At 62.4% G+C, this 53292-nt stretch carries 63 protein-coding genes and 1 pseudogene (1 of these 64 only partly in view); 12 read left to right on the top strand and 52 right to left on the bottom strand.

Annotated elements, in window-relative coordinates; all coding sequences use genetic code 11:
- From AC1D1N_RS12945 to AC1D1N_RS12935, 3 genes are all read right to left on the bottom strand, one after another.
- Nucleotides 1–572: the 5' portion of a VOC family protein gene (locus AC1D1N_RS12945; protein WP_436260048.1), read on the bottom strand. The gene continues 301 nt to the left of window position 1, outside the view; only the first 572 of its 873 coding nucleotides appear in the window; the start codon lies at nucleotides 570–572; its stop codon lies off the left edge, out of view.
- Between the two features lie 247 nt (nucleotides 573–819).
- Entirely contained in the window at nucleotides 820–1110 is a 291-nt protein-coding gene (locus tag AC1D1N_RS12940) for a Dabb family protein (protein WP_436260049.1), read from the bottom strand.
- Nucleotides 1111–1223: 113 nt separating this feature from the next.
- Entirely contained in the window at nucleotides 1224–1358 is a 135-nt protein-coding gene (locus tag AC1D1N_RS12935) for a hypothetical protein (protein ID WP_281401903.1), read from the bottom strand.
- A 251-nt stretch (nucleotides 1359–1609) separates the two neighbouring features.
- Here AC1D1N_RS12935 and AC1D1N_RS12930 point away from each other — a divergent pair, with 251 nt between their 5' ends.
- A complete protein-coding gene (locus tag AC1D1N_RS12930) occupies nucleotides 1610–2860 on the top strand; it encodes a class I SAM-dependent methyltransferase (protein WP_477348923.1) in 1251 nt (416 codons plus the stop codon).
- 29 nt (nucleotides 2861–2889) lie between these two features.
- Here AC1D1N_RS12930 and AC1D1N_RS12925 read toward each other — a convergent pair whose 3' ends face one another.
- Entirely contained in the window at nucleotides 2890–4869 is a 1980-nt protein-coding gene (locus tag AC1D1N_RS12925; protein ID WP_477348921.1) for a bifunctional 2',3'-cyclic-nucleotide 2'-phosphodiesterase/3'-nucleotidase, read from the bottom strand.
- A gap of 136 nt (nucleotides 4870–5005) precedes the next feature.
- A complete protein-coding gene (locus AC1D1N_RS12920; protein ID WP_477348919.1) occupies nucleotides 5006–6271 on the bottom strand; it encodes an NAD(P)/FAD-dependent oxidoreductase in 1266 nt (421 codons plus the stop codon).
- 183 nt (nucleotides 6272–6454) lie between these two features.
- Here AC1D1N_RS12920 and AC1D1N_RS12915 point away from each other — a divergent pair, with 183 nt between their 5' ends.
- Entirely contained in the window at nucleotides 6455–7123 is a 669-nt protein-coding gene (locus AC1D1N_RS12915; RefSeq protein WP_436260053.1) for a 5-formyltetrahydrofolate cyclo-ligase, read from the top strand.
- Here AC1D1N_RS12915 and AC1D1N_RS12910 read toward each other — a convergent pair.
- Nucleotides 7120–7593: an Lrp/AsnC family transcriptional regulator gene (locus AC1D1N_RS12910; protein WP_477348916.1), complete on the bottom strand. Its 474-nt coding sequence runs from the start codon at nucleotides 7591–7593 to the stop codon at nucleotides 7120–7122. The two genes, AC1D1N_RS12915 and AC1D1N_RS12910, sit on opposite strands and share 4 nt — an antisense overlap.
- Before the next feature lie 158 nt (nucleotides 7594–7751).
- On the opposite strand from AC1D1N_RS12910, the gene ald reads away from it, so the two are divergent.
- Together ald and AC1D1N_RS12900 are read left to right on the top strand one after the other, a co-directional pair.
- Nucleotides 7752–8867: an alanine dehydrogenase gene (gene ald / locus AC1D1N_RS12905; RefSeq protein WP_436260054.1), complete on the top strand. Its 1116-nt coding sequence runs from the start codon at nucleotides 7752–7754 to the stop codon at nucleotides 8865–8867.
- A 55-nt stretch (nucleotides 8868–8922) separates the two neighbouring features.
- Nucleotides 8923–9171, top strand: a pseudogene (locus AC1D1N_RS12900) (outer membrane protein); the annotation flags it as partial.
- Nucleotides 9172–9590: 419 nt separating this feature from the next.
- On the opposite strand, the gene AC1D1N_RS12895 reads toward AC1D1N_RS12900, so the two are convergent.
- The 6 genes from AC1D1N_RS12895 to AC1D1N_RS12870 form a co-directional block, all read right to left on the bottom strand.
- Nucleotides 9591–10058, bottom strand: coding sequence for a DUF1203 domain-containing protein (locus AC1D1N_RS12895; RefSeq protein ID WP_477348914.1), 468 nt, complete (start codon nucleotides 10056–10058; stop codon nucleotides 9591–9593).
- Nucleotides 10059–10202: 144 nt separating this feature from the next.
- Nucleotides 10203–10772, bottom strand: a complete 570-nt coding sequence (locus AC1D1N_RS12890) for an OmpA family protein (protein ID WP_436260055.1) — start codon at nucleotides 10770–10772, stop codon at nucleotides 10203–10205.
- Between the two features lie 96 nt (nucleotides 10773–10868).
- Nucleotides 10869–11432 carry a GNAT family N-acetyltransferase gene (locus AC1D1N_RS12885; protein WP_352558829.1) on the bottom strand — a complete coding sequence of 188 codons (564 nt, stop codon included), beginning with the start codon at nucleotides 11430–11432 and terminating at the stop codon, nucleotides 10869–10871.
- A 5-nt stretch (nucleotides 11433–11437) separates the two neighbouring features.
- Nucleotides 11438–12289, bottom strand: coding sequence for a 3-mercaptopyruvate sulfurtransferase (gene sseA, locus AC1D1N_RS12880; protein ID WP_477348912.1), 852 nt, complete (start codon nucleotides 12287–12289; stop codon nucleotides 11438–11440).
- Between the two features lie 39 nt (nucleotides 12290–12328).
- Nucleotides 12329–13072, bottom strand: coding sequence for an alanyl-tRNA editing protein (locus tag AC1D1N_RS12875; protein WP_436260057.1), 744 nt, complete (start codon nucleotides 13070–13072; stop codon nucleotides 12329–12331).
- Nucleotides 13072–14106: a cysteine synthase A gene (locus AC1D1N_RS12870; protein ID WP_436260058.1), complete on the bottom strand. Its 1035-nt coding sequence runs from the start codon at nucleotides 14104–14106 to the stop codon at nucleotides 13072–13074. The genes AC1D1N_RS12875 and AC1D1N_RS12870 overlap by 1 nt, the downstream gene beginning before the upstream one ends.
- 216 nt (nucleotides 14107–14322) lie before the next feature.
- Here AC1D1N_RS12870 and AC1D1N_RS12865 point away from each other — a divergent pair, with 216 nt between their 5' ends.
- Complete coding sequence (locus AC1D1N_RS12865) at nucleotides 14323–15144, top strand: SDR family oxidoreductase (protein WP_436260059.1); 822 nt, start codon at nucleotides 14323–14325, stop codon at nucleotides 15142–15144.
- A gap of 196 nt (nucleotides 15145–15340) precedes the next feature.
- Nucleotides 15341–16315: an alpha/beta hydrolase gene (locus tag AC1D1N_RS12860; protein WP_436260060.1), complete on the top strand. Its 975-nt coding sequence runs from the start codon at nucleotides 15341–15343 to the stop codon at nucleotides 16313–16315.
- Nucleotides 16316–16412: 97 nt separating this feature from the next.
- Here AC1D1N_RS12860 and AC1D1N_RS12855 read toward each other — a convergent pair whose 3' ends face one another.
- Nucleotides 16413–17849, bottom strand: a complete 1437-nt coding sequence (locus tag AC1D1N_RS12855) for a DEAD/DEAH box helicase (protein ID WP_436260061.1) — start codon at nucleotides 17847–17849, stop codon at nucleotides 16413–16415.
- 389 nt (nucleotides 17850–18238) lie between these two features.
- Between AC1D1N_RS12855 and AC1D1N_RS12850 the strand changes: the two genes are divergently transcribed.
- Both AC1D1N_RS12850 and AC1D1N_RS12845 read left to right on the top strand, forming a co-directional pair.
- Nucleotides 18239–19771: an acyl-CoA carboxylase subunit beta gene (locus AC1D1N_RS12850; protein WP_436260062.1), complete on the top strand. Its 1533-nt coding sequence runs from the start codon at nucleotides 18239–18241 to the stop codon at nucleotides 19769–19771.
- Between the two features lie 7 nt (nucleotides 19772–19778).
- Nucleotides 19779–20849: a M48 family metallopeptidase gene (locus AC1D1N_RS12845; RefSeq protein WP_477348909.1), complete on the top strand. Its 1071-nt coding sequence runs from the start codon at nucleotides 19779–19781 to the stop codon at nucleotides 20847–20849.
- Between the two features lie 8 nt (nucleotides 20850–20857).
- On the opposite strand, the gene AC1D1N_RS12840 is transcribed toward AC1D1N_RS12845, so the two are convergent.
- Nucleotides 20858–22858, bottom strand: coding sequence for a hypothetical protein (locus AC1D1N_RS12840; RefSeq protein ID WP_477348907.1), 2001 nt, complete (start codon nucleotides 22856–22858; stop codon nucleotides 20858–20860).
- Complete coding sequence (locus tag AC1D1N_RS12835; RefSeq protein ID WP_477348905.1) at nucleotides 22855–24378, bottom strand: NAD(P)H-hydrate dehydratase; 1524 nt, start codon at nucleotides 24376–24378, stop codon at nucleotides 22855–22857. The genes AC1D1N_RS12840 and AC1D1N_RS12835 overlap by 4 nt, the downstream gene beginning before the upstream one ends.
- 378 nt (nucleotides 24379–24756) lie before the next feature.
- Between AC1D1N_RS12835 and AC1D1N_RS12830 the strand changes: the two genes are divergently transcribed.
- Nucleotides 24757–25095 carry a P-II family nitrogen regulator gene (locus AC1D1N_RS12830; protein WP_006205430.1) on the top strand — a complete coding sequence of 113 codons (339 nt, stop codon included), beginning with the start codon at nucleotides 24757–24759 and terminating at the stop codon, nucleotides 25093–25095.
- A gap of 58 nt (nucleotides 25096–25153) precedes the next feature.
- Nucleotides 25154–26563 (top strand): type I glutamate--ammonia ligase, encoded by a 1410-nt coding sequence (gene glnA, locus AC1D1N_RS12825; RefSeq protein ID WP_352558810.1) that lies wholly within the window; start codon nucleotides 25154–25156, stop codon nucleotides 26561–26563.
- A 135-nt stretch (nucleotides 26564–26698) separates the two neighbouring features.
- On the opposite strand, the gene AC1D1N_RS12820 is transcribed toward glnA, so the two are convergent.
- Nucleotides 26699–27739 carry a glutamine synthetase beta-grasp domain-containing protein gene (locus tag AC1D1N_RS12820; protein WP_192254256.1) on the bottom strand — a complete coding sequence of 347 codons (1041 nt, stop codon included), beginning with the start codon at nucleotides 27737–27739 and terminating at the stop codon, nucleotides 26699–26701.
- A 318-nt stretch (nucleotides 27740–28057) separates the two neighbouring features.
- Here AC1D1N_RS12820 and AC1D1N_RS12815 point away from each other — a divergent pair, with 318 nt between their 5' ends.
- Entirely contained in the window at nucleotides 28058–28255 is a 198-nt protein-coding gene (locus AC1D1N_RS12815) for a DUF2735 domain-containing protein (protein WP_352558808.1), read from the top strand.
- 101 nt (nucleotides 28256–28356) lie between these two features.
- Here AC1D1N_RS12815 and AC1D1N_RS12810 read toward each other — a convergent pair whose 3' ends face one another.
- The 8 genes from AC1D1N_RS12810 to AC1D1N_RS12775 form a co-directional block, all read right to left on the bottom strand.
- Nucleotides 28357–30243, bottom strand: a complete 1887-nt coding sequence (locus AC1D1N_RS12810) for an MFS transporter (protein WP_477348902.1) — start codon at nucleotides 30241–30243, stop codon at nucleotides 28357–28359.
- Between the two features lie 180 nt (nucleotides 30244–30423).
- Nucleotides 30424–31215: an ATP12 family chaperone protein gene (locus tag AC1D1N_RS12805; RefSeq protein WP_436260066.1), complete on the bottom strand. Its 792-nt coding sequence runs from the start codon at nucleotides 31213–31215 to the stop codon at nucleotides 30424–30426.
- Between the two features lie 11 nt (nucleotides 31216–31226).
- The gene (locus AC1D1N_RS12800; RefSeq protein WP_477349499.1) at nucleotides 31227–32084 is read right to left on the bottom strand and encodes a DMT family transporter; all 858 of its coding nucleotides are present in this window, start codon (nucleotides 32082–32084) and stop codon (nucleotides 31227–31229) included.
- 62 nt (nucleotides 32085–32146) lie between these two features.
- Nucleotides 32147–33127: an RluA family pseudouridine synthase gene (locus tag AC1D1N_RS12795; RefSeq protein WP_142865539.1), complete on the bottom strand. Its 981-nt coding sequence runs from the start codon at nucleotides 33125–33127 to the stop codon at nucleotides 32147–32149.
- Nucleotides 33128–33253: 126 nt separating this feature from the next.
- Nucleotides 33254–33625 (bottom strand): fluoride efflux transporter CrcB, encoded by a 372-nt coding sequence (crcB, locus tag AC1D1N_RS12790; protein WP_477348900.1) that lies wholly within the window; start codon nucleotides 33623–33625, stop codon nucleotides 33254–33256.
- A gap of 26 nt (nucleotides 33626–33651) precedes the next feature.
- On the bottom strand, nucleotides 33652–34482 hold the full coding sequence (locus AC1D1N_RS12785; protein WP_112562348.1) for an aspartyl/asparaginyl beta-hydroxylase domain-containing protein: 831 nt from the start codon (nucleotides 34480–34482) through the stop codon (nucleotides 33652–33654).
- 165 nt (nucleotides 34483–34647) lie between these two features.
- Nucleotides 34648–35958 carry a replication-associated recombination protein A gene (locus AC1D1N_RS12780; protein ID WP_112562349.1) on the bottom strand — a complete coding sequence of 437 codons (1311 nt, stop codon included), beginning with the start codon at nucleotides 35956–35958 and terminating at the stop codon, nucleotides 34648–34650.
- A 47-nt stretch (nucleotides 35959–36005) separates the two neighbouring features.
- Nucleotides 36006–37499 carry a DegQ family serine endoprotease gene (locus AC1D1N_RS12775; protein ID WP_477348898.1) on the bottom strand — a complete coding sequence of 498 codons (1494 nt, stop codon included), beginning with the start codon at nucleotides 37497–37499 and terminating at the stop codon, nucleotides 36006–36008.
- 212 nt (nucleotides 37500–37711) lie between these two features.
- On the opposite strand from AC1D1N_RS12775, the gene AC1D1N_RS12770 reads away from it, so the two are divergent.
- Complete coding sequence (locus AC1D1N_RS12770; RefSeq protein ID WP_477348896.1) at nucleotides 37712–38089, top strand: hypothetical protein; 378 nt, start codon at nucleotides 37712–37714, stop codon at nucleotides 38087–38089.
- 244 nt (nucleotides 38090–38333) lie between these two features.
- Here the strand turns inward: AC1D1N_RS12770 and rplQ are convergent, their stop codons facing one another.
- The 28 genes from rplQ to AC1D1N_RS12630 all read right to left on the bottom strand — a co-directional run.
- Complete coding sequence (rplQ, locus tag AC1D1N_RS12765; RefSeq protein WP_352558795.1) at nucleotides 38334–38765, bottom strand: 50S ribosomal protein L17; 432 nt, start codon at nucleotides 38763–38765, stop codon at nucleotides 38334–38336.
- 104 nt (nucleotides 38766–38869) lie between these two features.
- A complete protein-coding gene (locus AC1D1N_RS12760) occupies nucleotides 38870–39880 on the bottom strand; it encodes a DNA-directed RNA polymerase subunit alpha (RefSeq protein ID WP_023682599.1) in 1011 nt (336 codons plus the stop codon).
- Between the two features lie 102 nt (nucleotides 39881–39982).
- Nucleotides 39983–40372 carry a 30S ribosomal protein S11 gene (gene rpsK / locus AC1D1N_RS12755; RefSeq protein WP_006205444.1) on the bottom strand — a complete coding sequence of 130 codons (390 nt, stop codon included), beginning with the start codon at nucleotides 40370–40372 and terminating at the stop codon, nucleotides 39983–39985.
- Nucleotides 40373–40498: 126 nt separating this feature from the next.
- Nucleotides 40499–40867, bottom strand: coding sequence for a 30S ribosomal protein S13 (rpsM, locus tag AC1D1N_RS12750; RefSeq protein WP_006205445.1), 369 nt, complete (start codon nucleotides 40865–40867; stop codon nucleotides 40499–40501).
- Between the two features lie 206 nt (nucleotides 40868–41073).
- The gene (locus tag AC1D1N_RS12745; protein WP_477348894.1) at nucleotides 41074–41682 is read right to left on the bottom strand and encodes an adenylate kinase; all 609 of its coding nucleotides are present in this window, start codon (nucleotides 41680–41682) and stop codon (nucleotides 41074–41076) included.
- Complete coding sequence (gene secY, locus AC1D1N_RS12740) at nucleotides 41679–43019, bottom strand: preprotein translocase subunit SecY (RefSeq protein ID WP_477348893.1); 1341 nt, start codon at nucleotides 43017–43019, stop codon at nucleotides 41679–41681. The genes AC1D1N_RS12745 and secY overlap by 4 nt, the downstream gene beginning before the upstream one ends.
- Before the next feature lie 191 nt (nucleotides 43020–43210).
- A complete protein-coding gene (gene rplO / locus AC1D1N_RS12735) occupies nucleotides 43211–43684 on the bottom strand; it encodes a 50S ribosomal protein L15 (protein WP_112395071.1) in 474 nt (157 codons plus the stop codon).
- Nucleotides 43685–43706: 22 nt separating this feature from the next.
- The gene (rpmD, locus tag AC1D1N_RS12730; protein ID WP_006205449.1) at nucleotides 43707–43904 is read right to left on the bottom strand and encodes a 50S ribosomal protein L30; all 198 of its coding nucleotides are present in this window, start codon (nucleotides 43902–43904) and stop codon (nucleotides 43707–43709) included.
- 24 nt (nucleotides 43905–43928) lie between these two features.
- Nucleotides 43929–44492 (bottom strand): 30S ribosomal protein S5, encoded by a 564-nt coding sequence (rpsE, locus tag AC1D1N_RS12725; RefSeq protein WP_006333394.1) that lies wholly within the window; start codon nucleotides 44490–44492, stop codon nucleotides 43929–43931.
- Nucleotides 44493–44623: 131 nt separating this feature from the next.
- Nucleotides 44624–44983 (bottom strand): 50S ribosomal protein L18, encoded by a 360-nt coding sequence (gene rplR, locus AC1D1N_RS12720; RefSeq protein WP_112562358.1) that lies wholly within the window; start codon nucleotides 44981–44983, stop codon nucleotides 44624–44626.
- Nucleotides 44984–45070: 87 nt separating this feature from the next.
- On the bottom strand, nucleotides 45071–45604 hold the full coding sequence (gene rplF, locus AC1D1N_RS12715; RefSeq protein WP_023682603.1) for a 50S ribosomal protein L6: 534 nt from the start codon (nucleotides 45602–45604) through the stop codon (nucleotides 45071–45073).
- Between the two features lie 88 nt (nucleotides 45605–45692).
- Entirely contained in the window at nucleotides 45693–46091 is a 399-nt protein-coding gene (gene rpsH / locus AC1D1N_RS12710; RefSeq protein ID WP_006205453.1) for a 30S ribosomal protein S8, read from the bottom strand.
- Between the two features lie 12 nt (nucleotides 46092–46103).
- Entirely contained in the window at nucleotides 46104–46409 is a 306-nt protein-coding gene (gene rpsN, locus AC1D1N_RS12705; protein ID WP_010909282.1) for a 30S ribosomal protein S14, read from the bottom strand.
- Between the two features lie 27 nt (nucleotides 46410–46436).
- Nucleotides 46437–47036 (bottom strand): 50S ribosomal protein L5, encoded by a 600-nt coding sequence (rplE, locus tag AC1D1N_RS12700; protein WP_013531429.1) that lies wholly within the window; start codon nucleotides 47034–47036, stop codon nucleotides 46437–46439.
- On the bottom strand, nucleotides 47029–47343 hold the full coding sequence (gene rplX / locus AC1D1N_RS12695) for a 50S ribosomal protein L24 (protein WP_013531428.1): 315 nt from the start codon (nucleotides 47341–47343) through the stop codon (nucleotides 47029–47031). The genes rplE and rplX overlap by 8 nt, the downstream gene beginning before the upstream one ends.
- A 12-nt stretch (nucleotides 47344–47355) precedes the next feature.
- Nucleotides 47356–47724, bottom strand: coding sequence for a 50S ribosomal protein L14 (gene rplN / locus AC1D1N_RS12690; protein ID WP_006205457.1), 369 nt, complete (start codon nucleotides 47722–47724; stop codon nucleotides 47356–47358).
- 71 nt (nucleotides 47725–47795) lie between these two features.
- Complete coding sequence (gene rpsQ / locus AC1D1N_RS12685) at nucleotides 47796–48035, bottom strand: 30S ribosomal protein S17 (protein WP_010909280.1); 240 nt, start codon at nucleotides 48033–48035, stop codon at nucleotides 47796–47798.
- 11 nt (nucleotides 48036–48046) lie between these two features.
- Entirely contained in the window at nucleotides 48047–48247 is a 201-nt protein-coding gene (gene rpmC / locus AC1D1N_RS12680) for a 50S ribosomal protein L29 (protein WP_006205459.1), read from the bottom strand.
- Nucleotides 48248–48260: 13 nt separating this feature from the next.
- Entirely contained in the window at nucleotides 48261–48674 is a 414-nt protein-coding gene (gene rplP, locus AC1D1N_RS12675; protein ID WP_006205460.1) for a 50S ribosomal protein L16, read from the bottom strand.
- Nucleotides 48675–48700: 26 nt separating this feature from the next.
- Nucleotides 48701–49426: a 30S ribosomal protein S3 gene (rpsC, locus tag AC1D1N_RS12670; protein ID WP_013895697.1), complete on the bottom strand. Its 726-nt coding sequence runs from the start codon at nucleotides 49424–49426 to the stop codon at nucleotides 48701–48703.
- Nucleotides 49426–49815, bottom strand: a complete 390-nt coding sequence (gene rplV, locus AC1D1N_RS12665; RefSeq protein WP_006205462.1) for a 50S ribosomal protein L22 — start codon at nucleotides 49813–49815, stop codon at nucleotides 49426–49428. The genes rpsC and rplV overlap by 1 nt, the downstream gene beginning before the upstream one ends.
- Before the next feature lie 2 nt (nucleotides 49816–49817).
- Nucleotides 49818–50096, bottom strand: coding sequence for a 30S ribosomal protein S19 (gene rpsS / locus AC1D1N_RS12660; RefSeq protein ID WP_006205463.1), 279 nt, complete (start codon nucleotides 50094–50096; stop codon nucleotides 49818–49820).
- A 16-nt stretch (nucleotides 50097–50112) separates the two neighbouring features.
- Nucleotides 50113–50946, bottom strand: coding sequence for a 50S ribosomal protein L2 (gene rplB, locus AC1D1N_RS12655; RefSeq protein ID WP_477348891.1), 834 nt, complete (start codon nucleotides 50944–50946; stop codon nucleotides 50113–50115).
- Nucleotides 50947–50968: 22 nt separating this feature from the next.
- Nucleotides 50969–51262 (bottom strand): 50S ribosomal protein L23, encoded by a 294-nt coding sequence (locus AC1D1N_RS12650; RefSeq protein ID WP_027170367.1) that lies wholly within the window; start codon nucleotides 51260–51262, stop codon nucleotides 50969–50971.
- On the bottom strand, nucleotides 51259–51879 hold the full coding sequence (gene rplD, locus AC1D1N_RS12645; protein WP_023672750.1) for a 50S ribosomal protein L4: 621 nt from the start codon (nucleotides 51877–51879) through the stop codon (nucleotides 51259–51261). The genes AC1D1N_RS12650 and rplD overlap by 4 nt, the downstream gene beginning before the upstream one ends.
- Complete coding sequence (gene rplC, locus AC1D1N_RS12640; protein ID WP_023682606.1) at nucleotides 51879–52607, bottom strand: 50S ribosomal protein L3; 729 nt, start codon at nucleotides 52605–52607, stop codon at nucleotides 51879–51881. Before rplC ends, rplD begins: the two co-directional genes overlap by 1 nt.
- Before the next feature lie 61 nt (nucleotides 52608–52668).
- Entirely contained in the window at nucleotides 52669–52977 is a 309-nt protein-coding gene (rpsJ, locus tag AC1D1N_RS12635; RefSeq protein ID WP_010909272.1) for a 30S ribosomal protein S10, read from the bottom strand.
- A 67-nt stretch (nucleotides 52978–53044) separates the two neighbouring features.
- On the bottom strand, nucleotides 53045–53292 hold a 248-nt coding region (locus AC1D1N_RS12630; protein ID WP_461435615.1), incomplete at its 5' end, for an EF-Tu C-terminal domain-related protein.

Genomic DNA, 53292 nt, shown 5'->3' with positions numbered 1-53292 from the left:
GCGGAAGGCGCATCGCTGACCGCAACGATTTCGACGATGCCGGTCACGCCATTGGCATGGGCCTGCAGCGCCGTGCGGTCGATTTTCGGCGCGTTGATCCGCTCGCAGGCGAACAGAAAAGCGTCCGTCGCAGCAAGGCCGGCGGCAAAAGCCAGTTTGAACGACGCCATATCGCTCTTTCCAGCCGCATCCGTGAAGGCGCGGGAAAAACTCAACACGTCTCCGGCCGACAGGCCGGCCGAGACATAGCGTGCATGGTCCGCATCGGCGTCGCCGGTGCCCAGCACTACGGCGGAAAAGCCGTCATCGCCCAGGCTGGCGCGATAGAGCCGGTCGCGCGCGACAAAGACATTGCCGTCGGCAATCGCGCGCGCTGCCGTCTGTTCGTCGCCGATCGCCAGCGGTTCGAGATAGGTGCCGTCGGCGAAGAAGACGCAGCAATTTTCGGTGCCGAAGGGGTGTATGCCGGTTGGCGCGACGATGAAGCCAAGCGACGTCAGCCGCGCCCGCGCCACGGCGAGGCTCGCCGTCGGCAGCACCAGATGGTCAAGCGGATGGGTTGCGCTGGTCATGCCGGCGCGGTGTGCATCATTCCGGAAATTGGTTCAAGCGTTTCCGCCGGTGGCGTCCAGATCGCGGCGGTATCCCCCGCGCGGTCGCATCGCACTTGACCTTGTCATGGCGGCGTGGGCAGCGGACGGCGGCACCTCATTCGATTTCACCATCGGCGACGAGCCGTTCAAGGCAGGCTTCGGCTGCTCGCGCACGTCGATGTATGAATTCCGGCTGTGAAGAAGGCGAGGCCTCTTGCCGGACTGATCAGGCCACCGCCACGACATCGGCCGAATAGCGCAATTCGCGCAATGGTTTGACCCGGCTGGTCGTCTCGGCATAGAGCGGGTGCGCCTTGTAGGCGGCCAAGGCCGCCTCGTCCTCGAACTCGGCATAGACGACCACGTCGACCGCGTCCGACAGCGGATCGACCTTGGTGTTGAGCGTCACCTCAAAGAGGTTTGAATGCGGGATATTGCCCAGGTTGAGCAAGCCCGTGCGCACAGCCTCGACATCGTCCTTGCGCCGCGCGCTGAAGAAAACGATATGCCGGATCACGCCTGCCTCCACGTTCGATTTGCCGGCATGTTTTGTGTGAGCGGAACCGTCGCGTCAACCGCCACGATGTCGCGCCCGGCAGCGCCGGGAGGCGACTTTGCAGAGGCGCAAAACTAGCCCCCGCCGGTGACGTAGCGCACGATGCGCGACATCTCCCTGACCGTCGTGTCGAGATAGCGGCCCTGATTATAGAGGCCGTCCCAGATCAGGAAAAAGGCGATGGCCATGATGACGACGACGTAACGCATGACTGAAGCTAACGTATGTGGCTGTTCGGAACCATAGTGATTTCGCCGAGTCTCCCGCGCATTCTGGCCTCAGGCCGGCGACCTGGGTCAGTGCCACGCAAAGCTTGCCTCTTGAAGTTTCGGCCAATGCCATGGAAGATTGTGGCGAAAATTCACGCAGGCAGCGGCGTTCGCGGCTGCGAATGAAATGTGGAGGATGTGGAGGCCGGCAGATCTTGCGCCGTCCCCGCGGAAGTCCAGGGGGATGTGGGATGCCTGCCAGGGAAAACAAGGGCGTCGGCGACGCCATCAGACTGGACGAGCTCAACTTCGCCGAGATCGTCAAAGGCTTGCCGGCCAAGGCGCGCATGGTGCTGTCGGCGGCGATGCAACTGCCGCGCGGCTCGCTCAAGGTAAGGATGCCGGACGGCCGCGCCGTTCTTGTCGGTGGCAATGCGCCCGGTCCCGACGCCGAACTGGTGCTGAAGAACTGGCGCCTGCCCGGCCGCGCCTTTTCCGGCGGCACCATCGGCGTTGCCGAATCCTACATGGACGGCGACTGGGAAAGCCCTGACGTGACCAGCTTTCTCGAACTGTTCGTCGTCAACTCGGCCATCGGCGAACGCGTCGCCGGCGGCGCCAACTGGCTCATCAACACCGTCCAGCGCATCCGCCACTGGTTCAACGAAAACACCCGCACCGGCTCGAAGCGCAACATTTCGGCGCATTACGATCTCGGCAATGCCTTCTACAAGCAATGGCTCGATCCCAGCATGACCTATTCGTCGGCGCTCTATGCCACCGGCGCCAACGATTTGGAAAGCGCGCAGGCCGCCAAATATCGCGCTTTGGCCAAGGACACCGGCATCGGCAAAAAGGACCATGTGCTGGAGATCGGCTGCGGCTGGGGCGGTTTTGCCGAATTTGCCGCGCGCGAGATCGGCTGCCGCGTCACCGGCTTGACCATCAGCCGCGAACAGCACGACTTTGCCAAGGAGCGGATCCAGAAGGCCGGACTGTCTGACAAGGTCGACATCAAGCTCCAGGATTACCGCGACGAAACAGGCACTTACGACCGCATCGCCTCAATCGAGATGTTCGAGGCGGTCGGTGAGAAATACTGGCCGGTGTTCTTCGGCAAGATGAAGGCGTGCCTGAGGCCCGGCGGCACCGCCGGCCTGCAGATCATCACCATCAACGAAGCCGCCTACGACACCTATCGCGCGCGGCCGGATTTCATCCAGCGCTATGTTTTCCCAGGCGGCATGCTGCCGACGCCGTCGATCCTGAAGTCGCTGGGCAAAGACCATGGTCTCGCCCATCTGCGCGAGCGCGTCTTTCCGGACGACTATGCTCGCACGCTGGCCGAATGGCGCAACCGCTTCTGGCAGTCGTGGGAAAAGATCGTCCCGCTCGGCTTCGACGACCGCTTCAAGAAGCTCTGGGAGTTTTACCTCCACTATTGCGAAGCCGGCTTCAGAGCCAGCTACATCGACGTGCGGCAGGTGGTCTACAAGGCGTAGTGCGAGCGGGTATTTGCCCGCCCGTTTCCTCAAAGCAGGATACGATACTTTGCAAACCCGCCTTCGCCCTCGCCGACCGGCTCTATCTTGAGCGATTTGACCCCTGAAATAAAATCCTTCGCTTTGGGACCGGTCTCGAACAAGACGCTGGTTCCGGGCAGCGGCGTGAACGACCAATTGTCGTCGGCCGACGGATTGATCGTGCCCTCGCTGACGACATAGCGCACGATCACATCGCGGTTGGTGTCCGGCGCTTCGTAGATGATCTTCGAGGCGTTGATGTCAGGGAAATTGCCGCCACCGCCAGCGCGGTAATTGTTGGTGGCGACGATGAATTTCGCTGCTGGATCAATGGGCTTGCCATCGAAGCTGAGGTCGACGATACGGCTGGAGCCGGCATTGGCGACGCCACCCTTGGCATCGTATTTCGGCGGCTGCGACAGGTCTATCTTATAGCTGACGCCGTCGATCACATCGAAATTGTAGGACGGGAATTCGGTGTCGATCAGCGCCTGGTCGGTCTTCCCGGCCTCGATCTTCTTGAAAATGCCGGCCGACATTTCCAGCCATTCCTTGACCTGCGCCCCGGTGATCTCAACCGCCCGCACCGTATTCGGATAGAGATAGAGATCGGCGACGTTCTTGATGGCGATGTCGCCCACCGGCACGTCGGTGTAGTAGTCGGCCCCGTTGCGCCCGCCAGCCTTGAAGGGCGCTGCCGCCGACAGCAGCGGCACATCCTTCCACTGCGTGCTCTTCAGAATGTCCTTGAGATACCAGCTCTGCGCCTGGTTGACGACCTGCACCGACGGATCGTCGGCCACCAGCGCGAAATAGGAATAGAGCGGCGCCGAGGTTTTGCCGACCGGACGGCGGACATAGGCAAGTGTCGCCTCATGGTCCGCCTTCAGCGCATCGACGATCCGCTGGTCGTCCGCGACCGTCGGCTTGTTCACCTTGTCGACGCGTTCGTAGATCGGTCGTGCCTCCGAGGTCGCCGAGACCACGCGCCATTTCGATCCGTCTCGTTGCAGAAGCAGGTCGATCAGGCCCATATGCGAGCCCCAGAAGCCGCCCATCACCGCCGGCTTGCCCTGCAGTGTGCCCTTCTCCGTGTCGACCCCATCAAGCGCCTGAAAATCCTTCTTGCCGGGGAAGACGAGATGCTGATGGCCGGTGAACACCGCATCGATGCCCTCGACGCCGGCAACGAAGAACGAGGCGTTCTCCATTCCGCCGCCTTGCTTGATATCGATGCCCGAATGCGAGAGCGCAATCACGATGTCGGCGCCCTCCTCCTTGATCTCAGGCACCCAGGCCTTGGCCGCCTCGACAATGTCGCGCGTCCGGACATTTCCTTCCAGGTTCTTCAGGTCCCAGACCATGATCTGCGGCGGCACGAAACCGATAATGCCTATTCTGATCGGCTGCTCGGCGCCCGACCCGTCCTTGATCTTCTTGTCCAGGATAACGTACGGCTTGAGATAGAGCTTGTCGTCGCGCGGGCTGGCGGCGAGATCGGTGCCGCGGATCAGATTGGCGCAGACGAACGGAAAATTGGCCCCGGCCAGAACCTTGTCGAGGAACGACAGGCCGTAATTGAACTCGTGGTTGCCGAGCGTCGAACATTCATAGCCGAGCAGGTTCATGCCCTTCATGATCGGATGCAGGTCGCCGTCCTTCAGTCCCGTCTCGTAGGCGATGTAGTCGCCCATCGGATTGCCCTGCAAAAGGTCGCCATTGTCGATCAGCATCGCATTGGTGGCTTCCTGGCGCACCGCAGCGATCAGCGAGGCCGTCCGCGACAGGCCCATCGTGTCGTTCGCTTTGTCAGCGTAGTAATCGTACGGCAAAACATTCACGTGGATGTCCGTCGTCTCCATGATCCTCAGATGCGCCTGATTGGCCTCAGCGCGGGCGGAGAACGGATGCAGCATGATCAGCGCCCCGCTGGCAGCGGCGCCGGCAAGAAAACCGCGACGGGAGACGGGGTGGAGCAAAGGCGACATTGGTTTTCCTTCCCAGCGACGTGAACATCCCAGCCCCGCCGAAACCTCGCGCCGAAAACAGGCCATGTCCATCGGGAAGTCAATCGATCAGCAAAAGGTGACGGCTGGATGAATATCCGTGGCCGAAAGGAAGACCTCAGCCCTTGTCGTCGTCGCCCTGGGTGATCAGCCGCGCACTGCGCTGGCCGGTGAAATATATCCATAGCCAGCTAAGCGATACCGACAGCCGGTTTCGAAAGCCGATCAGGAAGTAGATGTGCGCCACACCCCACAGCCACCAGGCGAGCCAGCCGGTAAGCTTGATCCAGCCGAAATCGATCGCGGCTGCCCACTTGCCGATCGTCGCCAGGTCGCCGGTATGTTTATAGCGGAAGGGACGCGGCGCGCTATCGCCTGCCAGCCGCGCCTTGATCGTCGCGGCGACGTGTTTACCCTCCTGCTTGGCGGAGGGCGCCACGCCTGGCACCGGCTTCCCGTCCGGCCGCAGGACATGCGCGGTGTCGCCGATGACAAAAATCTCGGGACTGTCCGGCACGGTCAGATCGGGTTCGACCATCACCCTGCCCGCCCGGTCGACCGGCGCCCCCAGCCATTCTCCCGCGGGCGAAGCGGCAACGCCGGCGGCCCAGAGGATTGTCCGCGCCGGCAGATGCGTGTCTCCAAACACGACACCCTCGGCATCCAGCCGTGTGACGGCGCGGCCAAGCGCGACCGTGACGCCCCGCCGTTCCAGCGCCTTGCGGGCATAGTCCGACAGTTTCGGCGCGAAATTGGCCAGGATGCGGTCGCCGGCCTCGACCAGCACCACACGCGCTTGCCGCGTGTCGATGTTGCGGAATTCGCCGCGCAGCGTCTCATGCGCGAGTTCGATAATGGTGCCGGCAAGCTCGACGCCGGTCGGGCCGCCGCCGACGATAACCAGCGTCAGCAGCGCCTGGCGCGTGGCCGGATCGGTCTCGCGCTCGGCCTGCTCGAAGGCAAGCAGGATGCGCCGGCGAATGGTGGTGGCGTCCTCAAGCGTCTTCAGCCCGGGCGCGAAAGGCTCCCATTCGTCATGGCCGAAATAAGCGTGGCGGGCGCCGGTGGCGAGCACCAGCGTATCGTAGGGAACCGAACTGCCGTCCTCAAGCAGCACGCGTTTGCCGGCGCGGTCGACGCCGCTGACATTACCCAGGAGCGTCGTCACGTCCTTGCGCTTGCGCAACAAATGACGGATCGGCCATGCAACTTCCGATGTCGCCAGCAATGTGGTTGCCACCTGGTAGAGCAGCGGCTGGAAAAGGTGGTGGTTGCGCTTGTCGATCATGGTGATGCGCACGGGCGCACCGGCCAATGCGCGGGTGAGTTCGAGACCGCCGAATCCCGCACCGACGACAACGACATGATGGCTCGTTTCGTTCATCGCACTCACCTCGTTTTCAGCATCCTTATCTAGTGATTTTTGTGCACCGCAACAATGTCGCGGCGCGCAGGACTGCCATGCATCAAGGCTGCCCAGGACTCGTCCCCCCATGTCGCGAATGCCATATGTCGTCAGGCTGAGACGTGTATAGCCTTCCAGGGACAGGAACCACGGGAGTGAGGCATGGCCAACGACGATGACAGCGCCAAGGATGGCAAAGGTCCGGCGCAATATTCCTCGCCGCCCTGCTTCATGCATGAACTCGATCCGGAATTCCGGGCGCCGCTCTCCGACTGGACCGATGTCAGGCGCTGGCGCAAGGCGGAGCGCGAACGGCTGATCGGTGCGCGGCTGGCGGTTTCGGCCGATGCGCGGGCGGCGATGTCGCAGCGTATAGCTGAAGGTCTCGATGCCATGATCGGCGACATTGCCGGCCGCATGGTCAGCCTCTACTGGCCGTTTCGCGGCGAGCCGGACCTGCGGCCTTGGATAGCGTCGATCAATGAACGCGGTGGCCGCACGGCGCTCCCCATCGTCATCGAGAAGGGCCAGCCGCTGATCTTCCGCGCCTACGTTCCTGGCGATCGACTGGAAAAAGGCGTCTGGAATATCCCGATGCCCGCCGAAGGCGATCCGGTGCTGCCCGAGATCGTCATTTCGCCGATCGTCGGCATCGATCCGCAAAACTACCGCCTGGGCTACGGTGGCGGCTTCTTCGACCGCACGCTGGCGGCAATGCCGTTCAAGCCATTGGTCATCGGCGTCGGCTACGAGTTGCAGCGCATCGCGACCATCTACCCACAGCCGCATGACATCCCGATGGACCGACTGGTGACCGAGGCTTGGGCCTAAGCCAATTCCGGCTTCATGCCCATGGCCGTGCGATCAACGATCTCGCGCAAGGCAAACGACGAGTTGATCTTGGTCACATGCGGCATCGCCGACAGCCACTCCTTGTGGATGCGCTCATAGTCGACCAGGTCCTTGGCGGCGATGCGCAGGATATAGTCGTATTCGCCTGACATCAGGTGGCATGACAGCACATTGGGGCAGCGCTTGATCGCCGCCTCGAAATCCGACAGTGTCTTTTCGAATTGTCCCGACAGCGATATATGCACGATCGCCGTCATCTGGTGGCCGAGCGCGACGTTCGAAAGCCGGGCGTGATAGCCGCGGATGGTGCCGGATTTCTCCAGATTGTCGAGGCGCCGCGAGCAGGCCGACTGCGAAAGGCCGACCCTCTCGGCGAGCGCCGCATTGGGTATGCGCCCATCCTTCTGCAGTGCCTCGAGAATGGCGATATCAATCCTGTCGAGCGGCATTTTTCGTGGTTCCTGCGAAAATCCTGCGATTTCGCGCAACGATTATCGAAACGTGCAATCCCGCGCAAGCGCATTCGCAAACACCTGCGCAACGATTCGTGGTTCACTGTGTTCATACAGAGGGAACGGGCCCCAAGGGCCGGATCAGGAGAAGAAGAATGCGCGTCGGTTGCCCCAAGGAAATCAAGAACCACGAATACCGCGTCGGCCTGACGCCGGGCTCCGTCCGCGAATATGTCGCGCATGGCCATGAGGTGCTGGTCGAAACCGGCGCCGGCGCCGGCATCGGCGCCGATGACAATGCCTATCGCGCCGCCGGCGCCACCATTGCCAAGACCGCCGCAGATGTGTTCGCCAAGTCGGACATGATCGTCAAGGTCAAGGAGCCGCAGCCCAATGAATGGGTGCAGCTGCGCGATGGCCAGATCCTCTACACCTATCTTCACCTGGCTCCCGATCCCGAGCAGACCAAGGGCCTGCTCGCCTCCGGCGTCACGGCAATCGCCTATGAGACCGTGACCGACGACCGCGGCGGCCTGCCGCTCTTGGCGCCGATGTCGGAAGTCGCCGGCCGCCTGTCGATCCAGGCCGGCGCCACGGCGCTGCAGAAGGCCAATGGCGGCCGCGGCGTGCTGCTCGGCGGCGTGCCCGGCGTGCTGCCCGGCAAAGTCACTGTGCTCGGCGGCGGCGTCGTCGGCCTGCATGCCGCCCGCATGGCCGCCGGCCTTGGCGCCGACGTCACCATCATCGACCGTTCAATCCCGCGCCTGCGCCAGCTCGACGACCTCTTTGCCGGCCGTGTCCACACCCGTTATTCCACTGTCGAGGCGCTGGAAGAAGAATGCTTCTCCGCCGACATCGTCGTCGGCGCCGTGCTCATCCCGGGCGCGGCGGCACCCAAGCTGGTGACCCGCGAAATGCTGTCGGGCATGAAGAAGGGCTCGGTGTTGGTCGACGTCGCCATCGACCAGGGCGGCTGCTTCGAGACCTCGCACGCCACCACCCATGCCGATCCGACCTACGAGGTCGATGGCGTTATCCATTACTGCGTCGCCAACATGCCTGGCGCCGTGCCGGTCACTTCGGCGCACGCGCTCAACAACGCGACGCTGCATTACGGCCTGCAGCTCGCCGACAAGGGCCTGAAGGCGCTCGTTGACGACCATCATTTGCGCAACGGTCTCAACGTCCACAGGGGCAAGATCACCAACCGCGCTGTCGCCGAAGCGCTCGGCTACGAGCTGGTAGAACCCAAGGCGGTCCTGGCCGCCTGATTTCACCAAAAAAGAGTTTCCTCCTGTCTCGCCCGCCGGTTCGCTCCGGCGGGTTTTTTCTTGGCAATTCAAGCAGTTCTATCCGATGGCTGAGAATTCCACCATCGGCGACATTGTCGACTGGGGTTCGAGCGGCTTCTCGATCGGTGGCGGCCTCGAAACGGCCGTTTCCAGCAACATGACGCTGGGTCTCGAATACCGCTATTCGCACTATGAGAAAGAAGATTTCGGTTCGGACGGTCTCATCACCGACGAACCTTCATTCCAGACCGTTCGCATCGGTGCGAAGTATAAATTCAACTAAAGCAGCATCGGCAGCGGTCAAAAGCCCGTCGGTCAGTTCCGGCGGGCTTTTTCTTTGCGTGGAACAAAGTCGGCAACAAAAAAGCGGAGCCAAAGCCCCGCTTCCTCAGTCATCGAGATTCCCGCCGGTTCATCCGCGGTCGGCAAATCCATCGACATCTCTCCCTTAGCGTATGAATACGACGGGAGTGCGACAGCTCTCAACCGGTGCCGCCATGTTCCGACGATCGCTGGGCGCTGTGTGAAGTGCTTCACATCAGGCAATCGAAAAACCTGCGCAGACAGATATCGCCAACTTGACGGCCCCAGCCGCCTCCCGAACGCCTGATGTCTCCTATGCAGGCCTCTTCGGCAGCAGCTTCCGTCACACGGCTCCCAACTGCCCGCCAGACGACCGGCGGGCATTTTTTTGCGTCGCCGTCACGCGCGCTCGATGCGGCACTGATAGCAATTGTTGCGTGCAGAGCGGACATGGACATAGGCGATGTCATCGCGCTCAAACAGCTTCTTCGCCCGCGCCGCAATGGCGTCCGTCGGGATGACGCCGCCACTGCCATAGACGATGCGGTCATCGGCTCCATAGCCGCGCACGATATAGTCGCTGCCCTCGAGCATGTCGGGAAGCGCTTCCGTCTCGGCGGCGCGTTCGCACTCCTGCGCATGCAGGAAGATGGGTCCGGTCTCGGCGTAGGGCTGCAACTCAGGAAACGGCCGGTAGGCCAGGATCAGATAGCCATCACCTTCGGCGACGTTTCTCAGGCAATGCCGGCAAGGCACGCCGTCACCATCGGAAATCCTGCGTTCGGGCGTCTGCCCATAGGCGTCCGGACCGCCGCGCTGCAGCGCTCTGACGTCTTCTGTCGGCAAGGCTTTGAACTGAACGGTCATGGCTGAATCTCCGGTGTCTTTGACCTGAGAATATGCCGCCACGCAGGTGCCTCCCACCCGATTCCTGCCAAGGCTGTGAGACGGCCAGCAGCCCGGCCATTTCAGGCCGGACCGCAGAAACATTGCTTCAGAAACCTGTCCTGGTCAGCGGATGAAATCGTCGAAGCGGCGCAGCGTCACACGGCGGTTGCGCCAGTTCTCGTCCTGGGTCTGCACCAGCAGGAATTCCTCGCCATAACCGACGGTTTCCAGCGCATAGCCCGGCACGCCGAATTCGCGCACCAGCGTGCGCTTCAGCGAGGCAGCGCGTTGCTCCGACAGGATCTGGTTCGACTGGAAGGAGCCAACCGCATCGGTGTGGCCTTCGATCAGCACACGGGCGCGGGGATCGCGGCGCAGGATGCGCTCCAGCGCGTCGGCGATGTTCTCGATCTTGCCGTATTGCGAACTGGAAATGGCCGCCGAGCCAAAGGCGAAATTGATCGACTGGATGTCGATCGAGCGCGCCTGGCGCCTTAGATCCGGCCGCCGCTTGAATTCGCGGATGGTGACGCGCTGGTTCGGGCGCAGTTTCACCCGGGGCGCCGCGTCGAGCTGTCGCTCGATCGTTGCCGCCGATGGCGTGGTCGCCTGTGCGGCGGCCAAGGTCGGCCCAAGGGTCGGCACGGCAAGCACTGCAATCAGCGCTGCGGCAAATGTACGTCGGCTCAGCATACCTTTCTCCTCGGCAACGGCCCCATCAATGTTGACGCCACCATGGCAAAGGCAGCCTGAAGCGCCGATGAACGGCTGGTTCAGCTTTCGGAGAGATTAGGGCCGCATGACGCTGGCCGAGCGCTCGGCAAAAGGCAGCGGATGCACGGTCTCCTTCTTTTGCGCCACCGGCGCAAAGCCGAGCTTCTGGTAGAGCGGCAAGGCGGCCGGATGGTCGAGCGTGCAGGTCTGCACCGTCACCCGTTTCGGCCCGTAGGACCAGGCGGCGGCGATCGCCGCGCCCAGGAACCAGCGGCCGATGCCTTGCCCGGTCGCATGCTCCATCATGCCGAAATAAGCGAGCTCGACCTCTTCCGGCAGATGCGGCTTGAGGTCGAAAAACCCCGCCGGCGCGCCGTCAAGATAAAGCACCCTGATGTCGCGGTCCTCGCGGTGAATGCCGGCCGCAAGCTCGTCATCGTCCAGCCGCAGCACATTGACCCAATGCCATTTGCGCCCCACCCGATCCATCAGGTAGCGGTAGAAATGCAGCGGAATGTCCTTGGTCTTCAACAGCGCGATCTGCTTGTTGTAGGGCACCGGCGGCGAATAGGCCGGTGGTACATGCATTTCCAGAAACGTCACCGTAACCTCGATGTCGTCCAACACGCCGTTTTCCATCGCCATCATTCCTTGCCCGTTGCAACGGGCGTATCGGCCAGCCCGCCCCATTCGGTCCATGAGCCGTCGTAGAGCCTGTTGTCGGTGTGGCCAAGCGTCTCCAGCGCCAGCGTGACGACAGCTGCGGTGATGCCAGAGCCACACGAGGTGACGACAGGCTTCGACAGATCGATGCCGGCATCCTCAACGGCCTTGCGCAGCCTATCCTTCGACAACAGCTCGCCATCTTGCGACAGCGCCGAATAAGGCAGGTTGCGCGCGCCAGGCATGTGACCGGAGCGGACACCGGCGCGCGGCTCGGGTTCGGTTCCGGTGAAGCGGCCGGCGCCACGGGCGTCCGCAATCTGGCTCTCTTTCGTTTCTACGATGCGGCGCATGTCGGAGAGGCTGGCGACCCGGGCGGCATCGAAATCGGCATGAAACACATTCGGCGCGATCTTCGTCGGTTCCGCCGTCACCGGCCGGCCCGCCGCCTTCCAGCGGTCGAAGCCGCCGTCCAGCACATAGACCTGGAACACGCCCATGACGCGGAACATCCACCAGGCGCGCGGCGCCGAGAAGAAACCTGGGCCGTCATAGACGACAATGGTGTCGTCGGCCGAAATGCCCATCGTGCCGACATATTGCGCGAAATGCTGCGGCGACGGCAGCGTGTGTGGCAGCTTGGCATCCGGGTCCGAGGCCGCATCGTGATCGAAGAAGCGCGCGCCCGGAATATGCGCCGCCTCATACTCGGCGCGCGCATCGCGCTTTTGCGCCGGCAGATACCAGGACGCATCGACGATCGTCAGGCCGGGCTCACCAAGCCGGCTCTGCAACCAGTCCGCATCGACGGTGAAAGGGCTGTCATCGGCCATTCTTTTTCTCCCGCCCCGCGCACGCGAAGCATCTTGGTTTCAAGCCACAGGCATCGGTCCGAAGCGAATGCGAAAACGCCGGTTCTCGCGGCCCTTCTTTTCGATCTTGCCGATGTGGATCTCGCCGATCTCGCCGGTGCTTTTGACGTGGGTTCCACCGCAGGGCTGGCTGTCGACCGAAGCATTGTCGCCGATGCAGACCAGGCGGATTTTGCCAGTGCCGACCGGCGGGCGGACATTCTTCGACTTCACCAGGCCCGGATTGGCCGCCAGTTCCTCGTCGGTGATCAGCCTGATGAAGATCGGATGATCGGCAAGCACAAGCTCCATCAACCCGGCGGTAACATCTTCCTTGGTGAAGCCGGCATCCGGAGCGTCGAAGTCGACACGGCTGTCATCCTCGGAAACCGCGGCACCGGTGATCGGAAACGGACAGACGACGGTGAGCAGATGGCAGGCGGCGTGCATGCGCATCAGGAGATGCCGCCGCTCCCAGTCGATGGCGAGTTTCACCCGCTTGCCAATTTCGGGCACCGGCTGCTCTGGCGCCGGCACATGAATGATCTCGTCCTTGGTCTCGCCGGTGATGGTGGCGGCAATGGCAATGCGGCTGCCGTCGGCGCGCTCCAATGTGCCGGTGTCGCCGGGCTGGCCACCCGATGTCGCGTAGAAGATCGTCCGGTCGAGAATGATGCCGCCACGCTCGTTGATCGCGACCACCGTGGCTTCGGCCGTCGTCAAATAGGCGTCGTCGCGAAACAGCGTTTCGGTCTTGTGCGCCATCAGGCGACCTTCTCGTACGGCACTGAAATTGTGCTGCGCTCGTCCATCCAGCCCGGCACCGGCAGGTTCTTCTCGCGCAGGAAGTCCGGGTTGAACAGCTTCGATTGGTAGCGCGTGCCGTAGTCGGCCAGGATGGTCACGATGGTGTGGCCCGGGCCAAGCTCGCGCGCCAGCCGGATCGCGCCGGCAATGTTGATACCGGTCGAACCGCCGACGCACAGGCCCTCTTCCTGGATCAGGTCGAAGACGATCGGCAGCGCTTCCTCATCCGGAACCTGGAACGAGAAGTCCGGCGTGAACCCTTCGAGATTGGCCGTGATGCGCCCCTGCCCTATGCCTTCGGTGATCGAGCTGCCTTCGGACTTCAATTCGCCGCTGGTGTAGAAGGAGTAAAGCGCGGCGCCGAGCGGATCGGCGAGCGCGATCTTGATGTCCTTGCTTTTGGCCTTCAGCCCGAAGGCGACGCCGGCCAGCGTGCCGCCCGAACCCACAGCCGAGACGAAGCCGTCGACCTTGCCGCCGGTCTGCGTCCAGATTTCTTCCGCGGTGGTGCGGATATGGCCGTCGCGGTTGGCGACATTGTCGAACTGGTTGGCCCAGATCGCGCCGTTCGGCTCGGAACGCGCCATCTGCTCGGCCAGCCGCCCCGACAGTTTCACATAGTTGTTGGGGTTCTTGTAAGGCACCGCCGGCACCTCGATCAATTCCGCGCCAAGCAGCTTGATCGTGTCTTTCTTCTCCTGGCTCTGCGTGTCGGGAATGACGATCACGGTGCGATAGCCCAGCGCCTTGGCGACCAGCGTCAGGCCAATTCCGGTATTGCCGGCCGTACCTTCGACGATGACGCCGCCCGGCTTCAACAGCCCGCGCTGTTCGGCGTCGCGGATGATGAACAGGCCAGCGCGATCCTTGACAGATTGGCCCGGGTTCATGAACTCGGCCTTGCCCAGGATCTCGCAGCCGGTCAGCTCCGAAGCCTTGTTGAGGCGGATCAGGGGCGTGTTGCCGATCGCTTCGATCACAGAACGGGGCATCCGGGATTCCTTCATGTAGCTGCGGCGAGACCCTAGAAACCCGAAGCTTGCGTTTCAAGGCAAGAATTCGCCTGGTCCAGTCGCATTTCGGGTACTGCAATCTCCTGCCAACGGATGGCGCGCGATGACGATCATTTCAACCTTGTGCGGAAAAGCGCTCTTTTCATTCGATTTTTTCACCGCTAGAGCACTTATGACAGATCGGCAGGGCGCAGAATGACACTTTACCGGGCCAACCCGAAGCACGGCGTCGCTTGGATCACCGGCGGCAGCAGCGGCATCGGCCGTGCTCTGGCCAAGGACCTTGCGGCAAAGGGCTTTGTCGTCGCGGTGAGCGCGCTTGACGAGCATCCGATCGACGCGCTCATCGTCGAGACGGCACAGATGCCGGGACGCGTGGTTGCCTACCCTTGCGACGTCACCGACGAGCCGCGCATGGCAAGCACTGTGGCGGCGATCGAAAAGGATCTCGGCCCGATCGTGCTCGCCGTCTTCAACGCCGGCAACTACATCGCCACGCCCGGCGAAGACCTTAGGGTCCGCGACTTTCGCCAATCCTTCGAGGTCAACTATTTCGGCATCATCAATGGTCTCGTCCCGCTGATGGAGCGCATGCGTATCCGCGCGCGCGGCCATATCGTGCTTGTCGGCTCGGTGACCGCCTATTTCGGCTGGCCGACCACGGCGGCCTATGGCGGTTCGAAGGCGGCGATCAACATCCTGGCCGAGTCGCTGAAATACGATTTCGACAAGATGAATGTCCGCGTCCAGGTGATGAATCCGGGATTCATCGACACACCGCTGACCGAAAAGAACATGCTGCCGATGCCGGGCCTGATGCCGGTCAACCGCGCCTCGCGACGCATGCTGCGCGGCATCGAGTCCGGCGGCTTCGAGGTCACCTTCCCGCGCCGGCTGAGTTGGGGGCTGAAGCTGCTGGCGCTGCTGCCGAGGCCGGTCTGCCGCTGGTTCATCAGCACCGCGACCCGCTGGACAGGCCGGCCACTGAATTTCGATCGCAAGCCGCCGAACGACTAGAGCAATTCCAGGAAAAGTGTGAGCGGTTTTCCCGGGATAAGCGCGTAGCGCTTTCCCTTGGGAATTGCGTCAAAACAAGGAGATAGAGCGGTTCGCCGTTTCCGTGAAACGGTGAAACGCTCTACCTGTCCACAGGCCGGCTGTTGCTTGGGTGCAGCGGCCGCCATAGGTTGAGATTTGTTGCGTGGAGTCTGCGATGGGGCGACGGATCGTGCTTGCGGTGCTGGGCGTCGTCGTCATCCTCATCCTGGCCGTCCTGCTAGGTCCGCGCGTTCCCGTCGACACCACGATCCATTTCGATCCCAAAGTGATCGGCGATGATCCGCAGGCCTATCTGGCGCGTGAAGAGGCGGCCGTGCCCAACATTCGCGACGGGCTTGAGAAAGAAATCATCTGGGCCGACCCGATGGTTCACGCCAAGACGCCGCTGGCGATCGTCTATATCCACGGGTTTTCGGCATCGAAGGGCGAGGTTCGACCCCTGGCCGACGAGGTCGCCGACCAGCTCGACGCCAACCTCTTTTACACTCGCCTCACCGGCCATGGGCAGGACGGCGCCGCAATGGCGCAAGGCAGCGTTAACGCCTGGATCAACGACTATGAGGAGGCGCTCGCCATCGGCCGGGCCATCGGCGACAAGGTGATCGTCATCGGCACCTCGACCGGTGGCTCACTGGCGGCATGGGCGGCGACTGAGCCTGGCGCATCTGACGGCGTCGCCGCAATCGCGTTCATCTCGCCGAATTTCGGCGTCCGGGCCTCGGGCGCCGAACTGCTGACCATGCCCTGGGGCAGGCAGATCGCCGAGCTTGTCGGCGGCAAGGAGCGCAGCTTTCCGACCCGCAATGCGCTGCACGAGAAACTCTGGACGCACACCTATCCGATGGCGGCCGTACTGCCGATGGCAGCATTGACCGAGCTTGCCTACGAAGCACCGGTGGAAAAAGCGACGATACCGGCTCTCTTCATCTTCTCGGATTCAGACAGCGTGGTGCGGGAAGACCGCACCCGCGAGATCGCCGGCCGCTGGGGCGCCGCGCACGAACTGGTGCCGGTCGACGACAATGGCGATCCCGACAACCACGTCATTGCCGGCGACGCGCTGTCGCCGTCAACCACGGCATTCCTGGCGCAGCGGATTGTGGTCTGGGTGAAGGCAATTACCGAGTAGCCGCAAAACGAAAAGGACGACCGGAGCATTACTCGGGCCGTCCTCATTTCTACAGTCGGCAATCAAGCCAGGCGCGACGCGCCTGGCCGATTGTCGATCAGGCAGCCCGTGCCGCGGGCCGCTTGCCGCCGAAGCGACGCTTGTTGTTGCCCTTGAAGGGCTTGGCGCCTTCCGGCTTGCGCTCGCCCGCACCAGCAAAGGCCGGCTTGTCGCCAAAGCGCTTCTTGCCGAAGCCGTTGTTCTGGCCACCGGGGCGCCTGCCGTCGCGACGGCCATTGCGGTCGTTGCGATCGTTGGCCGGCTCGAAGCGCTCGTTCTTTTCGGCCGGATTGCGCACCGGATCCGGGCTGCCGAGATGGTCGGCAACGATCGGCAGCTTGCTGCGGATGATGCGCTCGACCTGGCGCAGCTTGCTGTTTTCCGAAGGATCGCAAAGCGTGATCGCAATGCCGTCCATGCCGTTGCGGCCGGTGCGGCCGATGCGGTGGACATAGCTTTCCGCTTCGTCCGGCAGGTCGAAATTCACCACATGGCTGATACCGGGAACGTCGATGCCGCGCGCCGCGATATCGGTCGCCACCAGAATGCGCACCGAGCCCTCGCGGAAATCGTTGAGCGCCTTCTGGCGGGCGTTCTGCGACTTGTTGCCGTGGATGACGGCGGCCTTGAAGCCGTCGCGCTCGAGGTCCTTGGTCACCCGGTCGGCGCCATGCTTGGTGCGCGAAAAGATGATGACGGACTTCATCGCCGCGTCGGCGAGCATGGTCGACAGCACCTGGCGCTTCTGCTTGGTGCGGGCAAAGACGACGCCTTGCACGATCTCGGCGGCCGCGGTGCTTTGCGGCGCGACTTCGACACGGATCGGGTTCTTCAACAGGCCCTTCGCCAGCTCGGCGATTTCATTGGGCATGGTGGCTGAAAACAGGACGGTCTGACGGTCGGGCGCGGTCGCCTTGGCGATGCGCTTGACGTCGTTGATGAAGCCCATGTCGAGCATGCGGTCGCCCTCGTCCAGCACCAGCCATTTGGTGTCGGAGAGAATGAGGTCACCCTCGCGCACCAGGTCGGTCAGACGGCCGGGCGTGGCGATCAGGATGTCGACGCCAGGCGCAACCTTCTTCACCTGGCTGAAGCGCGAAACGCCGCCAAGCACGAGCGCGGTCGAGACATGCGCGCCCTTGGCGAGGATCTTGATGGTGTCCTCGATCTGCACGGCGAGCTCGCGCGTCGGCGCCAGGATCAGCGCACGCGTGGTCTTGGCTCGGCGCTTGGTGCCGAGCGCGATGATCTTCGACAGGATCGGCAGCGCGAACGCCGCGGTCTTGCCGGAGCCTGTCTGGGCGATACCGAAAATATCACGGCCTTCCATCTGCGGCGGGATCGCCTGCGTCTGGATCGGCTTCGGCTCGGTGAAGCCGGCGCCATGGGTCGCCTTGAGCAGCGCGCCGGTGATTCCAAGGGCTGCGAAACCGGTGAGTTCCGCAGTGTTGCCGGTCACAATGTTGCTACCGGTCATAGTGTTTTCGTTGGTCAAAATAGTCTTCTTTCACGCGGCCTTAGCCGCAAACATCGATGCGGCAGGGCGCAACCTGCCGTCGAAAAATTTGATATGAAACGACAAGGCGGGCGGACGGTAACGTCCACTCGGCTGCGCTGTCGTGCCCGCAGGCATCATGCCACGGGGCTTTTCCGCCACCTTGCCGTTCAACCGGAAAGAGGGAAAACAGACGCAACCAGTCTCATTTGTCGAGAAGGCCGGAATCTCCCGGCCCAAGCGCCTATGGGCTGCATATGGCTGAGTTCGCCTCGGAATGCAAGGGGCGTCATGTTGCAGCGCAGCAAAATCGAGGGCGAACGCGGCGCTTGCGCCCGCCTGCAGGCACCATTACCACAAATGCAGCTTCCATTTCTGGGGACCGAGCGATGAAGGACGTGCTGAAGGAACTCGAGCGCCGCCGCGACATCGCCCGCTTGGGCGGCGGCCAGGCCCGCATCGACGCCCAGCACAAGAAGGGCAAGCTTACCGCGCGCGAACGCATCGAGGTGTTTCTCGACGAGGGCTCGTTCGAGGAGTTCGACATGTATGTCGAGCACCGCTCGACCGATTTCGGCATGGAGAAGACCAAGATCGCCGGCGACGGCGTCGTCACTGGCTGGGGCACGGTCAACGGCCGCCCGGTCTATCTCTTCGCCAAGGACTTCACCGTGTTCGGCGGCTCGCTGTCCGAAGCCCATGCCGAAAAGGTCATCAAGGTACAGGAGATGGCGCTGCGCAACCGCGCACCGATCATCGGCCTCTATGACGCTGGCGGCGCCCGCATCCAGGAGGGCGTGGCCGCCCTTGGCGGCTATGCCGAGATCTTTCAGCGCAACGTGCTGGCCTCCGGCGTCATCCCGCAGATTTCTGTCATCATGGGCCCTTGCGCCGGCGGCGACGTCTATTCGCCGGCGATGACCGACTTCATCTTCATGGTCCGCGACACCTCCTACATGTTCGTCACCGGGCCGGATGTGGTGAAGACCGTCACCAACGAGACGGTGACGGCCGAGAGCCTTGGCGGCGCCTCCGTCCACACGACGAAATCCTCGATCGCCGACGGCGCCTATGACAATGATGTCGAGGCGCTCCTGCAGATGCGTCGGCTGGTCGACCTGCTGCCTGCGTCCAACACGTCGGAGCTTCCCGAGATCGAATGCTACCAGTCGGTCACCGACCACGATCTGTCGCTCGACCGGCTGATTCCGGACAACGCCAACAAACCTTACGACATCAAGGAGCTGATCATGAAGGTCGCCGACGAAGGCGATTTCTTCGAGATTCAGCAGAGCTTTGCCAAGAACATCGTCACCGGCTTCGGCCGCGTCGAAGGCCGCACCGTCGGCTTCGTCGCCAACCAGCCGATGGTGCTGGCCGGCGTGCTCGATTCCGACGCCAGCCGCAAGGCGGCGCGCTTCGTGCGCTTCTGCGACTGCTTTTCCATTCCCATCATCACTTTCGTCGATGTTCCGGGCTTCCTGCCCGGCACCGCGCAGGAATATGGCGGGCTGATCAAGCATGGCGCCAAGCTGCTGTTCGCTTATGCCGAAGCGACCGTACCGAAGATCACCGTCATTACCCGCAAAGCCTATGGCGGCGCCTATGACGTGATGGCCTCAAAACATCTGCGCGGCGACATGAACTATGCCTGGCCGACGGCGCAGATCGCGGTGATGGGGGCGAGAGGCGCGGTCGAGATCATCTATCGCAAGGATATCGGCGATGCCGAAAAGATCGCAGCCCATACAAAGGCTTACGAGGATCGCTTCCTGTCGCCCTTCGTCGCCGCCGAACGCGGCTATGTCGACGAGGTGATCATGCCGCATTCCACCCGCCGCCGTATTGCTCGCGCACTCAGGATGCTGCGCAACAAGGACATGCAAAACCCCTGGAAGAAGCACGACAACATCCCGCTGTAGTCCACCTATGTCGCGACTGATCATCAGCGCCGGGCGGCGGTTCGGCAGGTTCGCCGTTCTGTTTTTCGTTGTCCCCGCTCTCATCATCTTCTGCGTCTGGATGTCCCTGCTCGACAGCCATCCGATCTGGTTCATCGCCAGCGGTTTTGTCGCCATGCCGATCGCGACCACCGCGTTGGCGTTCCTGTTCGGCACATTGTTTGCCGGCTTTCGGCGCAGCAAGGTCAACGGCATCAGCGAAGCGGAGGCGCCTGGCCTGTGGGCGGTCTGGCGGAGCGTCGCCGGGCCGCGCCGGGCAGCACGGACGGTTGTCGTACTAGAGGACGACCTGAATGCCAGCGTGCACGAAGAGCGCACGCTTTTTGGCCTTCTCGGCAACCGCCTGTTCCTGACCGTCGGCATTCCCATGCTGGCCGTAACCGATGAGACAGCCTTTGCCGCCATCCTCGCCCATGAGGACGCGCATGTGCGCAACAAAGACACCAATGGCAGCCTCAATCTGGGTGAGTTCGAAAACGGTTTCGGATTTGTCTTCGACTACGCCCCGCCCGGCGCTACAATTACCGGCAGTCTGCTATACGCCGCAATCGGCTGGCTGTCGCAATCCCTGGAACGGGAAACCATCCGGCTGTCGCGCGATGCTGAAATCAAGGCGGACCGGCACGCGGCATCCTCCGGCGATGCGGCTCAAGCGGCCCGCGCTCTGTTGCTCATCGGCGCCGCGGACACGCATTTCAAGGAAAAGGTTTATGATCCTTTGGAACATGAGTTGCGGGGCGCGCTGCGTGCGCCACGACCGCCGCTCGACCGGCTTCTGAGCACCGCCGGAGAGTTACGCGAGCCCGCTTGCCTGAATGCCTTTGCCCGCAAGGCGTGGGAAAGCCCGCACGCCGAAAAATCCACCCATCCATCATGGGCGCAAAGGCTGGCCGCACTTGGCTACGCGCAGCCGCCCGATCTGGCCCCGATAGCGGCAACCGCCCTCTCGACGCTGGTGACTTCGAGTGCCGCCGAACGGCATATCGCGGAATTCAATGCCAAATGGACTGCCGAGATGGAAGACTATCTCCAGCGCTGAACGGCAGCCTACTCCTCTTCCGCCGCGCCGAACCCCGCATCCGTTGTGGCGGCGGTAGCGCTGGCCCAGGGTGTTGCGTGGTTGTCGATGCGCATCTGGAAGATGAAATAGGTCGGCGAGCAGAAGCCGATGCCTTTCACCTTGGCGGCGCCCGGCGTGTCCGACGGCAGTGACTGGCACATGTAATCCTCGCGGCAGAAATGATCGGCCGAGCAGGCCGGACGGTTGCCGCGATTGACCGCGCCGCCAAGGCACTGGTCGAAATTATTGGTCGCCACGCAGGTGTCGAATTTCTTGCCACCAACCAGCCCGCAGATTTCCGACGGCATCGGCTTGCCCGCCTTGAAGGCGGCAAAGCTGCGGTCCTTGTCGTCACAGGCGCGGTAGGCGATGCCCGCCGGCACGCCGATCTTCGGCGGCCGGCAGGTGTAGGCGGTTCGCGAAAAGGTCGGTGCGAAAGCGGCGAACTGGCCGGTGATCTTGTAGCGGTCGTTGAAGGGCTGCGACGGGTTGCTGGCGATCGACCCAGTCAGGCAGGGATGTCCGGAGAACATCTTTGGGCTGTCCTTCGGCAGCAGACACTGCGCCAGCGCGGTGCGCACGCCTGATGCGGTCGCCAGCGGCGTGCAGACGGTGCCGCCGCCGCATTGCCAGGTCGCGCCGAAGCGTTTTTCGTCGTCCGGCATCAGGCACGGCATCGCCATCTCGGCCGGCGCGTACTCGACGTCTCCGGAATCGGTCCAGGTGGCCGGCGGGGCGAAGGACAGCGGCCGGTAGCGGTTCGGCTGCTTGGCTTCCTGCGTTGCGCGCAGCCAGGCCTGGCGCCTGGGAATCTCGGCATGCAGATGCGGCGAGATGCCGACCTCGATGCGGTTGAGCGGCGATGTCGTCTTGTCGTCGAGGCCGATGAAATGAAAGCCGGCCGTCGAGCCCGCCTGGTGACAGCCCTGGCAGGTGCCATTGTCCAGCCGCTCGACCAACGCCTCAGGCGTGCGCACCAGTTTCAGCGCCGCATAGTCGAGGCCGGCGAAATCCGCTGGCTGCAACAGTGGGGTAAACGGATGATTGGCCTGTCTGGCGCTACCGAAGGTCGACCACGAGATGATCTTCTTCGCCAGGAATTCGTCGGGGATTTCGTAGACGCCGAGATCGACCGCCGCGACATTGGCGCTGACATAATCGGCGAGCGTTTTCTTCAGCGCCGCATCGTCCGAGAGCCGTGCGACATCAGGCGTGTTCTCCAGCGGCTTCTCGCTGACGGTAGCGCCATCGATGCCAAAAATCCGCATGAGATAGGCCGCCTGCCCGCCGAACTCGGTCTCCTGTCCCGAGGGAAAGCGCACCACTTGCGCGTTGAGTTCGAGCTGCTTGAAAGTCAGTTCCTCCGGTTCCAGCGGCCCGCCGGCCAGCCAGCCGGCATCGACATTTTCGTCGAGCTGCGGCGTCCAGCGCCCGGCAACGCCGACGCAGCCGCCATCGGCATCGGGCTCAACGCTGTAGACGGCGCTAAAGTTGAATGGCAGGCGCGAGGCCAGGACCTTGCCGTTCTTGCGAAAGCTGTAGGCCAGGCGGTAGATGAAGCGCACCTCGCCGCAGCTCTTGTCGCCTTGCAGCGCAGCGAAATCGCGCCGGTCGAGCCGGTTGACGACACCGACCAAGCGGAAGCGCGCGGCTTCGGTCTGCAGCCAGCGCATGTCCATGATTCGGCCGACATTGCCGTCGGTCACCTCATAGAGCGTGCGCCCGCCGGCCTTCATCTCGGCGCGCAGGGCCGCAATGTCAGCCGCCACCATGTCTGCGATTGCATGATAGGCCGGCGCCTCGCTGTACAGCGATTTCAGATCGTCCTCGCCATCGACGGCGAAAATGCCGGCGAAACCAAAACCCTTGGCATCGAGGGCAGCGAGCACCGCCGGATCGTCGATGATGGTCACCGGCTGCTCGGCGCGCGCGCTGTGCGATGCGAACAGCGCCATGACGGCCGCAACGACAAGCGCGAAAAGCTTCATCCGATCAGCACCTTCTGCCGTGCCTCGACCAGTTCACGCAGCACCGGCACCAGGGCCAGCGGCAGATCCTCGGCTATAAGCCCCGGACCGAAGCGGCTGCCGGCTTCCGCATGGATCCAGACCGCGGCGCAGGCTGCTTCGAAGCATGGCATGCTTTGCGCCAAGAGCCCGGCAATGATGCCTGCCAGCACATCACCAGAACCGGCGGTGGCAAGCCATGGCGCCCCGTTGGCGTTGATTGCCGCGCGGCCGTCCGGCGCCGCGATCACCGTATCGGCGCCCTTGTAGATGACAATGGCATTGGCGCGGGCTGCGGCCGCACGCGCCTTGGCGAGCTTTGAGAGGCTTTTGTCACCAGCGGTGTCGGGGAACAACCGGCCGAACTCGCCCTCATGCGGCGTCATGACAAGCGCTGGCGCATCCGGTCTGCTGGCCGCCTCAAACAACGCTGAGGCTGCGTTGCGGAACGACGTGATCCCGTCGGCATCGAGCACCAGCCCTTCGACACCGCCTTCCTGCCGTTTTCTAGCAAGCACGGCGAGAACGAAATCGCGCGCTCTGTCACCGACACCAAAGCCCGGGCCGAGGACGAAGCTCGACGACCGGCGATCGCCGAGAAAGTCGTGCACGTCCTCGATAGCGTCGGTCTTGCGCAGCATGATCGAGGTCAGATGCGCGGCGTTGACCTGCATGGCATTTCCTGGCGACAGCACGGTTACCGCCCCTGCCCCGCTTCTTGCAGCGGCAAGTGCCGCCAGCCGCGCCGCGCCCGTCGCCGACGGTCCGCCGGAGAAGACGCCGACATGGCCGCGCCTGTATTTGTGCGCATCGACCGCCGGCACCGGCAACGTCTCGAGCCAGAACGCCGGCTTGTTTTCGAATGTGCGCGGCGCGACCTGTGCGATGATGTCGTCGCCAATGCCGATGTCGGTGACGACGGTCTCGCCGCATCGCTCGCGCCCGGGCAACAGCAGATGTCCCGGTTTCTTGCGCGCGAAGGTGACGGTGATGTCGGCACGAAACGCCGTGCCGAGAATGTGGCCGCTGTCACCGGAAACACCTGAAGGCAAATCGACGGCAACGACAGACAGGCCGGCGGCAATGTCTACGGCACGCGCCGCATCACCCGAGAGGTCCTTGGACAGCCCCGCGCCATAGAGAGCATCGATAATCAACGAGCCCGGCTCAGCGACGAAAGTCGCCAGGGGCCGGCGCTCCAGCCAGCATTCGGCCGCGGCAATCGCCGCATCGCTGCCTGCCCTCGGCTCACCGGACACCCATAGCGTGACATCGACACCACTTTCCCCAAGCAATCGCGCCACAACATAGCCGTCGCCGCCATTGTTGCCGGGGCCGCACAGCACGTGGACGCGGCTCGAAGCGGGATAGCGCGCCAGGACCACGGCAGCGACCGCTTCGCCAGCGCGCTGCATCAGGCCATAACCATCGAACGGACCGGCGGCGATTGCCAGCCGGTCGGCTTCGCCCATCTCGGCCGGCGACAGGACTTCGTTGCTCATGAATTGCCGATCCGCATTTCGCCCAAGGCCTCTTTGTCCTGGTCGAGCATTGTCCAGTTTCGGGTTCGAAGCAAACGGCCAGCCGCCGAGATGGCGTGCGGCCAATCCTTTCGCAGACTGGCGCCACGGATTCGCGCGCCCGCAAAATACGCGACCTGCCTAATAATCGTGCAGACGTCAGGAGCGGCAATGTGTAGGCTCCGAACACCCGCGCCGCTTCCGAAGCAGTGGATGACGCGAATGTGCATCCCGGCCCGGCGCGGCGTTGGAATTGCGCGAAACCGCTTCTCGTGGGCTGAAATTGGCACAGTTCGTGCTTGATGGAGGCGCAAGCGGGGCGCACAACCCGTCTTTTTGGCAGTGGAGGCCACTTTTTACATGAAAAAGATCGAAGCGATCATCAAGCCGTTCAAGCTAGACGAAGTGAAGGAAGCGCTTCAGGAGGCCGGCCTGCAAGGCATCACCGTCACCGAAGCCAAGGGTTTCGGCCGCCAGAAAGGCCATACCGAACTCTATCGCGGCGCCGAATATGTCGTCGACTTCCTGCCCAAGGTGAAGATCGAAGTCGTTCTTGGCGACGATGCGGTTGAAGGCGCGATCGAAGCCATCCGCAAGGCGGCGCAGACCGGCCGCATCGGCGACGGCAAGATCTTCGTCTCCAACATCGAGGAAGTCGTTCGTATCCGTACTGGTGAAACAGGGATGGACGCGGTCTGAGCTTTCTGATTTCAGATTAACGTCTCCTCGAAACGTCATCACACAGGGAAGAAATGACATGACGACAGCCAAAGACATCATGAAGCAGATCAAGGACAACGACGTGAAATTCGTCGACCTGCGCTTCACCGATCCGAAGGGCAAGCTGCAGCACGTGACGATGGATGTCATCGAGGTCGAGGAAGACATGTTCGCCGACGGTGTCATGTTCGACGGCTCCTCGATTGCCGGCTGGAAGGCGATCAACGAGTCCGACATGGTGCTTATGCCCGATCCCGACACCGTCCACATGGATCCGTTCTTCGCTCAGTCGACCATGGTCATCCTGTGCGACATCCTCGATCCGGTCTCCGGGGAATCCTACAACCGCGACCCGCGCGGCACCGCCAAGAAGGCCGAGGCCTACATGAAGGCCGAAGGCATCGGCGATCAGATCTTTGTCGGCCCGGAAGCCGAGTTCTTCGTCTTCGACGACGTCAAGTACAAGGCCGACCCCTACAACACCGGCTTCAAGCTGGACTCCACCGAACTGCCGTCCAACGACGACACCGATTACGAGACCGGCAATCTCGGCCACCGCCCGCGTATCAAGGGCGGCTACTTCCCGGTGCCACCGATCGACAGCGCGCAGGACATGCGCTCCGAAATGCTGACCGTGCTCGCCGAAATGGGCGTGCGCGTCGAAAAGCACCACCACGAAGTGGCGGCCGCCCAGCACGAGCTCGGCATCAAGTTCGACACGCTGGTCCGCAACGCCGACAAGATGTTGATCTACAAGTATGTCGTGCACCAGGTCGCCAATGCCTATGGCAAGACGGCGACCTTCATGCCGAAGCCGATCTTCGGCGACAACGGTTCGGGCATGCACGTCCACCAGTCGATCTGGAAGGGCGGCAAGCCGACCTTCGCCGGCAATGAATATGCCGGCCTGTCGGAGAGCTGCCTGTTCTACATCGGTGGCATCATCAAGCACGCCAAGGCGATCAACGCCTTCACCAACCCGCTGACCAACTCCTACAAGCGCCTGGTGCCTGGCTATGAAGCGCCGGTGCTGCTCGCCTACTCCGCGCGCAACCGCTCGGCCTCGTGCCGCATCCCGTTCGGCTCGTCGCCAAAGTCCAAGCGTGTCGAGGTCCGCTTCCCTGATCCGGGCGCGAACCCCTACCTCGCTTTCGCCGCCATGCTGATGGCCGGCCTCGACGGCATCAAGAACAAGATCCATCCGGGACAGCCGATGGACAAGGATCTCTATGACTTGCCGCCGAAGGAGTTGAAGAAGATCCCAACCGTCTGCGGTTCGCTGCGCGAAGCCCTGCAGAGCCTCGACAAGGACCGCAGCTTCCTGAAAGCCGGCGGCGTCTTCGACGACGACCAGATCGACAGCTACATCGAGCTGAAGATGGCCGAAGTGATGCGCTTCGAAATGACCCCGCACCCGGTCGAATACGACATGTACTACTCGGTCTGAGCGATCGGTTCAGAGACAAAGAAAAGCCCCGGCGGAGACGCCGGGGCTTTTTGTTTGACCAGACGACTGATGTCTGGCGTCAGATGTCGGAAGAACAGGCCGAAGCGGAGACCAAGTCTCCGCCTCAACGAATGCTCAAGCCGCCGCCGAAACCTGGGCGCTGGTCGAAACCTCCGCGATCGTCTTCAGGATCTGCGAGGCGATCTGGTAGGGGTCGCCTTGCGAGTTCGGGCGGCGGTCTTCCAAATAACCCTTGTAGTCATTGTTGACGAAGGAATGCGGCACGCGGATCGAGGCGCCGCGGTCGGCGATGCCGTAGCTGAACCGGTTCCACGGCGCGGTCTCGTGCTTGCCGGTCAGGCGCTTGTCATTGTCCGGGCCGTAGACGGCGATGTGGTCCATCAGGTTCTTGTCGAAGGCAGCCATCAGCGCTTCGAAATAGGCCTTGCCGCCGACTTCGCGCATATAGGCGGTCGAGAAGTTGGCGTGCATGCCCGAACCGTTCCAGTCGGTGTCGCCGAGCGGCTTGCAGTGATACTCGATGTCGATCTCGTATTTCTCGGTCAGGCGCTGCAAGAGATAGCGGGCCATCCACATCTGGTCGGCGGCTTTTTTCGAGCCCTTGCCGAAGATCTGGAATTCCCACTGGCCCTTGGCCACTTCGGCGTTGATGCCTTCATGGTTGATGCCGGCGGCGAGACACTGGTCGAGATGCTCCTCGACGATCTGGCGGGCGACCGGGCCGACATTGGAGTAGCCGACGCCGGTGTAGTACGGGCCCTGCGGGGCCGGATAGCCGCTCTCGGGGAAGCCGAGCGGACGGCCGTCCTTGTAGAAGAAATACTCCTGCTCGAAGCCGAACCAGGCGCCCTCGTCGTCGAGGATGGTGGCGCGCTTGTTGGAGGCATGCGGCGTCACGCCATCGGGCATCATCACTTCGCACATCACCAGCACGCCATTGGTGCGGGCCGGATCGGGGAACACGGCGACCGGCTTCAGCACGCAATCGGAGCTGTGGCCTTCGGCCTGCTGCGTCGAGGACCCGTCGAAACCCCACAGCGGCAGCTGCTCGAGCGTCGGGAACTCGGCATATTCCTTGATCTGGGTCTTGCCGCGCAGGTTGGGGACCGGTGTGTATCCATCGAGCCAGATGTACTCGAGCTTGTATTTCGTCATTCTAGAGCCTCTCGTTGCTTGATCACCGAAGCTGGATGACGCCGGCGCGCGCCGAGCCATCCGGCAGACCGGCTGCCGGTCGATAAAATGCAAGTCATGTGCCATTTCCGCTGTGCGGGGTGCGTCAAAATTGCCCTTTCATCGCGGCGATCCGGCCAAGCCGCCTAAGCAATGCGCCGGGATCGATCAAAGGCAGAATTTGCTTAAATAACAGGCAAATGCCGATCTTTCTTTAGGCATCTTGCCTAAACAGATTGCAGGACCTACTTTGATGGAAAGATGAATCGCCAAGCCTCTCCAGAAGAAAGGAGACCGACAATGGAAATCACGTCAGCCCGTCCGTCGGCAAAAATCCTGATGTTCCCGCTGGCAGCGCGTGCGGCTGCCTCAAATTTAGGCGTCAAGGCCAAGTTCGCGGCAGAGCTTGCCTCATTGCGCGATCATCCCTTGGGTCATGGCGAGGCCTGGTACCATGAGGCCGCCATCGCGGAAGCCGAGCAGCCTCGCAAGAGCTAGACTAGCGTTTTCCGGGCAAGCAAGCTGAAAGCAGGCCTGACCATTGAAAAACCCGGCGCGATCGCTCGCGCCGGGTTTTTTGTTGAACGCAGGAACAGCGCCTACTGCTTGGTGTGCAGGTCGGTTCCCAGCGTATCCCTGACGAAGATCATGCCGATGATCAGCGACATCGCCGCGATCACCACCGGATACCAGAGGCCATAATAGATATCGCCCTTGGAGGCGCTGAGCGCGAACACGATCGCCGGCAGCAGGCCGCCGAACCAGCCATTGCCGATGTGATAGGGCAGCGACATACCGGTGTAGCGGATGCGGGTCGGGAACATCTCGACCAGGATCGCCGCGATCGGCCCGTAGACCATGGTCACGTAGACGACCAGGATGAACAGGATGCCGATGACCTTCGCCCAGTTGACGGCTGCCGGGTCGGCAAACATCGAGAACGCACCGGCCCCCGGAACACTGTAGACCGTCACGTCGGTGGCGCCGGCGGCGTCATCCGCCGTCAGCAGCTTGTCCTTGACCGCCTGGGCGAGCGGGACAGTGGCTTTTTCACCGGCGCGAATGGCTGCCGCGTCGAGTTTCAGTTCGGGATTGGCCGCGACAAAGGCGTCGAGCTTTTGGTCGGCAACCTTGGCGGCAGCACGTTTCAGCGGATAGCCGCTGTCCTGAAGCGCGAGGTTGACCGCCTTCTTGAAGGCAGCGTCGTTTGAAGCCGCCTTGTCCGCGGCTGCCACGGCATCATAGGACGCCACCGTTTCGGTGCCAATCTTCACAGTAGCCGCGGTTCCCGGTGCCGCCGTCGTAATGATGTCGTAGGGTACGGAGCTCTTGGCAAGGAAGTCGGTCGCAATATCGCACGAAGTGAGAGGCTTGCGTGTTCCGGTCGGATTGAACTGGAACTTGCAGTCTCTCGGTGCGGCGGTCACCGTGGCACGCGTGTTCTGCTGCGCGGTGGCGAGCGCCGGGTTGGCGGCCCAGGTCAGCGCCTTGAACAGCGGGAAGGTGGTGACGATCGCCAGGGCCAGACCGGCCATGATGATCGGCTTGCGGCCGACCTTGTCGGAGAGCCAGCCGAACACGACGAAGAAGATCGAGCCGAGCGCCAGCGCGATTGCGATCATGATGTTGACCGACTGCGGATCGACCTTGAGCACATTGGCCAGGAAGAACAGCGCATAGAATTGGCCGTTGTACCAGACCACGGCCTGGCCAGCGGTGAGGCCGAACAGCGCCAGAAGCGCGATCTTGGCGTTCTTCCACTGGCCGAAGGCTTCCGTGAGCGGCGCCTTGGAGCCCTTGCCCTCGTCCTTCATGCGCTGGAAGGTCGGCGATTCGGCAAGCGACAGGCGAATCCAGACCGATATGGCGAGCAGGATGGCCGAGACCAGGAATGGAATGCGCCAGCCCCAGGCCGTGAAATCCTCCTTGCTCAGCGAATTCTGTACGATCAGGATGATGATCAGCGACAGGAAAAGGCCAAGCGTCGCCGTCGTCTGGATCCACGACGTATAGAAGCCTCGGCGGTCGTCGGGAGCATGTTCGGCGACATAGGTCGCCGCACCACCGTACTCACCGCCAAGCGCCAGGCCCTGCAGCATGCGCAACCCAACCAGGATGATGGGCGCCGCAATGCCCCAGCTAGCCGAGCCGGGAAGCAGGCCGACCAGGAAGGTCGACAGGCCCATGATCGTGATGGTGACGAGAAATGTGTATTTGCGGCCGACGAGATCGCCGATGCGGCCGAACACCAGCGCGCCGAACGGACGCACCAGGAAGCCGGCGGCGAAAACCAGCAATGTGAAGATGTTGCGCGTCGCCTCAGGATAAGTGGCGAAGAATGTGCTGCCGATCGCGGCCGCCAATGCGCCATAGAGATAGAAATCATACCATTCGAAAATCGTGCCGAGCGAGGAAGCGAAGATGACTTTCTTCTCCTCCCGCGTCATGCCGCGGCTGCTTCCGCCGGCGGTCGATGCCATTGCCATGGAAATGTCCTCCCGTGAGATCCCGTCTGTCTTCGATGCCACGCGTCACCGTCGGCGTTCCCTCTGAACGCGACTCAGCCCAGCCATCGGCGTAAAAAATGACAGAAAGCGGCAGCCGGAGGCAGAGAGACCTTGGGTTTATGACTTTCGTATTAGGTGCAGTGCGGCAAAGACTGGAGATCAGGCTTTGAGCGCTTCCAGCAGGCTGACGGCGGCCATCATGTCGCGCTTGCGGGCCGAGCGGCGTGCCACCGCCTCTGCATCCTGGCCCCAATGCTCGGCCTGCCAATCCTCATCGACATGGCCGGCGGCCCAAGCCGCATCGCCATCGAGCGCGCCATAGTCGACCGCAAGCGCCAGCAGCGCCGACCCGGTCAGCGACGTCATGACGTGGATTGCGGCCAGCCGCAGCGGCTCGGCGCGCTGGGCAAGATGGGCGCCGAGCACCGCGATGCTCTCGCGCGGCTGTTCGACATGGATAATGCCCTCGGCGAGGTTGAACCGAGCCCCTAATGTCGCCCTCACCCAGTCGAGGACCGGGTCCCAATGCTGGTTCTGGCGCTCGACCAGCCCCTGCGGCGCGTCGGCGCGGTAGCAGGTCAGATCGGACGAAGCGAAGCGCAAGACGTCCTCCAGCACCGCCTGCGGGTCGCTGGCGACGCCGTCAATGGCGGTGTTGACCAGACGCAGCACCGGCATCGTGACGGGATCGATGGTCTCGCCTTGCGCTGCGAATTCGCTGGCTACCAACTGTGCCGCCTTCTCCGTCGGCAACGCCAGCAACGCCTTGCCTGGCGTGCGCACCGGCTTGCCGTCGAGATGCACGGCAAAGCCGTCGTCCACCGGCACGACGGAAACGTCCTTGTAGAAGCGCTTCGGCAGATGCGTCTTCATCTGGATCTGGGCGCGGCGCACCGGATCCGGATCGGACAGCTGCTTGCCTGCTTCGAGATCATTGAGGATGTCACGCATGGTAGAACTTTCTATCCAGGTACCTGCTTGCGCGCCGGCCGGTTGACGATGATGAGGCCGACCGCGATCAGCCCCAGCGCCACAAAAATCCTGAGCGTCGGCGCCTCGCCCAGAATAATAGCGCCGCACAGGACACCGAACACCGGCGACAGGAAAGCGAAGCTCGACAGGCCCGATGCCGGATAGCGCCGAAGCAGCCAGAACCACAACACATAGGTGAAGGCAACGACATAGATGGACTGGAACAGCAGCGCCCATGTCGACAAGGCAGTGACGTCACGGATCGGCTGGCCGGCGAACGGCATCACCAGGACACCGACAATGGCGGCACCGGCAAGCTGATAAAGCAGCAGTTTCTCGGCACTGGTCTCTACCAGTTTCGAACGCTTGATGACGATGCTGGTCGCCGCCCAAAGGATGCCGGAGCCGAGGCTGAGCAGATCGCCCATCAGAGTCACTTTGTTGCCGCCGACAATCCCGTCGGAGAACACCGCCACCAGGCCGCAAAAGGCAAGCACGAGCCCGCCAAGCTTCCTCGCATTGATGCGCTCGCCAAGCAGGAAATGGCCACCAATCAGGACCCAGAACGGCATCGTGTTGACCAGCAGCGTGTTGCGGGCAACGGTCGTGTATTCCAGCCCGATATAGAGGCACAGGAACTCGACGCCGAAGAGCACGCCGACAATGATGCCTGCGACCAGCGACCCGTCGGCCTCGAACAGCCTGATGCCGCGCAGCCAGCACCAGCCGAGGACACAAAGCCCGCCAATGATCGAGCGTGCGATCGAGACGAAAACAGGGTCGAAGCCGGCATAGGAAATCTTGGCGGCGACATAGTTCAGCCCCCAGGAAAAGGTCAGCCCGACCATGATTGCAGCAGCCGCCAGATCGACCGCGTCGCGGCGATCCAATGCCGAGGCAACAGCCAATGTCAGTCCTCCGCGCTGGCGTCGTCGAAGCCGATGAGGTTCCAGCTCTGGCGCATATGCGGCGGCATCGGCGCGGTGACGTCGATGACGCCCTTGTCCGGGTGCGGAATGACGATGCGGCGCGCATGCAGATGCAGGCGGTTTTGAATGCCGCCCGGGAAATCCCAATTGGTGTCGGCCTCGAAATATTTGGGGTCGCCGATGATCGGGCAGCCAATATAGGCGGCATGAACGCGAAGCTGGTGGGTGCGGCCGGTATAGGGTTCCATTTCCAGCCAGGTCATCGTCTGCGCCGCCTGCTCGATGATGCGGTAGTAGGAGACCGCGTGGTCGGCGCCCTTTTCGCCGTGGGCAGCCACGCGCACGCGGTCGCCGTCCTCGGTCGGCTCCTTGATCAGCCAGGTCGAGATTTTGTCCTCCCGCTTGGGCGGCACGCCCTTGACCAGCGCCCAATAGGTTTTCTTGGTCTCGCGTGCGCGAAAGGACTCGGAGAGCTTCATCGCCGCAAGCCTGGTGCGGGCAACCACCAGCACGCCCGACGTGTCGCGGTCGAGCCGGTGCACCAGGCGCGGCTTCTCGCCCTTCTGGCTGCGCCATGCCTCCAGCATGTCGTCGACATTGCGGGTGACACCCGAGCCGCCTTGCACGGCCAGGCCTGCCGGCTTGTTGAAGACGAACACCTTTGGGTCTTCGTGGATCAGCATCTTGGCCAGCACATCGGCATCGCCCTGGTTGCGGATCGAGTGACCCGTAAGCGCGCTCTCGCCCTTCTTGTCGACCTCGAGCGGCGGCACGCGCACCACCTGGCCGGGCTCGACACGGCTGTCGGCCTTGACCCGGCCGCCATCGACACGGATCTGGCCGGAGCGCAGCAACTTCTGCAGATGGCCGAACCCGAGGCCGGGGAAATGGGTTTTGAACCAGCGATCGAGCCGCATGCCCGCCTCGCCGGCCTCCACCGTGATCTGTTCAACGCCTGCCATGGTTTTTTCGTTTATCCGTTTTCCCGAACAGGGCTCAGCCTGCTCTTTGGCGCGGCAATAGCACTATCGGCTCGAAAATCGGAATCGATTTTCGGAAAGCTTAGATTCAAAGACGTTTGTGTGGGCCTAAACGGTCCTCGCCAGCCAAAGTCCCACAAACAGGGCGACAATGGCGCCAATGACGCTGGCCAGCGCATATCCCAGCGCCGGCAGCGTCGCGCCACGCTCCCACAGCGTCGCGAAATCGAGCGAAAACGCTGAGAAGGTGGTGAAGCCGCCAAAGATGCCGGTGGCGACGAACAGCCGAAGCTCGTTGGAGCCGCCACGCCGCATCAGCGTGGCAATGAACAGGCCCATGGCAAACGAGCCGACGATGTTGATCGCCATCGTCCCCCAGGGGTAGTTCGGACCGACAAGGCGCAGCGCACCGATGTTGGTCAGATGGCGAACGCCGGCGCCAATGCCGCCACCGACCACGACAAGAAGCAGATTGAACATGCCCGTTTACTGCCCTCGTGACGCCCTCAGGTCGTCTCGACCTTCTTTGCCTTGCTCGAGCCGATCATCTTCCAGTTCTTGTAGAACATGGAATTGATGCGCTCGACGGTGACCGAAACGATGGCGAGAAGGCCGGCGATGAAGCCGGGGAATGGCGACGGACGGATGATGTCCATGAACACGCAGTAGCGGCGCCCGTCATACTCGTTGACCGAGCGGTGCAGCAGCGTGTCGTCGAAAATATAGAGCGGGTTGTCGTGCCAGTAGTTCCTGGCGCCGTTGCACTCGACGAAAACCTCTGCCTTCACCGGCAGGAGATTGTAGAGGATGCGCAGGCTGAGCCGCAGCGGTCCGAAATGCCAGGAGGTCGATTCCTTGCCCCTGAAGACCGAGACGGCAATGGTCTTGATGTATTTGAAATCCTTGTTGAATTCGGCGACGTTGTCGATCTTGTGCTTGCCGTACCATTGATAGACATACATGCCGCGACGGCCGGTGCCGAAATTGGCGTCGATATCGGCGATGATCTCGTCCTTGCGCGCCTTGAAGACGTCGAGAACCTCGTTGACCTCGCGCTGATAGTCGGCGGGAAACTGCTCCAGCTTCCACACGCCCGGGTTCCGGTAGCAGAGCAGGTCGACCAGAAGGTTGAAGGGCGACAGCAGCCAGGTGAAAATGCCGTTGCCGAGGAAATAGCCGCGCAACAGCGACAGGTCCTTGTTGGCGTTGCGCAGCACATCGATCAGGCCGCAGACGATCCAGATCGTCGTCAGGATCGGGATGAAATAGAAGCCGAGCGCAAGCAGCGGCAGTGCAATCACAGCCTGGCGAAGGGATTTGCGAAGGGATTTTTTCATTTTTTTCTCGCGCCGTCGGGCGCGATTCCTGTTGCGACGACAATCGCCAAGCATCTTGGCGACGGCCACCCCCGAGGCCGTGCGTCTTGATAGGGTCTTTTGTCCCCACGCACAATGCCATCGCGCGGCGCTGGGGTGGGCGACAAACCACAGGCGCGCGCAAGCCTATTTTTCCCGCTCGCTGCGCAGCTTCGCCCAATAGTCCAGCCGTTTCCGGATGTCGCGCTCGAAGCCGCGCTCTGGCGGATCGTAAAATGTCTGCCGGCCCATCTTTTCCGGAAAATAGTCCTGGCCGGAAAAGGCATCGGGCTGGTCATGGTCGTAGCGGTAGCCGGCGCCGTAATCCTCCTCTTTCATCAGCTTGGTCGGCGCGTTGAGGATGTGCTTGGGCGGCAGCAGCGAACCGAACTCCTTAGCCGCCCGCGTGGCCGCCTTGAAGGCGGTGTAGACGGCGTTGGATTTGGGCGCGGTGGCGAGATAGACGGTCGCCTCGGCAAAGGCGAGCTCGCCTTCGGGCGAGCCCAGATAGTCATAGGCGTCCTTGGCTGCGTTGGCCACGACCAGCGCCTGCGGGTCGGCCAGCCCGATATCCTCCATCGCCATGCGCACCAGCCGGCGGCCGAGATAGAGCGGATCCTCGCCGGCATCGAACATGCGGGCAAGATAATAGAGGGCCGCGTCGGGATCGGACCCGCGCACCGATTTGTGCAGCGCCGAGATCAGATTGTAATGGCCGTCCTGGCCCTTGTCGTAGATCGGCGCGCGGCGCTGGACGATGCGCTGCAACCCTTCGGGATCGAAAACCTCGCCAGGTTTGGCGGCACGCCAGACTTCTTCGGCCAAGGTCAGCGAGGCACGACCGTCGCCATCGCTCATGCGGATGAGCATCGCCAGCGCCTCATCGTCGAGCGGCAGCGCCCTGCCCTCGGTCTCCTCCGCCCGCGTGATCAGTTTGGCGATGCTCTCCTCGCCCAGCGAATGGAACACCAGCACCCGCGCCCGCGACAGAAGCGCGGCATTGAGCTCGAAGGAGGGATTCTCGGTGGTAGCGCCAACCAGCACGACAGTCCCGTCCTCCATGACCGGCAGGAAAGAATCCTGCTGGGCGCGGTTGAAGCGATGGATCTCGTCGACGAAGAGCAGCGTCTGGCGGCCATTGGCGCGGCGCAGCTTTGCCGCCTCGAACACTTTCTTCAAATCGGCAACGCCGGAAAACACCGCCGATATCTGCTCGAAGGCGAGGCTGGTTTCGCCCGCCAGCAGCCGCGCCACTGTCGTCTTGCCTGTTCCCGGCGGCCCCCAAAAAATCATCGAGCCGAGCGAGCCGGAGTTGATCAGCCGCGTCAGCGCACCATCGGGCCCGGTCAGATGCTCCTGGCCGACGACCTCGCCAAGGTTTTTTGGACGCAGCCGATCAGCAAGCGGCCTACCGGGCGACGCTCTTTCCGGTTCATCGACGCTGAACAGATCGGCCATGCAAGTCTTTTCGTTGGAGCACGATCTTCAGAGATGGGAAGATCGCCTCAGTAACGCAACACCTGGCGCAATATCTGCCCACCGCGCTCGACGGTAAAGCGCCACCAGCGCGTATCCTGCTGGGTAAGCTGCGCCAGCGTCGCCGCCGTATCGACCGTCGTGCCGTTCACTTCGCGCACGATGTCGCCCGGCAGGAAGCCGAAATCGGCCGCGGGCGAATCGCGGTTGATATCGACCACAGTGACACCCTTCATATCCGTGCGCAGCCCAAGTCTCTGGGCCAGCCGGGGCGATAGTTCCGCGACCTTGGCGCCGGAGAACGGGCTGCGGCCATGCAGCGTCACTTCGGACGCCTTGGCGCCCTCGGGCGCACGCTCCAGCGCAATGTCCATCGTCGCCTGCTGGCCTTTGCTCAATACGGCGAAGCTGGCCTTGGTGCCGATCGACAGCGTCGCCATGCGGTAATCCAGCGCCTCGATGCCTTCGACGGTCGTGCCGTTGAGCTGCAACACGACGTCGCCAGGCTTCAGCCCTGCCTTGGCCGCCGGCCCGGCCTCTTCCACCGACGACACCAGCGCCCCGGTCGGCTTCTCCATGCCGAGCGATTCGGCGATCTGCGGTGTGACCGCCTCGAACTCGGCGCCGATATAGGGCCGCTCGAAGAAATCGAGCCCGGCCTTGGCCGCGTCGGCGAAGGCGCGCACCATGTTGGCCGGTATGGCAAAGCCGATGCCGATCGAGCCGCCGCTGCGGCTGTAGATGGCGGTGTTGATGCCGACCAGCTGGCCGCCCATGTTGATCAGCGCGCCGCCGGAATTGCCGGGATTGATGGCAGCGTCGGTCTGGATGAAATAGCCCGAATCCGAAACGCCGATATGGCTGCGGGCAAGTGCCGAAACGATGCCGCTGGTGGTGGTCTGGCCGACGCCGAACGGATTGCCGATCGCCAGCACTAGGTCGCCGACCTCAAGCGCGTCGGAATCGCCGATGGCGATCACCGGAAACGGCTTGTCGGAGGTGATCTTGAGCACGGCAAGGTCGAGCGTCTCGTCCTTGAGCATGACCTTCGAGGTGAATTCGCGCCCGTCGGCGGTCGCGACCTTGACCTCGTCAGCGTCCTTGATGACGTGGAAATTGGTGACGACCACGCCACTCGGGTCAACCAGCACACCCGAGCCGAGCGAAGATTGCGCGCGCGGCTGCGCGCGACCGAAAAATTCCTCGAAGAAAGGATCGCCGTCGAACGGTGAGACCACCTTGGCCGTCTGTGAGGCATAAACATTGACCACCGCCGGCGCCGTCTGCTTGACCAGTGGCGCAAACGAAAGCTGCACCTCTTCGCGGCCGAACGGCACACGCTTGTCGGGACCCGAGGTGCCGTTCTCGCCTTCTACGCCGTGCAAGAGATCGGTCAGCACATCGGAGAGGCCCGGATCGGCTGGCTTGGCGGCGTCCTCGGCCAGCGCCTGCCTCACGGCCGGTGCCGCGGCAAAGGCGGCCAGCGCGCAAAGGGCAACAAGAAACAGCCGTTTGAAGTGCATTCCGAATCCTCCAGATCGGGCGTCATTGTCCCGACGATTGTGCAGAATGAAAGGCTAAGGCGATGAAATCGAATTATTTTCAGCCCAGTAATCGGCTAAAGCTCTGTCCGCAACCGGTACCGTTGTCGATCGCATGAAAAAACAGCTCGCTTCATTCCGTGATTTTTTGGCCACCGGCAACTTAGGACCGGTGACGCCTGGCATGAAACTGATTGATTGAGGTCGCCGAGACACTCGGTTCACCAGACGGCTGGAATATCGACGACGGCGATCTTGTTCCGGCCTACTGGTTTTTCGGACCGCTGGAGATTTCCTTCGATAGCACCGCTCCATACCGGATGAACTGGTTTCAGATCGAAGGTGCTGCGCAACTCAGGGGCAAATCTGAATCTCTGACAGAACAACTGAAGTTGTCTTTGGATGGCTTTAGCGGTGAGACGAAACCCTCGGAATTCCTTGCGGCAGGTCTGTGGGATACGAGACAAACAACCGTCTACTATGCGGGGCTGAGCGACGATATCCTGCTGAACATCTGCGCTGGCTGCAGCCAGATTCACTTCCAGGTCGCCACCGCGTTTATTGGCGATTGAGAAGCGATTGAATATCTGAATGAATCGACGCTGTCCCAGCTTGTTCTGGCAATCGACTCTCGAACCAAGGTCGACAGCATTTATTCATACCCGCACGTTGCCAGGAAGAGATGCCGGGGGCATTCAACTGGCGCTCGTTGACCGGTCAGGACTATCTGAACCTGCTTCGATAGCCGTTCACGGAAAGGCAAACGAAAAAGGGGCCCGCGGGGCCCCTCTTGAACGCTTTGTGAAATACCGAGCCTTATGCGGCCGCGGCTTCCTCATTGGCACCTTCGGCCTCGAGGCGGGCGCGGTCGCCGGCGCCCTTGGCGTCGGGGTCGCGGTCGACGAACTCGATGACCGCCATGGCGGCATTGTCGCCGTGGCGGAAGCCCGCCTTCATGATGCGCAGATAGCCGCCATTGCGGTCGGCGTAGCGCGGCGCAATCGTATCGAACAGACGCTTGACGACGCCTTCATTGCCGATCTGGGCAATGACCTGGCGGCGCGCATGCAGGTCGCCGCGCTTGCCAAGCGTCACCAGCTTCTCGACGATCGGACGCAGGTCCTTCGCCTTCGGCAGTGTGGTGACGATCTGCTCATGTTCGAGCAGCGACACGGCGAGGTTGGCGAACATCGACTTGCGATGGCTAATGCTTCGGGCGAAGCGGCGGCCTTTAAAACCGTGGCGCATGGCTCTTTTCCTTCTTCAGTTGTTCAAGAGGCCATGGCCTCTGATGGTTTTCCGCATGACCGTCGGATCGGGCGGCCCACGCCGCCGATCCTTGGAATTCATGCTCAATATTGATCTTCGTAACGCTTGGCGAGGTCTTCGATGTTTTCCGGCGGCCAGTCCGGCACTTCCATGCCGAGGTGCAGGCCCATCGCCGCGAGAACTTCCTTGATCTCGTTCAGCGACTTGCGGCCGAAGTTCGGGGTGCGCAGCATCTCGGCTTCGGTCTTCTGGATGAGATCGCCGATATAGACGATGTTGTCGTTCTTCAGGCAGTTGGCCGAACGCACCGAAAGCTCGAGTTCGTCGACCTTCTTGAGCAGCGCCGGGTTGAAGGCGAGCTCGGTGACGGCTTCGGTGGCGACTTCCTTCTGCGGCTCGTCGAAGTTGACGAACAGGCCGAGCTGGTCCTGCAGGATGCGGGCAGCGAAAGCCACCGCGTCCTCGCCCGAGATCGAACCGTCGGTCTCGATGGTCATGGTCAGCTTGTCATAGTCGAGAACCTGGCCTTCGCGGGTGTTTTCGACCTTGTAGGAGACCTTCTTGACCGGCGAATACAGGCTGTCGACCGGGATAAGGCCGATCGGCGCGTCTTCGGCGCGGTTGCGGTCGGCCGGCACGTAACCCTTGCCGGTGTCGACGGTGAATTCCATGCGGATTTCAGCGCCCTCGTCCAGCGTGCAGATGACGTGGTCGGGGTTGAGGATCTCGACGTCGCCAACCGTCTGGATGTCGCCAGCCAGAACCGCACCCGGGCCCTGCTTGCGAACGACCATGCGCTTGGGGCCATCGCCTTCCATGCGGATGGCGATTTCCTTGATGTTGAGCACGATGTCGGTCACGTCTTCACGCACGCCGGCAATCGACGAGAATTCATGCAGAACGCCGTCGATCTGCACGGCGGTCACAGCCGCACCGCGCAGCGAAGACAGAAGCACGCGGCGCAGCGCGTTGCCGAGCGTCAGGCCAAAGCCACGCTCGAGCGGCTCGGCGACCAGCGTGGTCAGCGTCTTCTTCTTCGACGAGAACTCGATCTTGTTCGGCTTGATCAGTTCCTGCCAATTTTTCTGGATCATGATGCTTTCCTTCCGTTGACCCGCCACCATCCAATCGTGGCGGGCGACCTGGAGTGCCGTGGAAGAGCGCCCTGAGGCGCTCGCGCGGCGTTCGGTAATGTCTTAGACGCGGCGCTTCTTGCGCGGGCGGCAGCCATTGTGCGGGATTGGCGTCACATCACGGATCGAGGTGATGGTGAAGCCGGCCGCCTGCAGGGCGCGAAGCGCCGATTCACGACCGGAGCCGGGTCCGCAGACCTCGACCTCGAGCATGCGCATGCCGTGTTCTTGGGCCTTCTTGGCGACGTCTTCGGCAGCCATCTGGGCGGCGAACGGGGTCGACTTGCGCGAACCCTTGAAGCCCTGGGCACCGGCCGACGACCAGGCAATCGAATTGCCCTGCGCGTCGGTGATGGTGATCATCGTGTTGTTGAAGGTCGAATTGACGTGGGCAACGCCCGACGAGATGTTCTTGCGTTCGCGACGGCGAACACGAGCGGCTTCCTTGGCCATGATAGTCCTTTCAGTTGATCTCTACACCGCCGTAATGCCAGCGGCTCCACCTTTGGAAGCGAGTAGTGAGTAGGGATTAGCGAATAGGGATCCCTACTCGCTAACGGCTACTCGCTATTCGCTCACTTACTTCTTCTTGCCGGCGATCGACTTGGCCGGGCCCTTGCGGGTGCGTGCATTGGTGTGCGTGCGCTGGCCGCGAACCGGCAGCGAGCGGCGGTGACGCAGGCCGCGGTAGCAGCCGAGGTCCATCAGACGCTTGATGTTCATCGACACTTCGCGGCGCAGGTCGCCTTCGACCTGGTAGTCGCGATCGATGGTCTCGCGGATCTGCAGCACTTCCGCGTCGGTCAGCTGGTTGACGCGGCGTTCGGCCGGGATGCCGACCTTGTCGACGATCTCCTGGGCGAACTTCTTGCCAATGCCGTGAATGTACTGAAGCGCAATGACGACGCGCTTGTTGGTCGGAATGTTGACGCCGGCTATACGAGCCATATTCTTCTCTTCTCCATGTGGGCCGGCCAACCTTCAAAAGGCGGCCGAGCGCTGTTCAAATTACCCCGCGTCCGGTGGAGGCCGGCCCTTGCGGGAGTTTCCCAGTTTCAATGCGGCTGCCTTGCCCTTGCGGACAAGCAAGCCTCATGCCTGATAGGAAGACGGGCCGCCATAACCCAGCGAACCGTTCCAGTCAAGCGCAATCTTTACTTTGCCGTAACGGTCTCCCGCGTCACTGCGGCGAGCAGCGCTTCGATCTCCGCCGTCACAGTGTCGATGCCGGCCATGCCGTCGACGCTCTTCAGCGTGCGTTTGGCGTAGTAATAGCCGATCAGCGGGGCGGTCTTCTTGTAATATTCCCGCAGGCGCTCTTCGAACACCACCGGATTGTCGTCCTTGCGCACCGGCTGGCCGGCGGCCTTGGCGTCTTCGGCCCGCTTGACGATGCGGCCGACCAGCGCCTTGTCGTCGACGACGAACTCAATCACCGCGTCCAGTGCGATGCCGCGCTCGGCAAGCATCGATTCAACCGCATCGGCCTGTACCAGCGTGCGCGGGTAGCCGTCAAGGATGAAACCGTTGGCGCAATCGCGCTGATCGATGCGCTCGGCCACGATGGCGTTGACGATGGCGTCGGAAACCAGCTCGCCAGCATCCATCACCGCCTTGGCGCGCTTGCCGACTTCGGTGCCGGCCTGCACGGCAGCCCGCAGCATGTCACCCGTCGACAGCTGCGGTATGCCGTATTTCTCTACCAGTCTTTGTGCTTGCGTCCCCTTGCCCGCCCCTGGCGGCCCAAGCAATATCAATCTCATCTGGCCTTCTTCCCCCCGCGCAACTTCGACTTCTTGATCAGGCCCTCATACTGGTGCGCGATCAGGTGACCCTGAATCTGCGCCACCGTATCGAGGGTTACACTGACCACGATCAGAAGCGATGTGCCACCGAGGTAGAAAGGTACGCCAGTTGCCGAAATCAGGAATTCGGGCAGCAGGCACACCAGCACCAGATAGATGGCGCCGACGACGGTGATGCGCGTCAGGACATAGTCGATGTAATCGGCGGTGCGCTCACCCGGACGGTAGCCCGGGATGAAGCCGGAATGCTTCTTGAGCTGGTCGGCGGTGTCCTTCGGGTTGAACACGATGGCCGTGTAGAAGAATGCGAAGAACACGATCATCCCCGCATAGAACAGCATGTAGAGCGGCTGCCCATGGCCGAGCGAGGCGAGCACGGTGCTTGCCCAGGCCGGCAGGTTCGTCGTCTGCGAGAAGCCGGCGACCGTTGCCGGCAACAGCAGCAGCGACGACGCGAAGATCGGCGGAATGACGCCCGACGTGTTGAGCTTCAGCGGCAGATGCGAGGTGTCGCCCTGGAACATGCGGTTGCCGACCTGGCGCTTCGGATACTGGATCAGCAGGCGGCGCTGTGCGCGCTCGAAGAACACGATGAGCGCGATGACGATGATGGCCAGCACGACGATCGCCAGGATCAACCCGGTCGACAAGGCGCCGGTGCGGCCGAGTTCCAGCGTGCCGGAGATGGCGAGTGGCAGGCCGGCGACAATGCCCGAGAAGATGATCAGCGAAATGCCGTTGCCGATGCCACGTGCAGTGATCTGCTCGCCCAGCCACATCAGGAACATGGTGCCGCCAACCAGCGTGACGACGGTCGAGATGCGGAAGAACATGCCGGGATCGTTGACGATGCCGTTGCCGCCTTCCAGGCCAACCGAAATGCCATAGGCCTGCACCAGCGCCAAAAGCACCGTGCCGTAGCGCGTGTACTGGTTGATGACCTTGCGGCCCTGCTCGCCTTCCTTCTTCAGCGCTTCCAGCGACGGAATTACCGAGGTCATCAGCTGCATGATGATGGAGGCCGAGATGTAAGGCATGATGCCAAGCGCGAAGATCGCCATGCGCTGCACGGCGCCGCCGGCAAACATGTTGAACATGCCGAGCACACCCTTGGCCTGCGAGGAGAAGGCCTGGGCGAACGCGTCCGGGTTGATGCCGGGCAGCGGGATATAGGTACCGAGACGATAGACGAGCAGCGCGCCGACGGTGAACCAGATTCGCTTCTTCAGGTCCTCCGCCTTGGCGAAGGCCGCAAAATTCAGATTCGAGGCTAGTTGTTCAGCAGCCGAAGCCATGCCTGATTCTCCGCTTGGTCACGCTCGATGCCCGCAGCTCAGGCGGCGCGTTTCACCGAAGCTCACGAGATAAGCTCCGGGCTCTCAACATGCAAGCGGCCGCGTTGACGCGGCCGCTCAATTGATCGGATCAAAGCGCAATCGTGAGCAAAAACGGAGGCCGTCCCTGCCAAGCGCGCTTCAAATTGCCGTTACTCGGCAGCAGCCTGCTCCGGCAGCTTGACCGAACCACCGGCCTTTTCGATCTTCTCGATCGCAGCCTTTGAGGCGCCGGCGACGTCGAAGGCAAGCTTTGCCTTGAGCTCGCCATCCGAAAGGATGCGCACACCGTCCTTGACGCGACGGATGACGCCGGCGGCAACGAGTGCCTCGGCCGTCACGGTCGCCTTGGCGTCGAGCTTCTTGGCATCGAGCGCGGTCTGGATACGGGCCAGCGACACGACGACAAAGCTCTTGGCGAAGATGTTGTTGAAGCCACGCTTCGGCAGGCGCCGGTAGAGCGGCATCTGGCCACCCTCGAAGCCGTTGATGGCGACGCCGGAACGCGCCTTCTGGCCCTTGACGCCGCGACCGCCGGTCTTGCCCGAGCCCGAGCCGATGCCACGGCCGAGACGCTTCTTGGAGTGCGTCGCGCCGTCCTTGTCACGCAGATCGTTGAGTTTCATCTGGGTTCTCCTGCGCTTTTGCTCAGCCCTCGTCCACGACGCGGACGAGATGCTGGACGGCAGCGATCATGCCGCGCACCGACGGAGTGTCCTCCAGCGTGCGCTGCTTGTGCATCTTGTTGAGGCCGAGGCCGACCAGCGTTGCGCGCTGTTCCTTCGGGCGGCGGATCGGCGAACCGATCTGCTCAACGGTGATGGTCTTGGTTGCTTTCTTGGCCATGGTCAAAATCCCTGGTCAGATCGACTATTCTTCAGCCGCAACGGCGGTGCCGCGGCGGGCCTGAAGGGTCGAATACTTGATGCCGCGCGCAGCAGCCACATCCTTGGGATGCATCTGGCTCTTCAGTGCATCGAAGGTGGCGCGAACCATGTTGTAGGGGTTCGACGAACCCATCGACTTGGCGACCACGTCATGCATGCCGAGCGTCTCGAAGACAGCGCGCATCGGGCCGCCGGCGATGATGCCGGTACCCTGCTTGGCGGCGCGCAGCAGCACGCGTCCCGCACCCCAGCGTCCCTCGACGTCGTGGTGCAGCGTGCGGCCCGAGCGCAGCGGCACGAAGATCATGTCGCGCTTTGCCGATTCGGTTGCCTTGCGGATGGCTTCCGGCACTTCGCGCGCCTTGCCGTGACCGAAGCCGACGCGGCCCTTCTGGTCGCCGACGACGACGAGTGCTGCAAAACCAAAGCGACGGCCGCCCTTGACGACCTTGGCGACGCGGTTGATGTGGACGAGCTTGTCCACCATGCCGTCATCGCGCTCTTCACGATCGCGGCCGCGGCCGCCATCCCTACGTTCCTGTGCCATATCCTGTTCCTTGTTTTTTTCCGGAAGCACGGTTGCTGATAAGATCCGGTGCCTCTGTGGGTCACCGGGGGCGAATTATTTTCCTTGCATGATCTTGTCCGAAAAGTCTGCAACTTTTCGGGATCAAGCAATTAGAAGCTCAGGCCACCTTCACGGGCAGCCTCGGCCAGCGCCTTGACGCGGCCGTGATAGATGTAGGCGCCACGGTCGAAGACGACTTCCTTGACGCCAGCCTTGGCGGCGCGCTCGGCGATCAGCTTGCCGATCGCGGCCGCAGCCGCGGTGTCGGCGCCGGTCTTGAGCGAACCCTTGAGGTCCTTCTCGAGCGTCGAAGCAGCGACAATGGTATGGCCCTTGGCGTCGTCGATAACCTGCACGTAGATGTTCTTCGACGTGCGGTGGACCGACAGACGCGGACGCTCGCCGGCGACCTTCTTGATCTGGCGGCGAACGCGCTGCGCACGGCGCTGCGTGGATTCCTTGGTACCCATGATGGTCTTCCTTGCCTTCAAAAAACGGGGGCCGCCTTGTGCGGTAGGCGAACGCGCCTCCCGCGACCGCTCCCCGCGGCGTTAAACTTACTTCTTCTTGCCTTCCTTGCGGACGATCTTCTCGCCGGCATAGCGGACACCCTTGCCCTTGTAGGGCTCGGGACCGCGATACTCGCGGATCTCGGCGGCAACCTGGCCGACCTGCTGCTTGTCGATGCCGGTCACGGTGATTTCCGTCGGCTTCGGCACAGTGATCGTGATGCCGGCCGGCGTCTCGTAAACGACGTCATGGCTGAAGCCAAGAGCCAGCTGCAGGTTCTTGCCCTGAAGGGCGGCGCGATAGCCGACGCCGGTGATCTCGAGCTTCTTCTCGAAACCGTCCTTGACGCCCTGCAGGATGTTGACGATCTGCGTACGCGACATGCCCCACTTGGAGCGGGCGGTCTTGGTCTGGTCGCGGGGCTGGACAGCGATCTCGCTGCCTTCCATCTTGACCAGCACTTCGTCGTTCACCACGAACTTCAGCTCGCCCTTGGGGCCCTTCGCCGTCACGGTCTGGCCGTTGACGGTCGCGGTCACGCCCTGCGGCAGCGAAACGGGTTTCTTTCCAATACGAGACATTTTGTTGTCCTCGTCACTTCTCTTGTTTCAGGTCTCTGTCTTCGGAACGATCCGAAGACCGGATTCCACTTTGCGGTCAGCTGCCAGATCAGAAGATCTGGCAGAGGATCTCGCCACCGACGTTCTGTTCGCGTGCTTCGTGGTCGGCCATCACGCCCTTCGGCGTCGAAAGGATGGCGATGCCGAGGCCGTTGGCGACGTGCGGGATCGACTTGGCCGAGACGTAAACGCGGCGGCCAGGCTTCGAGACGCGGGCGATTTCACGCACGACCGGAGCACCGTCGAAATACTTCAGCTCGATTTCGATCTCGGACTTGCCGTTGTCGAAGTCGGTCTGGCTGTAGTCGCGGATATAGCCTTCAGCCTTCAGCACGTCGAGGACGCGGGTACGCAGGCGCGAAGCCGGCGTCGAGACGCTCGACTTCTTGCGGCCGTACGCGTTGCGGATGCGGGTCAGCATATCGCCGAGAGGATCGCTCAATGACATGTTATGTCCTCCTTACCAGCTCGACTTGACCAGGCCCGGGATCTGGCCGTTATTGCCGAGATCACGAAGCGCGATGCGCGATACTTTGAGCTTGCGATAATAGGCGCGCGGACGGCCGGTAACTTCGCAGCGGTTGCGGATGCGGATTTTGGCCGAGTTGCGCGGCAGGGCAGCAAGCTTCAGCTGAGCGCGGAAGCGCTCCTCCATCGGCTTGGACTGGTCCATGATGATCGCCTTCAGAGCAGCGCGCTTGGGACCGTACTGGTCGGCAAGCTTGCGGCGCCTGTTGTTCTTCTCGACTGAGCTGGTCTTTGCCATTTCAGATTTTTCCTTTTCTCGCTGCCGTTACTGGCGGAAGGGGAAGTTGAAGGCCTTGAGCAATGCCCTGGCTTCGTCGTCCGTCTTCGCAGTCGTACAAACGATGACGTCCATGCCCCAGATCTGATCAACCTTGTCGTAGTTGATCTCCGGGAACACGATGTGTTCCTTGATGCCCATGGCGTAGTTGCCACGGCCATCGAAGCTCTTCGGATTCAGTCCGCGAAAGTCGCGAACGCGCGGCAGTGCGATGTTCACGAGGCGGTCGAGGAACTCGTACATGCGTTCCTTGCGCAGCGTGACCTTGGCGCCGATCGGCATCTTCTCGCGGACCTTGAAGCCGGCGATCGAGTTGCGGGCGCGGGTGACGACGGCCTTCTGGCCGGCGATCATCGCCAGGTCTTCGGCCGCGATCGAAGGCTTTTTCGAATCCGCGGTCGCTTCGCCGACGCCCATGTTCAGCACGATCTTGTCGATGCGCGGAACCTGCATCTCGTTGTCGTAGCCGAACTGCTCCTGCAACGCCTTGCGGATGGTCTCGTTGTAGACCTGCTTGAGACGCGGCGTGTTCTGGGCCTTGGACTGTTTGCTTTCAGCCTTGGGCTTCGTGGTTTGAGCCTTAGCCATTGATGACTTCTCCCGAGCGCTTGGCGACGCGCACCTTCTTGCCGTCCTTCTGGAAGATGAAGCCGACGCGGGTCGGCTTGCCATCCTTGGGGTCGGCCAGCGCGATGTTCGACAGCTGGATCGGCGCTTCCTTGGTGATGATCCCGCCCTCTTGGGACTGGGACTGCTTCTGGTGACGGCGGATCATGTTGACGCCGCGCACCAGCGCGGTGTCTTCCTTCGGCTGAACCGAGAGGACTTCGCCCGAACGGCCCTTGTCCTTGCCGGCCAGCACGACGACCTTGTCGCCTTTTCTAATCTTTTGCATTGGTCCGGCTCCTTACAGCACTTCAGGCGCGAGCGAGATGATCTTCATGTGGTTCTTGGCGCGGAGTTCGCGCGGAACCGGTCCGAAGATACGCGTGCCGATCGGCTCTTTCTTGTTGTCGACGAGAACGGCTGCGTTCTTGTCGAAACGGATCACGCTGCCGTCCGGGCGGCGGATGTCCTTGGCCGTGCGAACCACGACCGCCTTCATCACATCGCCCTTCTTAACGCGGCCGCGCGGAATGGCTTCCTTGATCGACACCACGATGATGTCGCCCACGGAAGCGTATTTCCGCTTCGAGCCGCCCAGCACCTTGATGCACATGACACGACGCGCGCCGGAATTATCCGCGACGTCGAGGTTTGTTTGCATCTGAATCATGACTGGCCGCCTTCTTCTTTTCTAACGGGACGGGCTCAAAGCCCCTCCCCGGTCTGTCCAAAATTCGTTGTTTACGCCTGATCCGAAGATACGACGATCCAGCGCTTGTCCTTGGAAATCGGCTTCGATTCCTGGATGAACACCTGATCGCCGACCTTGTGGGCGTTGTTCTCGTCGTGCGCCTTGTACTTCTTGGTCATGCGCACGGTCTTCTTCATCACGGGATGCGTGAAGCGCCGTTCGACCTTGACGACAACCGTCTTCTCGTTCTTGTCGCTGACGACGGTGCCCTGCAGAATGCGCTTTGGCATGGTTTTCGTCCTTAAGCCTTCTTGGCCGCGGACTTTTCCGCAGCGATGGTCTTGATACGCGCAATGTCCTTGCGGACCTGCCTCACGCGCGCGGTCTTCTCGAGCTGGCCAGTGGCCTTCTGGAAGCGCAGGTTGAACTGCTCCTTCTTCAGGCTGGCCAGATCGTCGGTCAGCTGGTCCTGGGTCTTGGTCCGGATGTCTTCGGCTTTCATGATCAGCCCGTCCTTATTCTGCGATGCGCTGTACGAAGCGCGTCCTGACCGAGAGCTTGGCCGCGCCGAGACGCAGCGCCTCACGGGCGGTTTCTTCGTTGACGCCGTCGATCTCGAACATGATGCGGCCCGGCTTGACGCGCGCCGCCCAGTAATCGACAGCGCCCTTGCCCTTGCCCATGCGCACTTCGGTCGGCTTCGACGTCACCGGCACGTCTGGGAAAATACGGATCCACACGCGGCCGGCACGCTTCATCTCACGAGTGATCGCGCGGCGGGCCGCCTCGATCTCACGCGCGGTGACGCGGTTCGGCTCAAGCGCCTTCAGCCCGAAACCACCGAAATCCAGGTTGGTGCCGCCCTTTGCGGTACCATGGATACGGCCCTTGAACTGCTTGCGGAACTTTGTGCGCTTTGGCTGCAGCATCGTTCTAACTCCAAATTCCTAAATAATCAGGCGTTTTCGCGACGACGACCGCGTTCGCGATCACCACCACCGCCATGCGCAGCATCACCCTCGGTCGCGCGACGCTCCGAAGCCATCGGATCGTGCTCGAGGATTTCGCCCTTGAACACCCAGACCTTGACGCCGCAGATGCCGTAAGCCGTGTTCGCTTCAGCCGTGCCGTAATCGACATCGGCACGCAGCGTGTGCAGCGGCACGCGGCCTTCGCGGTACCATTCCATGCGCGCGATCTCGGCGCCGCCGAGACGGCCGGCGCAGTTGATGCGGATGCCTTCGGCACCAAGCCGCATCGCCGACTGAACGGCGCGCTTCATGGCGCGGCGGAACGCGATACGGCGCTCGAGCTGCTGGGCGATCGACTGGGCGACCAGCGTCGCGTCGATTTCCGGCTTGCGCACTTCAACGATGTTGAGGTGCGTCTCGGACTTCGTCATCTCCATCAGCTTCTTGCGAAGCTTCTCGATGTCGGCGCCCTTCTTGCCGATGATCAGACCCGGACGCGCCGCATGGATGGTGACGCGGCACTTCTTGTGCGGACGCTCGATCACGACCTTGGAGATCGCAGCCTGCTTGAGTTCCTTCTCAAGATACTTGCGGATCTTGATGTCCTCATGCAGCAGCTTGCCGTACTCGCCGGTGTTCGCGAACCAGCGCGAATCCCAGGTGCGGTTGATGCCGAGGCGCAGACCGATCGGATTGACTTTCTGGCCCATTATGCGGCCTCCCCTTTTTCTTCGACTTCACGAACGACGATCGTGAGGTGCGAGAACGGCTTCTCGATACGGCTGGCGCGACCGCGACCACGAGCGTGGAAACGCTTCATGACGATCGACTTGCCGACATAGGCTTCCGCCACGATCAGCGCATCGACATCGAGGTCGTGGTTGTTTTCCGCGTTGGCGATCGCCGATTCCAGCGTCTTCTTGACCGTGCCGGAAATCCGCTTGGCCGAGAATTCGAGGTCGGAAAGCGCTGTCGCGACCTTCTTGCCGCGGATCAGCGCGGCAACCAGGTTCAGCTTCTGCGGGCTGATACGGATCGTGCGCAGAACGGCGCGCGCTTCGTTGTCAGCAAGCCTGCGCGGAGCTTTGGCCTTGCCCATGATTATTTCCTCTTCGCCTTCTTATCCGCGCCGTGACCGTAATAGGTCCGCGTCGGAGCGAATTCACCGAACTTGTGACCGACCATGTCCTCGTTCACCGAGACGGGAACATGCTTCTGGCCGTTGTAGACACCGAAGGTGAAGCCGACGAACTGCGGCAGGATGGTGGAGCGACGGCTCCACATCTTGATCACCTCATTGCGACCACCTTCACGAACCTTGTCTACCTTCTTGAGAAGGTAGCCGTCGATGAAGGGGCCTTTCCAAATAGAACGAGTCACTTGGCGTTACCTCTTCTTAGCTCTTGCGCTGATGGCGCGAGCGCAGGATGAACTTGTCGGTCGCCTTGTTGGACCGCGTCTTCTTGCCCTTGGTCGGCTTGCCCCACGGGCTGACCGGATGACGGCCACCGGAAGTGCGGCCTTCACCACCGCCATGCGGGTGGTCGACCGGGTTCATGGTCACGCCGCGATTGTGCGGGCGCTTGCCGCGCCAGACCGTGCGGCCGGCCTTGCCGTCGTTGATGTTGCCGTGGTCGGGGTTCGACACGGCACCGACGGTGGCCATGCAGGAGCCGTGAACGACACGCTGCTCACCCGAGTTGAGGCGCAGGATCGCCATGCCCTGGTCGCGACCGACCAGCTGGCCGTAGCCGCCGGCCGAACGAGCAACCTGGGCGCCCTTGCCTGGCTTCAGCTCGATGTTGTGGACGATCGTGCCGACCGGCATCGAGGCCAGCGGCATCGCATTGCCCGGCTTCACGTCGACGGATTCACCGGCCACGATCTTGTCGCCGGCGGCAAGGCGCTGCGGGGCGATGATGTAGGACAGCTCGCCATCGTCGTACTTGATCAGCGCGATGAAGGCGGTGCGGTTCGGATCGTATTCAATGCGCTCGACCGTGCCGATGACGTCGAACTTGCGGCGCTTGAAGTCGATGATGCGGTACGAACGCTTGTGACCGCCGCCGATGAAGCGGGCCGTGATGCGGCCGTGATTGTTGCGGCCGCCCGACTTGGTCAGGCCTTCGGTCAGGCCCTTGACGGGCTTGCCCTTGTAGAGGCCCGAGCGGTCGACGATGACCAGCTGGCGGGTGCTCGGCGTTACCGGGTTGAATTTTTTAAGTGCCATTGTCCTGTCCTCGCGGCCTAGCTCAGAGACCCGTCGCGACGTCGATCGACTGGCCGTCGGCCAGCGTCACTACCGCCTTCTTGACGTCGCTCTGGCGGCCGATCGTGCCGCGGAAGCGCTTGATCTTGCCCTTGCGGACAAGCGTGTTCACGGCCGTAACCTTGACGCCAAACAGCGCTTCGACAGCGGCCTTGATTTCCGGCTTCGACGCCTTCTTGGCGACGTTGAAGACGACCTGGTTGTTCTCGGAAGCCATGGTCGACTTTTCGGTGATCGCCGGCGAGACGATCACGTCGTAATGACGAAGGTCGGTCATTTAAAGCGCTCCTCGAGAGCCTCGACGGCGGCCTTCGAAAGGACCAGCGTGCCGCGGCGAAGAATGTCGTAGACGTTGATGCCCTGGATGGGCAGCACGTCGATGTTCGGGATGTTGGTCGCTGCCAGCTTGAAGTTCTGGTCAAGCTCGGCACCGCCGATCACCAAAGCGTTGGTCAGGCCCAGCGTCGCGAAATTCGCGATCAGCGCCTTCGTCTTGGCCTCGGTCAGCTTCAGCTCGTCGATGATGATGATCGACGCGCTCTTGGCCTTGGCCGAGAGAGCATGGCGCAAGCCCAGGGCGCGAACCTTCTTCGGCAGATCGTGCTCGTGGCTGCGAACGACCGGGCCGTGGGCCTTGCCGCCGCCGCGGAACTGCGGAGCGCGTGCCGAATGGTGGCGGGCGCGGCCCGTACCCTTCTGCTTGTACATCTTGGCGCCGGTGCGCGCGATTTCGGCGCGGCCCTTGGCCTTGTGCGTGCCCTGCTGGCGCTTGGCCAGCTGCCAGCGCACGACGCGCTGCAGGATGTCCTCGCGCGGATCAAGGCCGAAAATCTCCTCGGAGAGTTTCACCTTGCCGGCGTCCTTGCCGCCAAGCGTTGTGATCTTGAGATCCATTATTCTGCTCCCTCTGCGGCCGGAGCCTCGTTCTTCGCGCCACTCTCGGCAGCAACGGCGCGGATCGCGGCAGGCTTCGGCGCATTGGCCGGCAGTGCCACCTTGGCCGCATCGCGGACCAGGATCCAGGCGCCCTTCGATCCGGGAACCGCACCGCGGATCAGGATCAGGCCGCGATCGGCGTCGGTCGAAACGATCTCGACATTCTGTGTGGTGACGCGGGTGTCGCCCATGTGGCCAGCCATATGCTTGCCCTTGAACACCTTGCCCGGGTCCTGACGCTGGCCGGTCGAGCCGTGCGTACGGTGCGAAACCGAGTTACCATGCGTCGCGCGGCCACCACCCATGTGGTGGCGCTTGATGACGCCCTGGAAACCCTTGCCGATCGTCGTGCCCGTCACATCGACCTTCTGGCCGGCGACGAAGTGCTCGACGGTGATCTCGGCGCCGACATCGATCATGTTGTCGGCGGAGACGCGGAACTCGGCGACCTTCGCCTTCGGCTCGACGGAAGCGGTCGCGAAATGGCCGCGCATCGCCTTCGACGTGTTCTTCACCTTGGCAAGGCCAACGCCGAGCTGGACGGCCGTATAGCCGTTCTTCTCCTGCGTGCGCTGAGCCACGACCTGGCAGTTCTCCATCTGGAGAACGGTGACGGGAACATGTTCCCCGGCATCATTATAGATGCGGGTCATTCCCACCTTCTTTGCAATCACACCTGAACGCATCGGTTCAATTCCTTTAGAGTTCCGGGCCAGGGGCACCGCCCCTTACCGCGCTCTCATTCCCTTAGAGCTTGATCTCGACGTCGACACCGGCGGCCAGATCGAGCTTCATCAAAGCATCGACCGTCTGCGGGGTCGGATCGACGATGTCGAGCAGACGCTTGTGCGTGCGCATCTCGAACTGCTCGCGGCTCTTCTTGTCGACGTGAGGCGACCGGTTGACCGTGAACTTTTCGATCCGCGTCGGCAGCGGAATGGGGCCGCGGACGTTTGCTCCGGTGCGCTTGGCCGTCGACACGATTTCTTTCGTCGAGGCGTCGAGCACCCGGTGATCAAACGCCTTCAGGCGGATGCGGATATTCTGTCCGTTCATGCGTCACTTCCTTGTTCTGGCGCGGCGCGGGCAACTCCGCGCCCGCGACAGATCGGTTTAAGTCTAATTATTCTTTGATGGTGACGACGATGCCGGCACCGACGGTGCGGCCGCCTTCACGGATGGCGAAGCGCAGCTTCTCTTCCATGGCGATCGGCACGATCAGCTCGACATCGACCGTGATGTTGTCGCCGGGCATCACCATTTCCGTGCCTTCCGGCAGCGACACGATGCCCGTCACGTCGGTCGTGCGGAAGTAGAACTGCGGACGGTAGTTGGTGAAGAACGGCGTGTGACGGCCACCTTCGTCCTTGG

The organism is Mesorhizobium sp. P2_B5 (assembly GCF_056404775.1).
The sequence above is the reverse complement of the archived record's forward strand: the minus strand, read 5'-3'. Positions and strand labels throughout refer to the sequence as shown.

Bases quoted from the DNA above. Each gene is read 5' to 3' on its own strand.
- rplE (WP_013531429.1), bottom strand. From the start codon at position 47,036: ATGGCTAAGGCTCAAACCACGAAGCCCAAGGCTGAAAGCAAACAGTCC.
- rpsH (WP_006205453.1), bottom strand. From the start codon at position 46,091: ATGTCATTGAGCGATCCTCTCGGCGATATGCTGACCCGCATCCGCAAC.
- rplB (WP_477348891.1), bottom strand. From the start codon at position 50,946: ATGGCACTTAAAAAATTCAACCCGGTAACGCCGAGCACCCGCCAGCTG.
- rplV (WP_006205462.1), bottom strand. From the start codon at position 49,815: ATGGGCAAGGCCAAAGCTCCGCGCAGGCTTGCTGACAACGAAGCGCGC.
- rplD (WP_023672750.1), bottom strand. From the start codon at position 51,879: ATGGATCTCAAGATCACAACGCTTGGCGGCAAGGACGCCGGCAAGGTG.
- AC1D1N_RS12875 (WP_436260057.1), bottom strand. From the start codon at position 13,072: ATGGCGCACAAGACCGAAACGCTGTTTCGCGACGACGCCTATTTGACG.
- AC1D1N_RS12915 (WP_436260053.1), top strand. From the start codon at position 6,455: ATGGCCAACGACGATGACAGCGCCAAGGATGGCAAAGGTCCGGCGCAA.
- AC1D1N_RS12830 (WP_006205430.1), top strand. From the start codon at position 24,757: ATGAAAAAGATCGAAGCGATCATCAAGCCGTTCAAGCTAGACGAAGTG.
- AC1D1N_RS12745 (WP_477348894.1), bottom strand. From the start codon at position 41,682: ATGAGATTGATATTGCTTGGGCCGCCAGGGGCGGGCAAGGGGACGCAA.
- sseA (WP_477348912.1), bottom strand. From the start codon at position 12,289: ATGGCCGATGACAGCCCTTTCACCGTCGATGCGGACTGGTTGCAGAGC.
- rpsJ (WP_010909272.1), bottom strand. From the start codon at position 52,977: ATGAACGGACAGAATATCCGCATCCGCCTGAAGGCGTTTGATCACCGG.
- AC1D1N_RS12895 (WP_477348914.1), bottom strand. From the start codon at position 10,058: ATGACCGTTCAGTTCAAAGCCTTGCCGACAGAAGACGTCAGAGCGCTG.
- rpsC (WP_013895697.1), bottom strand. From the start codon at position 49,426: ATGGGCCAGAAAGTCAATCCGATCGGTCTGCGCCTCGGCATCAACCGC.
- rpmD (WP_006205449.1), bottom strand. From the start codon at position 43,904: ATGGCCAAGAAAGCAACCAAGACCATCACCGTTGAGCAGATCGGTTCG.
- AC1D1N_RS12890 (WP_436260055.1), bottom strand. From the start codon at position 10,772: ATGCTGAGCCGACGTACATTTGCCGCAGCGCTGATTGCAGTGCTTGCC.
- AC1D1N_RS12935 (WP_281401903.1), bottom strand. From the start codon at position 1,358: ATGCGTTACGTCGTCGTCATCATGGCCATCGCCTTTTTCCTGATCTGG.
- rplC (WP_023682606.1), bottom strand. From the start codon at position 52,607: ATGCGTTCAGGTGTGATTGCAAAGAAGGTGGGAATGACCCGCATCTAT.
- AC1D1N_RS12650 (WP_027170367.1), bottom strand. From the start codon at position 51,262: ATGACCGACCTTCGTCATTACGACGTGATCGTCTCGCCGGCGATCACC.
- rplP (WP_006205460.1), bottom strand. From the start codon at position 48,674: ATGCTGCAGCCAAAGCGCACAAAGTTCCGCAAGCAGTTCAAGGGCCGT.
- AC1D1N_RS12835 (WP_477348905.1), bottom strand. From the start codon at position 24,378: ATGAGCAACGAAGTCCTGTCGCCGGCCGAGATGGGCGAAGCCGACCGG.
- AC1D1N_RS12885 (WP_352558829.1), bottom strand. From the start codon at position 11,432: ATGGAAAACGGCGTGTTGGACGACATCGAGGTTACGGTGACGTTTCTG.
- rpsQ (WP_010909280.1), bottom strand. From the start codon at position 48,035: ATGCCAAAGCGCATTCTGCAGGGCACCGTCGTCAGCGACAAGAACGAG.
- AC1D1N_RS12810 (WP_477348902.1), bottom strand. From the start codon at position 30,243: ATGGCAATGGCATCGACCGCCGGCGGAAGCAGCCGCGGCATGACGCGG.
- crcB (WP_477348900.1), bottom strand. From the start codon at position 33,625: ATGTTCAATCTGCTTCTTGTCGTGGTCGGTGGCGGCATTGGCGCCGGC.
- rpsK (WP_006205444.1), bottom strand. From the start codon at position 40,372: ATGGCCAAGGAAGCCGCTCGTGTTCGCCGTCGCGAACGCAAGAACATC.
- secY (WP_477348893.1), bottom strand. From the start codon at position 43,019: ATGGCTTCGGCTGCTGAACAACTAGCCTCGAATCTGAATTTTGCGGCC.
- AC1D1N_RS12910 (WP_477348916.1), bottom strand. From the start codon at position 7,593: ATGCCGCTCGACAGGATTGATATCGCCATTCTCGAGGCACTGCAGAAG.
- AC1D1N_RS12780 (WP_112562349.1), bottom strand. From the start codon at position 35,958: ATGGCCGATCTGTTCAGCGTCGATGAACCGGAAAGAGCGTCGCCCGGT.
- AC1D1N_RS12860 (WP_436260060.1), top strand. From the start codon at position 15,341: ATGGGGCGACGGATCGTGCTTGCGGTGCTGGGCGTCGTCGTCATCCTC.
- rplR (WP_112562358.1), bottom strand. From the start codon at position 44,983: ATGGGTACCAAGGAATCCACGCAGCGCCGTGCGCAGCGCGTTCGCCGC.
- glnA (WP_352558810.1), top strand. From the start codon at position 25,154: ATGACGACAGCCAAAGACATCATGAAGCAGATCAAGGACAACGACGTG.
- rpsE (WP_006333394.1), bottom strand. From the start codon at position 44,492: ATGGCACAGGAACGTAGGGATGGCGGCCGCGGCCGCGATCGTGAAGAG.
- ald (WP_436260054.1), top strand. From the start codon at position 7,752: ATGCGCGTCGGTTGCCCCAAGGAAATCAAGAACCACGAATACCGCGTC.
- AC1D1N_RS12805 (WP_436260066.1), bottom strand. From the start codon at position 31,215: ATGCGTGACATCCTCAATGATCTCGAAGCAGGCAAGCAGCTGTCCGAT.
- AC1D1N_RS12845 (WP_477348909.1), top strand. From the start codon at position 19,779: ATGTCGCGACTGATCATCAGCGCCGGGCGGCGGTTCGGCAGGTTCGCC.
- rplO (WP_112395071.1), bottom strand. From the start codon at position 43,684: ATGAAACTCAACGATCTGCGTGACAAGGACGGCGCGACGCACTCCAAG.
- rpsM (WP_006205445.1), bottom strand. From the start codon at position 40,867: ATGGCTCGTATAGCCGGCGTCAACATTCCGACCAACAAGCGCGTCGTC.
- AC1D1N_RS12815 (WP_352558808.1), top strand. From the start codon at position 28,058: ATGGAAATCACGTCAGCCCGTCCGTCGGCAAAAATCCTGATGTTCCCG.
- AC1D1N_RS12795 (WP_142865539.1), bottom strand. From the start codon at position 33,127: ATGGCAGGCGTTGAACAGATCACGGTGGAGGCCGGCGAGGCGGGCATG.
- rplQ (WP_352558795.1), bottom strand. From the start codon at position 38,765: ATGCGCCACGGTTTTAAAGGCCGCCGCTTCGCCCGAAGCATTAGCCAT.
- rplF (WP_023682603.1), bottom strand. From the start codon at position 45,604: ATGTCTCGTATTGGAAAGAAACCCGTTTCGCTGCCGCAGGGCGTGACC.
- rpmC (WP_006205459.1), bottom strand. From the start codon at position 48,247: ATGAAAGCCGAAGACATCCGGACCAAGACCCAGGACCAGCTGACCGAC.
- AC1D1N_RS12775 (WP_477348898.1), bottom strand. From the start codon at position 37,499: ATGCACTTCAAACGGCTGTTTCTTGTTGCCCTTTGCGCGCTGGCCGCC.
- AC1D1N_RS12800 (WP_477349499.1), bottom strand. From the start codon at position 32,084: ATGGTCGGGCTGACCTTTTCCTGGGGGCTGAACTATGTCGCCGCCAAG.
- AC1D1N_RS12865 (WP_436260059.1), top strand. From the start codon at position 14,323: ATGACACTTTACCGGGCCAACCCGAAGCACGGCGTCGCTTGGATCACC.
- AC1D1N_RS12925 (WP_477348921.1), bottom strand. From the start codon at position 4,869: ATGTCGCCTTTGCTCCACCCCGTCTCCCGTCGCGGTTTTCTTGCCGGC.
- AC1D1N_RS12820 (WP_192254256.1), bottom strand. From the start codon at position 27,739: ATGACGAAATACAAGCTCGAGTACATCTGGCTCGATGGATACACACCG.
- rplN (WP_006205457.1), bottom strand. From the start codon at position 47,724: ATGATTCAGATGCAAACAAACCTCGACGTCGCGGATAATTCCGGCGCG.
- AC1D1N_RS12870 (WP_436260058.1), bottom strand. From the start codon at position 14,106: ATGCCCCGTTCTGTGATCGAAGCGATCGGCAACACGCCCCTGATCCGC.
- AC1D1N_RS12760 (WP_023682599.1), bottom strand. From the start codon at position 39,880: ATGATCCAGAAAAATTGGCAGGAACTGATCAAGCCGAACAAGATCGAG.
- AC1D1N_RS12785 (WP_112562348.1), bottom strand. From the start codon at position 34,482: ATGAAAAAATCCCTTCGCAAATCCCTTCGCCAGGCTGTGATTGCACTG.
- AC1D1N_RS12920 (WP_477348919.1), bottom strand. From the start codon at position 6,271: ATGAACGAAACGAGCCATCATGTCGTTGTCGTCGGTGCGGGATTCGGC.
- rpsN (WP_010909282.1), bottom strand. From the start codon at position 46,409: ATGGCAAAGACCAGCTCAGTCGAGAAGAACAACAGGCGCCGCAAGCTT.
- AC1D1N_RS12930 (WP_477348923.1), top strand. From the start codon at position 1,610: ATGCCTGCCAGGGAAAACAAGGGCGTCGGCGACGCCATCAGACTGGAC.
- rplX (WP_013531428.1), bottom strand. From the start codon at position 47,343: ATGCAAAAGATTAGAAAAGGCGACAAGGTCGTCGTGCTGGCCGGCAAG.
- AC1D1N_RS12850 (WP_436260062.1), top strand. From the start codon at position 18,239: ATGAAGGACGTGCTGAAGGAACTCGAGCGCCGCCGCGACATCGCCCGC.
- AC1D1N_RS12840 (WP_477348907.1), bottom strand. From the start codon at position 22,858: ATGAAGCTTTTCGCGCTTGTCGTTGCGGCCGTCATGGCGCTGTTCGCA.